The 56,576-nt window shown below is 70.2% G+C and carries 50 protein-coding genes and 1 pseudogene (1 of these 51 cut by a window edge); 24 read left to right on the top strand and 27 right to left on the bottom strand.

The annotated features are described in order from the left end of the window. The 9 genes from fabG to OOZ19_RS05780 all read right to left on the bottom strand — a co-directional run. Window positions 1-484, bottom strand: partial view of a 3-oxoacyl-ACP reductase FabG gene (fabG, locus tag OOZ19_RS05820; RefSeq protein WP_266088957.1) — the 5' portion only. The gene continues 269 nt to the left of window position 1, outside the view; only the first 484 of its 753 coding nucleotides appear in the window; it begins with the start codon at window positions 482-484; its stop codon lies beyond the left edge, outside the window. A gap of 186 nt (window positions 485-670) precedes the next feature. Further along, window positions 671-1,879: an acyl-CoA dehydrogenase family protein gene (locus OOZ19_RS05815; RefSeq protein WP_266088956.1), complete on the bottom strand. Its 1,209-nt coding sequence runs from the start codon at window positions 1,877-1,879 to the stop codon at window positions 671-673. 1 nt (window position 1,880) lies between these two features. Next, a complete protein-coding gene (locus OOZ19_RS05810) occupies window positions 1,881-2,909 on the bottom strand; it encodes a phosphotransferase family protein (protein ID WP_266088955.1) in 1,029 nt (342 codons plus the stop codon). Further along, a complete protein-coding gene (locus tag OOZ19_RS05805) occupies window positions 2,906-3,577 on the bottom strand; it encodes an HAD family hydrolase (RefSeq protein WP_266088954.1) in 672 nt (223 codons plus the stop codon). The genes OOZ19_RS05810 and OOZ19_RS05805 overlap by 4 nt, the downstream gene beginning before the upstream one ends. A 325-nt stretch (window positions 3,578-3,902) precedes the next feature. Further along, window positions 3,903-4,793: a TIGR03619 family F420-dependent LLM class oxidoreductase gene (locus OOZ19_RS05800; RefSeq protein WP_266088953.1), complete on the bottom strand. Its 891-nt coding sequence runs from the start codon at window positions 4,791-4,793 to the stop codon at window positions 3,903-3,905. Window positions 4,794-4,806: 13 nt separating this feature from the next. Beyond that, the gene (locus OOZ19_RS05795; protein ID WP_266088952.1) at window positions 4,807-5,490 is read right to left on the bottom strand and encodes an HNH endonuclease family protein; all 684 of its coding nucleotides are present in this window, start codon (window positions 5,488-5,490) and stop codon (window positions 4,807-4,809) included. An 82-nt stretch (window positions 5,491-5,572) separates the two neighbouring features. Beyond that, window positions 5,573-6,100, bottom strand: coding sequence for a DinB family protein (locus OOZ19_RS05790; RefSeq protein ID WP_266088951.1), 528 nt, complete (start codon window positions 6,098-6,100; stop codon window positions 5,573-5,575). A gap of 120 nt (window positions 6,101-6,220) precedes the next feature. Beyond that, complete coding sequence (locus tag OOZ19_RS05785) at window positions 6,221-6,778, bottom strand: GNAT family N-acetyltransferase (protein WP_266088950.1); 558 nt, start codon at window positions 6,776-6,778, stop codon at window positions 6,221-6,223. Continuing rightward, entirely contained in the window at window positions 6,771-8,183 is a 1,413-nt protein-coding gene (locus OOZ19_RS05780) for a helix-turn-helix domain-containing protein (RefSeq protein WP_266088949.1), read from the bottom strand. The genes OOZ19_RS05785 and OOZ19_RS05780 overlap by 8 nt, the downstream gene beginning before the upstream one ends. A 347-nt stretch (window positions 8,184-8,530) precedes the next feature. Here OOZ19_RS05780 and OOZ19_RS05775 point away from each other — a divergent pair, with 347 nt between their 5' ends. Next, window positions 8,531-8,758, top strand: coding sequence for a hypothetical protein (locus OOZ19_RS05775; protein ID WP_266088948.1), 228 nt, complete (start codon window positions 8,531-8,533; stop codon window positions 8,756-8,758). A 613-nt stretch (window positions 8,759-9,371) separates the two neighbouring features. On the opposite strand, the gene OOZ19_RS05770 is transcribed toward OOZ19_RS05775, so the two are convergent. Together OOZ19_RS05770 and OOZ19_RS05765 are read right to left on the bottom strand one after the other, a co-directional pair. After that, window positions 9,372-10,163 carry a siderophore-interacting protein gene (locus tag OOZ19_RS05770; RefSeq protein WP_266088947.1) on the bottom strand — a complete coding sequence of 264 codons (792 nt, stop codon included), beginning with the start codon at window positions 10,161-10,163 and terminating at the stop codon, window positions 9,372-9,374. Between the two features lie 29 nt (window positions 10,164-10,192). After that, window positions 10,193-11,101 (bottom strand): PDR/VanB family oxidoreductase, encoded by a 909-nt coding sequence (locus OOZ19_RS05765; RefSeq protein WP_266088946.1) that lies wholly within the window; start codon window positions 11,099-11,101, stop codon window positions 10,193-10,195. Between the two features lie 337 nt (window positions 11,102-11,438). Between OOZ19_RS05765 and OOZ19_RS05760 the strand changes: the two genes are divergently transcribed. After that, window positions 11,439-12,179 (top strand): AAA family ATPase, encoded by a 741-nt coding sequence (locus OOZ19_RS05760; protein ID WP_266088945.1) that lies wholly within the window; start codon window positions 11,439-11,441, stop codon window positions 12,177-12,179. 14 nt (window positions 12,180-12,193) lie between these two features. On the opposite strand, the gene OOZ19_RS05755 is transcribed toward OOZ19_RS05760, so the two are convergent. The 4 genes from OOZ19_RS05755 to OOZ19_RS05740 form a co-directional block, all read right to left on the bottom strand. Next, entirely contained in the window at window positions 12,194-12,970 is a 777-nt protein-coding gene (locus OOZ19_RS05755; RefSeq protein WP_266088944.1) for an MBL fold metallo-hydrolase, read from the bottom strand. 110 nt (window positions 12,971-13,080) lie between these two features. Then, window positions 13,081-13,758 carry a TetR/AcrR family transcriptional regulator gene (locus tag OOZ19_RS05750; protein ID WP_266088943.1) on the bottom strand — a complete coding sequence of 226 codons (678 nt, stop codon included), beginning with the start codon at window positions 13,756-13,758 and terminating at the stop codon, window positions 13,081-13,083. Between the two features lie 44 nt (window positions 13,759-13,802). Then, the gene (locus OOZ19_RS05745; RefSeq protein WP_266088942.1) at window positions 13,803-14,255 is read right to left on the bottom strand and encodes an ester cyclase; all 453 of its coding nucleotides are present in this window, start codon (window positions 14,253-14,255) and stop codon (window positions 13,803-13,805) included. Between the two features lie 206 nt (window positions 14,256-14,461). Then, the gene (locus OOZ19_RS05740; protein WP_266088941.1) at window positions 14,462-15,322 is read right to left on the bottom strand and encodes a helix-turn-helix transcriptional regulator; all 861 of its coding nucleotides are present in this window, start codon (window positions 15,320-15,322) and stop codon (window positions 14,462-14,464) included. Window positions 15,323-15,489: 167 nt separating this feature from the next. Here OOZ19_RS05740 and OOZ19_RS05735 point away from each other — a divergent pair, with 167 nt between their 5' ends. Further along, complete coding sequence (locus tag OOZ19_RS05735; RefSeq protein WP_266088940.1) at window positions 15,490-16,398, top strand: alpha/beta hydrolase; 909 nt, start codon at window positions 15,490-15,492, stop codon at window positions 16,396-16,398. A gap of 21 nt (window positions 16,399-16,419) precedes the next feature. On the opposite strand, the gene OOZ19_RS05730 is transcribed toward OOZ19_RS05735, so the two are convergent. Further along, on the bottom strand, window positions 16,420-16,983 hold the full coding sequence (locus OOZ19_RS05730; protein WP_266088939.1) for a TetR/AcrR family transcriptional regulator: 564 nt from the start codon (window positions 16,981-16,983) through the stop codon (window positions 16,420-16,422). A gap of 71 nt (window positions 16,984-17,054) precedes the next feature. Here OOZ19_RS05730 and OOZ19_RS05725 point away from each other — a divergent pair, with 71 nt between their 5' ends. Further along, window positions 17,055-18,044 carry an amidohydrolase family protein gene (locus OOZ19_RS05725; RefSeq protein ID WP_266088938.1) on the top strand — a complete coding sequence of 330 codons (990 nt, stop codon included), beginning with the start codon at window positions 17,055-17,057 and terminating at the stop codon, window positions 18,042-18,044. Window positions 18,045-18,120: 76 nt separating this feature from the next. On the opposite strand, the gene OOZ19_RS05720 is transcribed toward OOZ19_RS05725, so the two are convergent. From OOZ19_RS05720 to OOZ19_RS05710, 3 genes are all read right to left on the bottom strand, one after another. After that, the gene (locus OOZ19_RS05720; RefSeq protein ID WP_266088937.1) at window positions 18,121-19,674 is read right to left on the bottom strand and encodes a GMC family oxidoreductase; all 1,554 of its coding nucleotides are present in this window, start codon (window positions 19,672-19,674) and stop codon (window positions 18,121-18,123) included. Window positions 19,675-19,694: 20 nt separating this feature from the next. Beyond that, window positions 19,695-21,236, bottom strand: a complete 1,542-nt coding sequence (locus tag OOZ19_RS05715; RefSeq protein WP_266088936.1) for an APC family permease — start codon at window positions 21,234-21,236, stop codon at window positions 19,695-19,697. 396 nt (window positions 21,237-21,632) lie between these two features. Further along, window positions 21,633-23,123, bottom strand: a complete 1,491-nt coding sequence (locus tag OOZ19_RS05710) for an aldehyde dehydrogenase family protein (protein WP_266088935.1) — start codon at window positions 23,121-23,123, stop codon at window positions 21,633-21,635. Window positions 23,124-23,409: 286 nt separating this feature from the next. On the opposite strand from OOZ19_RS05710, the gene OOZ19_RS05705 reads away from it, so the two are divergent. The 3 genes from OOZ19_RS05705 to OOZ19_RS05695 all read left to right on the top strand — a co-directional run bounded on the left by OOZ19_RS05705 (window position 23,410) and on the right by OOZ19_RS05695 (window position 26,816). After that, a complete protein-coding gene (locus tag OOZ19_RS05705) occupies window positions 23,410-23,979 on the top strand; it encodes a TetR/AcrR family transcriptional regulator (protein WP_266088934.1) in 570 nt (189 codons plus the stop codon). A 324-nt stretch (window positions 23,980-24,303) separates the two neighbouring features. Then, window positions 24,304-25,269: a coiled-coil domain-containing protein gene (locus tag OOZ19_RS05700; RefSeq protein ID WP_266088933.1), complete on the top strand. Its 966-nt coding sequence runs from the start codon at window positions 24,304-24,306 to the stop codon at window positions 25,267-25,269. A gap of 164 nt (window positions 25,270-25,433) precedes the next feature. Continuing rightward, a complete protein-coding gene (locus tag OOZ19_RS05695) occupies window positions 25,434-26,816 on the top strand; it encodes a S28 family serine protease (protein ID WP_266088932.1) in 1,383 nt (460 codons plus the stop codon). 350 nt (window positions 26,817-27,166) lie between these two features. Here OOZ19_RS05695 and OOZ19_RS05690 read toward each other — a convergent pair whose 3' ends face one another. Then, window positions 27,167-28,204 carry an acyltransferase family protein gene (locus OOZ19_RS05690; protein ID WP_266088931.1) on the bottom strand — a complete coding sequence of 346 codons (1,038 nt, stop codon included), beginning with the start codon at window positions 28,202-28,204 and terminating at the stop codon, window positions 27,167-27,169. A 297-nt stretch (window positions 28,205-28,501) separates the two neighbouring features. On the opposite strand from OOZ19_RS05690, the gene OOZ19_RS05685 reads away from it, so the two are divergent. Beyond that, window positions 28,502-29,125: a superoxide dismutase gene (locus OOZ19_RS05685; RefSeq protein WP_266088930.1), complete on the top strand. Its 624-nt coding sequence runs from the start codon at window positions 28,502-28,504 to the stop codon at window positions 29,123-29,125. A 367-nt stretch (window positions 29,126-29,492) separates the two neighbouring features. Here OOZ19_RS05685 and OOZ19_RS05680 read toward each other — a convergent pair whose 3' ends face one another. Next, complete coding sequence (locus OOZ19_RS05680) at window positions 29,493-30,458, bottom strand: AraC family transcriptional regulator (protein ID WP_266088929.1); 966 nt, start codon at window positions 30,456-30,458, stop codon at window positions 29,493-29,495. 82 nt (window positions 30,459-30,540) lie between these two features. Here OOZ19_RS05680 and OOZ19_RS05675 point away from each other — a divergent pair, with 82 nt between their 5' ends. From OOZ19_RS05675 to OOZ19_RS05665, 3 genes are all read left to right on the top strand, one after another. Further along, on the top strand, window positions 30,541-31,377 hold the full coding sequence (locus OOZ19_RS05675) for an NAD(P)H-binding protein (RefSeq protein ID WP_266088928.1): 837 nt from the start codon (window positions 30,541-30,543) through the stop codon (window positions 31,375-31,377). A gap of 66 nt (window positions 31,378-31,443) precedes the next feature. After that, complete coding sequence (locus tag OOZ19_RS05670; protein WP_266088927.1) at window positions 31,444-31,863, top strand: pyridoxamine 5'-phosphate oxidase family protein; 420 nt, start codon at window positions 31,444-31,446, stop codon at window positions 31,861-31,863. A gap of 61 nt (window positions 31,864-31,924) precedes the next feature. Continuing rightward, complete coding sequence (locus OOZ19_RS05665; protein WP_266088926.1) at window positions 31,925-32,791, top strand: LLM class F420-dependent oxidoreductase; 867 nt, start codon at window positions 31,925-31,927, stop codon at window positions 32,789-32,791. A gap of 31 nt (window positions 32,792-32,822) precedes the next feature. On the opposite strand, the gene hypE is transcribed toward OOZ19_RS05665, so the two are convergent. The 3 genes from hypE to OOZ19_RS05650 form a co-directional block, all read right to left on the bottom strand. Beyond that, complete coding sequence (gene hypE / locus OOZ19_RS05660) at window positions 32,823-33,734, bottom strand: hydrogenase expression/formation protein HypE (protein WP_266088925.1); 912 nt, start codon at window positions 33,732-33,734, stop codon at window positions 32,823-32,825. A gap of 331 nt (window positions 33,735-34,065) precedes the next feature. Continuing rightward, complete coding sequence (locus OOZ19_RS05655) at window positions 34,066-34,758, bottom strand: response regulator (protein ID WP_266088924.1); 693 nt, start codon at window positions 34,756-34,758, stop codon at window positions 34,066-34,068. Then, window positions 34,755-36,326 (bottom strand): sensor histidine kinase, encoded by a 1,572-nt coding sequence (locus tag OOZ19_RS05650; RefSeq protein ID WP_266088923.1) that lies wholly within the window; start codon window positions 36,324-36,326, stop codon window positions 34,755-34,757. Before OOZ19_RS05650 ends, OOZ19_RS05655 begins: the two co-directional genes overlap by 4 nt. Before the next feature lie 308 nt (window positions 36,327-36,634). On the opposite strand from OOZ19_RS05650, the gene OOZ19_RS05645 reads away from it, so the two are divergent. The 4 genes from OOZ19_RS05645 (at window position 36,635) to OOZ19_RS05630 (ending at window position 40,521) form a co-directional block, all read left to right on the top strand. Next, window positions 36,635-37,621 carry a Bug family tripartite tricarboxylate transporter substrate binding protein gene (locus OOZ19_RS05645; RefSeq protein WP_266088922.1) on the top strand — a complete coding sequence of 329 codons (987 nt, stop codon included), beginning with the start codon at window positions 36,635-36,637 and terminating at the stop codon, window positions 37,619-37,621. Beyond that, entirely contained in the window at window positions 37,618-38,133 is a 516-nt protein-coding gene (locus OOZ19_RS05640; RefSeq protein WP_266088921.1) for a tripartite tricarboxylate transporter TctB family protein, read from the top strand. The genes OOZ19_RS05645 and OOZ19_RS05640 overlap by 4 nt, the downstream gene beginning before the upstream one ends. A gap of 25 nt (window positions 38,134-38,158) precedes the next feature. After that, the gene (locus OOZ19_RS05635) at window positions 38,159-39,667 is read left to right on the top strand and encodes a tripartite tricarboxylate transporter permease (RefSeq protein ID WP_266089144.1); all 1,509 of its coding nucleotides are present in this window, start codon (window positions 38,159-38,161) and stop codon (window positions 39,665-39,667) included. Window positions 39,668-39,777: 110 nt separating this feature from the next. Further along, window positions 39,778-40,521 (top strand): MerR family transcriptional regulator, encoded by a 744-nt coding sequence (locus tag OOZ19_RS05630; RefSeq protein ID WP_266088920.1) that lies wholly within the window; start codon window positions 39,778-39,780, stop codon window positions 40,519-40,521. A gap of 108 nt (window positions 40,522-40,629) precedes the next feature. Here OOZ19_RS05630 and OOZ19_RS05625 read toward each other — a convergent pair whose 3' ends face one another. Beyond that, window positions 40,630-43,008, bottom strand: coding sequence for a Tex family protein (locus OOZ19_RS05625; protein WP_266088919.1), 2,379 nt, complete (start codon window positions 43,006-43,008; stop codon window positions 40,630-40,632). 178 nt (window positions 43,009-43,186) lie between these two features. Here OOZ19_RS05625 and OOZ19_RS05620 point away from each other — a divergent pair, with 178 nt between their 5' ends. From OOZ19_RS05620 to OOZ19_RS05585, 8 genes are all read left to right on the top strand, one after another. After that, window positions 43,187-45,511, top strand: coding sequence for an ATP-binding protein (locus OOZ19_RS05620; protein WP_266088918.1), 2,325 nt, complete (start codon window positions 43,187-43,189; stop codon window positions 45,509-45,511). Window positions 45,512-45,725: 214 nt separating this feature from the next. Beyond that, window positions 45,726-46,949 carry a GH25 family lysozyme gene (locus tag OOZ19_RS05615; protein ID WP_266088917.1) on the top strand — a complete coding sequence of 408 codons (1,224 nt, stop codon included), beginning with the start codon at window positions 45,726-45,728 and terminating at the stop codon, window positions 46,947-46,949. 256 nt (window positions 46,950-47,205) lie between these two features. Then, the gene (locus OOZ19_RS05610) at window positions 47,206-48,147 is read left to right on the top strand and encodes a lipid kinase (protein ID WP_266088916.1); all 942 of its coding nucleotides are present in this window, start codon (window positions 47,206-47,208) and stop codon (window positions 48,145-48,147) included. 345 nt (window positions 48,148-48,492) lie between these two features. Continuing rightward, entirely contained in the window at window positions 48,493-49,299 is an 807-nt protein-coding gene (locus OOZ19_RS05605) for an endonuclease I family protein (RefSeq protein ID WP_416309402.1), read from the top strand. 157 nt (window positions 49,300-49,456) lie between these two features. Beyond that, complete coding sequence (locus tag OOZ19_RS05600; RefSeq protein ID WP_266088915.1) at window positions 49,457-51,145, top strand: WXG100 family type VII secretion target; 1,689 nt, start codon at window positions 49,457-49,459, stop codon at window positions 51,143-51,145. A 109-nt stretch (window positions 51,146-51,254) separates the two neighbouring features. Next, window positions 51,255-51,881 carry a hypothetical protein gene (locus tag OOZ19_RS05595; RefSeq protein ID WP_266088914.1) on the top strand — a complete coding sequence of 209 codons (627 nt, stop codon included), beginning with the start codon at window positions 51,255-51,257 and terminating at the stop codon, window positions 51,879-51,881. A 64-nt stretch (window positions 51,882-51,945) separates the two neighbouring features. Then, window positions 51,946-52,587 (top strand): hypothetical protein, encoded by a 642-nt coding sequence (locus OOZ19_RS05590; protein ID WP_266088913.1) that lies wholly within the window; start codon window positions 51,946-51,948, stop codon window positions 52,585-52,587. A 108-nt stretch (window positions 52,588-52,695) separates the two neighbouring features. Further along, a complete protein-coding gene (locus OOZ19_RS05585; RefSeq protein WP_266088912.1) occupies window positions 52,696-53,901 on the top strand; it encodes a cobalamin-independent methionine synthase II family protein in 1,206 nt (401 codons plus the stop codon). Window positions 53,902-53,952: 51 nt separating this feature from the next. Here OOZ19_RS05585 and OOZ19_RS05580 read toward each other — a convergent pair whose 3' ends face one another. Together OOZ19_RS05580 and OOZ19_RS05575 are read right to left on the bottom strand one after the other, a co-directional pair. Then, window positions 53,953-55,419, bottom strand: coding sequence for a sensor histidine kinase (locus OOZ19_RS05580; RefSeq protein ID WP_266088911.1), 1,467 nt, complete (start codon window positions 55,417-55,419; stop codon window positions 53,953-53,955). Then, on the bottom strand, window positions 55,412-56,098 hold the full coding sequence (locus OOZ19_RS05575; RefSeq protein ID WP_266089142.1) for a response regulator transcription factor: 687 nt from the start codon (window positions 56,096-56,098) through the stop codon (window positions 55,412-55,414). The genes OOZ19_RS05580 and OOZ19_RS05575 overlap by 8 nt, the downstream gene beginning before the upstream one ends. 129 nt (window positions 56,099-56,227) lie before the next feature. Here OOZ19_RS05575 and OOZ19_RS05570 point away from each other — a divergent pair. Next, window positions 56,228-56,576, top strand: a pseudogene (locus OOZ19_RS05570) (hypothetical protein); the annotation flags it as partial.

Here is a 56,576-nt window from a genome sequence, read left to right as displayed (position 1 = left end):
TCAGGCCCTGCAACCCCGCCTTCGCCGTGGAGTAGTTGGCCTGGCCGCGGTTGCCCAGCGCCGAGGTGCTGGACAGGTTCACGATGCGGCCCCACTTGGCCTCGACCATGTACTTCTGGGTGGCCCGGCTCATCAGGAACGCCCCGCGCAGGTGCACCGACATCACGGTGTCCCAGTCGGAGTCGGACATCTTGAACAGCATGTTGTCCCGCAGCACGCCCGCGTTGTTCACCAGCGCCACGGGCGCGCCGAGCTCGGCGGCGACCCGCTCCACGGCGGCGGTGACCTGGTCGGAGTCGCTGACGTCGGCCCCCACGGCCAGCGCCTTGCCGCCCGCGGACTCGATCGCCGACACCGTCTCGGCGCACTGCTGCTCGTCGAGGTCGATCACCGCCACGGCGAACCCGTCCTGGGCGAGCCGTTTCGCGGTGGCCGCACCGATCCCACGGGCGGCACCGGTGACGATCGCGGTCTTCTGCGGCATGGTTCCCTCACTTCGTCGTCGGGTTTCCAGATGGTGACGAGTTTTGCAAAGTCTTCGTCGTCTTGTCAGCGGCGGAGCCGCTGAGCAGTGACCAGCTTGAGCAGGCCGACCACCGGCGGGTTCTCAGCGAGGAACCCGCTGAGGTTCCGCTGGACGACCCCCGCGCAGGTCACTCTGGCAGGATCTTCAGCGGTACTGCTTGAGTTCGCGGCGGGCGAGGGAGCGGCGGTGCACCTCGTCCGGGCCGTCCACGATGTGCAGGGTGCGGGCGTGCGCGTACAGCGAAGCCAGCGGCGTGTCCTGGCTGACACCGGCCGCGCCGTGCGCCTGGATGGCGCGATCCACGATGCGCGTCACCATCTCCGGCACCGACACCTTGATCGACTGGATCTCGGTGTGCGCGCCCTTGTTGCCGACGGTGTCCATCAGCCACGCAGTCTTCAGCGTGAGCAGCCGGTTCGTCTCGATGCTGATGCGCGCGTCGGCGATCCACTGCTGCACCACGCCCTGATCGGCGATGGGACCGCCGAACGCGGTGCGCCGCAGGGTGCGCCGGCACATGAGCTCCAGGGCGCGTTCGGCCATGCCGATGGCGCGCATGCAGTGGTGGATGCGCCCCGGACCGAGCCGGGCCTGCGCGATGGCGAAGCCCTCGCCTTCCCCGGAGATGATGTTCTCGGCCGGGACCCGCACGTTGTCGAACACGATCTCGGCGTGCCCGCCGTGGTCGCCGTCGTGGTAGCCGAACACGTGCATGCCGCGCTTGATCCGCACACCGGGCGTGTCGACGGGCACCAGGATCTGGCTCTGCTGGCGGTGCCGCTGCGCGTCCGGATCGGACTTGCCCATCACGATGAGGATCTTGCAACGCGGGCTCATCGCCCCGGACGACCACCACTTGCGGCCGTTGATGACGTAGGAGTCGCCGTCGCGCTCGATGCGGGTGCCGATGTTGGTGGCGTCCGAGGACGCCACCTCCGGTTCGGTCATGCAGAACGCGGACCGGATCTCCCCGGCCAGCAGGGGATCAAGCCACTGCTCGCGCTGCGCCTCGGTGCCGAACTCCGTCAGCACCTCCATGTTGCCGGTGTCCGGCGCGGAGCAGTTGAACACCTCGGGAGCCAGGTGCGGGCTGCGCCCCATGATCTCGGCCAGCGGCGCGTACTGGAGGTTCGTCAGCCCCGCGCCGTGCTCGCCGGGCAGGAACAGGTTCCACAGGCCCGCGTCCTTGGCCTTCGCCTTGAGGTCCTCGATGATCGGTGCGTGCGCCCACGGGTCCACGGAGGCGGCGAGCTGCTCGTGCAGCACCGGCTCCGCCGGGTAGATGTGCTCCTCCATGAATTCCGCGAGCCTGCCGCGGAACTCCTCGGTGCGGGCGTCGTAGCCGAAGTCCATGTCATGCCTCCTCGTCGAGTGCGGACAGGCCCTGGGAGACCAGGTGTGGGACCAGCGCCCCGATGTGCTCGAAGCCGTCGCCGACGGTCTGTCCGTGGGCGTAGCGGTAGTGGATGCCTTCGCTGATCACCGCGAGCTTGAAGAAGCCGAACGCCCGGTACCACTCCACATCGGACAGATCGATCCCGCTGCGCTCGGCGTAGCGCTGCCACAGCTCGCGCACCGGCGGGAAGTCGTACTCCGGCCCGATGCCCTTGGCGATGGGGTTGTTCTCGATGCCGTCGAGCCCTTCCCAGTACACGGCCAGCAACCCCACGTCGGTGAGCGGATCGCCGAGCGTCGCCATCTCCCAGTCCAGCACCGCGCTGATCTCCAGCGAGTCCCCGACCAGCACGTTGTCCAGCCGGTAGTCGCCGTGCACGATCCCGGTGCGCCGGGTGGCCGGGACCCGCGCGCCGAGCAGCTCGGCGAGCCGGTCGATGTCGGCGAGTTCACGGCTGCGGGACGCGGCGAGCTGTTTGCTCCAGCGGCGGACCTGGCGCTCCAGGAAGCCGTCCGGACGCCCGAAGTCGCCCAGCCCGACCTGCTCCGGGTCCAGCGTGTGCAGGTCGGCGAGCACGTCGATCAGCCGCAGCGACAAGTCCCGGCGCTGCTCGACGCTCAGGTTCGCGGTGAGCTCGGGGGAGCGGTACACGGTCCCCGGCACGTGCTCCATCACGTAGAACGGGGCGCCCAGCACGCCGTCGTCCTGGCACATCAGGTGCGTGCGCGGCACCGGCACCGAGGTGCCCGCCAGCGCCGACATCACCCGGTGCTCGCGGCTCATGTCGTGCGCGGTCGCCAGCACGTGCCCCAACGGAGGCCGGCGCACCACCCAGCTCTGCGCCCCGTCGCCGACGACGTAGGTGAGGTTCGAACGCCCGCCTTGCACGAGCTGCCCGGTCAGCGGCCCGGAAACGAGGCCCGGCAGTTCGCGGTCGAGGTGCTCGCGCAACCGGGTGAGGTCGAGTCCGGGCAGGTCGTCGCTCATTCGGTCTCCTCCGCGATGTCGGGTCCTAGCCGTGGCAGCAGTCCGCCGAGTTCGGCGCGCGTCTTGGCGGCGTCGGTGTGCAGCACGCCGCGCAGCCCGAGCTCCTCGGCGGCCTCGATGTTCGGTGCGCCGTCGTCGACGAACACGGCCTCCTGCGGGCGCAGGCCGAGCCGGTCCAAGGTGAGCTCGTAGATCCGCGGGTCCGGCTTGCGCAAGCCCACCTCGCTGGAGATGACGGCCAGCTCGAACAGCCCGTTCAAGGTGTCCCACGGGTAGTTGTTGCCCCAGCTGTTCGACAGCAGCGCCGTGCGCTGACCTGCTTCGCGCAAGTCGGCGACCAGCCGGTGCATCGCGTCGTCCGGCCGCATGTACGAGAACATCCGCGCCATCAGCCCGTCCGGCGCGACGGGTTCGTCGTCCACGGTGTGCAGCCGCGCCGCGAGCAGCCGGTCGAACTCGGCGCCGGAGATCTCGCCCGTCTCCAAGCGGTGGATCGGCGTGCCCGATGGGGCGCTGCGGGACAGCCATTCCTTGAGCGCGGCGGAGAACGTCTCCGGCTTGATCCGCTCGGCGCGGGTCCACGCGTTGATCGCGACCCGGCCCTGCGTGGTGAGCACCCCGCCGTAGTCGAAGATCACCGCTTTGATCGAGGGGTCGCTGGACACCATGACTCGGACCGTACCGACTAGCCGGTATGTCCGCTAGACCCTGGAGCGGGGTTCGGGCTCGTTTTGCTTGTGTCCGGGTGGCGGAACCTCAGCTGTCTTCTCGCTGCGGGACGTTTTCCCGAGTGGCTCCGCCACGAGGGAAAAAGCCGTCTCCGCGAGAGACCGGCTGAGAACCCGCGGGTGGCCGGCTTTTCAGCGTGCGCTGGCGCGCACACGGGCGCGGCCTTCGGCCGCAGGGCAGGCTGGCTTCGCCGCCCACTGCACGGCTTCGCCGCAGGGCAGCTCTTCGCCGCAGAGCATGGTTCTGCCGTGGGTGGACCGGGCGTCAGGGGGTGAAGGTGCTGTGGAAGCGGGCGGCGTTGTCGAGGAGTTCGGGGACCGTGGTGCAGGTGAACTGGAGGTCGATGAACGCTTCCTCGACGCCGAGTTCGGCGGCGGCGTGCAGGTAGTCCACGATCTGCTCCACGGGGCCTTGCACGGGGCGGGAACCGGGTGGGCCGAGTTCGGGGTTCACCCGCAGCACCGTCCGGACCGGGGCGAGCCCGGCGTCGCGGGGGTGTTCGCGCAGCGCGCGAAGCATGCGGCCGAGGGCGTCCAGCGGCAGTGCGATCGCCAGCCAGCCGTCCGCGCGGCGCGCGATGCGGCGCAGCGCCGCATCCGAGCCGCCGCCGAGGTAGACGGGGATCTTGCGCTGCGGTTTCGGCTGGAAGTCGCCCGCGCTGATCGTCCAGAACCGGCCGCGGTGCTCGATCGGATCCGGGCCCCACGCCGCGCCGAGCACGTCGAGGGTCTCGTCCAGCCGCGCGCCGCGTTCCGTCCACGGCACCCCGGCGGCGTTGTACTCGTCGCGGGACCAGCTCAGCCCCAGCCCGGCGATGAGCCGGCCGGAGCTGAGCAGGTCGAGCCCGGTGAGGCCGCGGGCCAGCTGGATCGGCGAGTGCAGCGGGGCGCTGAGCGTGCTTGTGCCCAGCCGGGGCAGCGTGGTGGCGGTGGCCGCGATGCTCAACGTCAGCAGCGGGTCGAGCCCGGCCCGCATCTGCGCGGGCATCGTCCCGTCCCCGCCGGGGTAGGGCGTCAGCAGCTCGTACGGGGCGTGCACCCGCTCCCCGGCCCAGAGGCTGGCGAAACCCATGGCCTCGGCCTCCGCGGCGACGGTGCGCACGTGGTCCGGGTGCGCGAACGTCCCGAACTGCGGAAGTCCCAACCCCAAGCGCATCCTCGCGCTCCTCTCAGCCGCAGGTGGCGAGCATCTCCTGCAACGCCGACTTCTCGGCGGTGGTGATGGACAGGCCGTACGAGTGCTTCACGGTGACCCAGTCCGTGGAGTACTCGCACCACGCGGACTCGATGGGCCGCCACTTCGACGGGTCCTTGTCGCCCTTCGACCGGTTGGAGCGCTTGTCGGCGGCGACGAGCTGCGGGATGTCCATGTCGTTGGCGAACTGCTCGCGGCGTTCGTCGGTCCACTCGTCGGCGCCGCTTCGCCACGCGTTGGCCAGCGGCACCATGTGGTCGATGTCGACGTCGGAGTCGTCGGCGACGGTCTCGCCGCTGTAGGTGCTGACCCAGCTGCCCGACGTCGACTCGCAGGAGTTGTTCACCTGCACGTTCTCCCCGTCGCGGCGCAGCACCGCTTCGCGGGTGTTGCAGTTCTTCCCCGCGTCCGGCGCGGGGATCCAGTGCTCGAAGCTGTCGCGGGAGTAGCCGTCCATGGAGCCTTCGGGTTCGACCTTGAGCTCCGCGAGCTGCCCGGTCGCCTCGCCCGCCGACGCGGTGCTGGTCGCGGAGTCGGTGGCGAGCACCCGGTCCAGCAGGCCGGATTCGAACACCAACCAGCCGCCCCCGATGATCACGGCGGCCACGACGGTGATCCACACCGGTGTGCGTTGCTTCTTCTGTTGCCCTGTCGACATGCTCGCTCCGGCTCCGGTGTGACTGTGCGCAGCCCATTCGATCACGGAGCCCTCGGCGAGCAGTACCGCCGTGCGCGGGAGATCACGCCGTGGCGGAGGAGAACCGGTGCAGATCGCGCAGCAGGCCGACCTCACCGCCGTGGTGGAACAGCTCCCGGTTCAGGTGCAGCACGAGCGTCAGGTAGCTCCGGTCGGCGTACGGCCCTTCGGCCGCTCCGACGGGCTGCGACCAGCGCTCCGCGGGCATGGACCCGATGCCCTCGCGCCACAGCTCGTGGTGCCGGTCCAGGTGGGCGAGGGCGTCGGCGGCGCTGCTCGGGTAGTGGTGGTGGTCGATCCGGTAGGAGCCGTCGCCGAAGTGGTTCGAGACCCGCATCGCGAAGACGTGGTCGGCGATGTGGCACAGCCGCCAGGCGATCGTCGTGAACGGCGCCGGGTCGGGAGCGGGGAACGCGAAGTCGAACTCCCAGCCGCGTTCGGTCTCCCGCACCGACCAGCACCCGTCGACGGGTTCCCAGAAGTACTCCGCGTCGCTGAGCCCGTCCAGCCGAGGCCGCCACTGTCCCCAGTAGAGGTCGAGCTGATCCAGCGCCTCATCCCGAAAGTCCATGCACCGCAGCGTAATCCGCACCCCTGACGGTCCGCGGCTCGTCGAACGGGTCGGCCCGCCGTGGCCGCTCGACGTTGGCCCCCTGCGGGTTCCCGAGAGCGTGCGGGTTTGAAGGGGGGATCAGGGTCGGAGGTCTTTGAGCAGGATGTCGACCAGGGGGGAGCCGGGCTGCGGGTTGTGCTTCTGCGCCATCTTGCGCCATCCCCAGCTGGCGTAGGCGTGCTGAGCCGCGGTGGCGGCGGGCCGCACGGTCAGGGTCGCGCGTTGCTCGTGTCGACCGTTGAGAAGCTGGTCGTGGAGCCGGGTGGCGGCTCGCTGGCCCCGCCACGGTCGTCGGACGAGGAGTTCGGTCAGAGCGAAGGTGCGCCCCTCTGGTTCATCCGTGATCGACGGGTCGAGCTCACCGGTCAGGTCGCTCCACCACGGTGCGCCGGTCGGCATGGTGAAGCCGAAGCCGAAGCCCGCCACCTCGCCCGCTTCGGCGCGGGCGACGACGAGTGCGGCGCCCGCGCGCAGGTGTTGAACGCCGAACCGCTTCGTGAACAGGCGCACGTGTTCGTCGCCGTAGTGGTAGGGCGCTTCGGAGAAGGCGTCGCGATAAGCCTCCCCGAGCTCATCCTGGAGTTCTCCCGCCTGCTCGACCGGCACGCGCTGGATCGTGATCGCGGGTTCAGGCATGGATGTCGCTCACTTTCTGGTCGCTCTGGTGCAGGTGTTCGCTCAAGCGAGCCGAGAACGCTCGCACTACGGCCAGATCACCGTAACCGGCAGTGAGGGTCCGGCTGTGAACTCGCAGGCGGTGAATAGCCTGCGGGGAGCTGATCGCCATGGCTCGGGTCAAGGCTCGATCGGCGAGTTCGGTGGATTCCTCGGGTTCGCGTTGGGCCAGGCGTACTTTGCTCAAGCGCACATCATCGAACAGGCGGCTGCGCACCCTGTTCGCTGGACGAACGAGGGTGGCGTTGACCGCGTGGTGCTCGGCATCGGTGGCAGAAGACGTGGAGCGTCCTTCCCGAAGCGCGAGCTGGATGTAGGCGGAAGCGGCGAGACTGTCGAGTTCGGCTCGATCCATGTATCGATTCCAAGCTCGGTGGTCGGCCGGTGCCATCTGGTCGAACGCGTCCATCGCAGCATCGACGGACCGTCGAGTGCTGGTCGCGTCCTCGGAACCGAATCTGGCGTAGGTGCACGCCTCGTGTCCGAGCAGTTCAGCCCGAACGAGGGGGTTGGCGGTCCGGGGGAGGGTCGCCAATGCGGTTCTCACCAAGCCGAGGCTGTCGTCGTAGTTGCCAAGGCTCTTGGAAAGTTGCGCCATGTCACCCACGATCTTCGCCCCGAGTTCCACGTCCGTGGCCTGCTCGCACGCGCGAAGTGCGAAGAGAAAGTAGCGCTGTGCGCTGGCGGGCAGACTCGCGTCGTAGGTCATCCAGCCGACGAGTTGAGAGAGCTCGGCGGCGATGGTGAAGAGACGTCGTCGCTCGGAAGCCGGACGCCGATGTTGAATCGCATCGATGACACCGTGCAGTTGTCCTACGACCGCTTTGCGGTGGAGGCCGCCGTGGCCGGACGCGTCCCAGTGGCGAAAGAGCTCGACGGCGCGTTCCAATCCATCGATCTCCTCGGCCCCGATCTTTCCCGGTACCAAGGAGGTGAGCGGGGTGGAAGCCGCCCATCGGCGAACCGGAATCACGAGTGCTGCTCCGGTCAAGAGCGTCAGGTTCAGAAATGCTCGGCGTGAAGCCATGTCCTCGCCGATGAAGTCGCCGAGTTGCGCAAGTTCGACATCGTGCGGGTGCACTTGCTCGGCGTCAGGTTCGGGTGCCCGATGTGCGCCCTCATGGTCGCGAAGTTCGCGAAACCGCTCGGCCGCGTCAGCGTCAGCGTGCCGCAGAGCGGTGTCGAGCGCCGATTGCATCTCCGGAAGTGGGGTGATCCGAGTGCAGCGTGCTTCCCACTTGTTGACCGTTCGCGGGTTTACCCCGAGCAGGGCGGCGAAGTCGGTGACGGTAAGCCGCAAGGACTGGCGGAGCAACTTCGCTTCGAGTCCGGTCCAACGAGTAATGGTCACGTTCTGATGTTCCACGACGACTCCCCGTGAAATCCAGTCATCGGCGATCGCGTACGCCATAAGTGCGTGCCGGGTACGTCCCTAGGCCGTTCCGGGGAGGGCGAGCGCGCTGAATGCTGTGGGCACGGCGAATTCTTCGTCATCGAGGGTCCCGGCATGACGAGTTGGAGCCGTGCGGACACGAGGAACCGATTTGTACGAACAGGAGGCCATGTGCCATGAGGATGTCGACCAGGGGAGATGACCGTTGGGCAGACGGTCTGCGGGTCGAGCCACGTAGTCGGTTCCTTCCGCGAGCGCGCATCGGTCACCGTGACCGAGCCGTGAGCGGGCCGGTGCGGGTTCGGTTTCGGGGTGGAGTCGTGGGGGAGGCGCGGCGGGTGGTGCACGTGGCGACCGGGCCGTTTCTGGAGGAGTACCGCGCGATGTGCGATGCGGTGCTCGGGGTCGATGAGGTCGAGGTCCTCGACGGCGTCGTGGGAATGCCGTGCATGGCCTGTTCGCGGATTTTGGCTCTGGGAGAGGAGAACGCCGCAGGTGCTGCCGTGATCGAGGTCGGTTCGGTGCTGCGCGTGGAGCCTGGTCCATGAGTTCGGACTCGGTTCGTCGCCGGGCCTGGGTGACCTCCGAATGGTGCGGGACTTGGCACGTGGTCGCGCGGGACACGGCCGGGCCGGTGATCGTCGGGGCGTGCGGGCATCCGATTAGCGGGCGGACGCGGCGGATTCTCGACGTGCCGTTGCCGAGTGACGGGCGGGAAGTGTGCGGTTCGTGCGTCGCCGCGGTCGTAGGCGGGGCGGATCCGGAGCCGGTGCGCATCGCCGTGTTCCGCACCGCCTTGGCCGTCCTCGCCGAACGTCGTTCATTTCGTGCATCGCCCGAGCAGTGGGGCCCCTCGAACGCCGCGTGACGGCGGGAGATCCCCTGAACCGCGGCTCGCCGCCGTGCCCCGACCAGCGGTGAGCCGCGCCTCGCCGGAGGCGCTCGTGACCCCGGACCGCGAGCGCCCCGGCGAGGCACCCAGGCCGGCGTCCGGAAGCCCCGGCCGACGTCGGTCCCGGCCGAGCGGTGCCCACCCTCCCCCGCGCCGCTCGGCCGGTCCCGCTCGTGCGTCCCGATGCGGGACGTGAGCCGTGGCCCGCGCCATGAACGGAAGAGGTGGCCCCGGAGCGTGAGCGGGGGAGGAGTGCCGACGCTCCCCCCTCAGCCGGGGCTGGAGCGGCCGTGGCGCCAGTAGCCGAAGAACGCGATGTCGGACTTCGGCACGCCGTGCTCCTGCACCAGGTGGCGGCGCAGGCCGGTGGGCAGCTTGGTCTCGCCCGCGGTCCAGGTGTAGGAGCGGCCCGGTCGCAGCGGAGCTCGTTTCGCCGCCGCCAGCGCGAGAGTTCCGGGGAGGTCGCCGGCGCCGTCGCGGGCGAGCCATCGCACGTGGGCCCCTTCCGGCGCGATGATGTCGCGGCGGATGTCCCCGCTTTCCGGGACCTCCAGGAACACGTCCGCGACCAGCGATTCCGGGGCGTGCTCCAGGATCGCCAGGATCGCGGGCACCGCGCTCTCGTCTCCGGCCAGCAGCTGCCAGGCGGCGTCGGCCGGAGGCAGGTAGGTGATGCCCAGGTCGAAGATCCCCGCCCGATCTCCGGGGCGGGCTCGCCGGGCCCAGTCGGAGGCGGGTGCGTCGCCGTGCAGCGCGAACTCGATGTCCAGCTCGCCGCGCTCCGGGCGGATCCGGCGGATGGTGTAGTTGCGCACCCGCGGACGGCGCGACTTGGGCAGCAGGAGCAGTTCCGCCATCCACGCGTTGCCGGAGGAGACCGGCATCCGGAGCCGCTCCTGCCCGGCGCGGGGGAAGAACAGCCGCACCGCCTGGTCGTGCCCCATGTTCTCCAGATGCGCCAGTTCGGGGCCGCCGAGGGTGATGGTGGCGAAGTTCGGTGTCGTGCGGGTGTTCGCGAGCACTTCCAGCGTGATCATCTTGCGGGTCTCGGGCGCGCGCATCTTGGGGAGCATCGTCGTCCGCCTTCGGGTCACAGGTCCACGGTGAGAGCGGGGGATGAGGCGCGGGAGACGCAGGAGTACAGGCGGCCCGCCGGGGCGCCGATGTCGTCGCGGTGCTCGGGTTCTCCGTCCAGGACGGTGATTTCACAGCTGCCGCAGACGCCTTCGCGGCAGCCGGAGGGGATCCGGCTCCCGGCGTGGTTGAGCGCGTCCAGCATGGACTCGTCCGGCGGGACCTGCACCGTTCGTCCTGATCGGGCGCAGTGCACGTCGAAGGGCGTGTTCGGCGCGAATTCCTTGGTGGCGGGCCGGAATCGTTCGACGTGCAGGCGTTCGGCGGGGAACGCGGCCTCGGCGGCGTCGAGCATCGGTGCCGGTCCGCAGCAGTAGACCTGCGCGTCCGGGCTCAGCTCTGCGGCGAGCGCCGCGAAGTCCGGCCTGCCCTGCGCTTCGGTGGCGACCAGCCGCACCCGGTCGCCGTGCTCCGAGCGGAGTTCGGCGGCGAACGGCATGCTCTCGGCGGACTTCCCGGCGTACACCAAGGTGAACGCCGCGCCCGCTTCGGCGGCGGCGCGCAGCATCGGCGGCATCGGGGTGATGCCGATCCCGCCCGCGACGAACAAGTGCTCAGGCGCGGGGACGAGCGGGAAGTTGTTGCGCGGCAACGACACTTCGAGCTTCCGGCCCTCGCGCAGGAACAGGTGCACGTACTCCGAACCGCCGCGGCTGAGCCGGTCGAGCCGCACCGCGACCCGGTAGTGCTCCCGATCGGCCGGGTCGCCGCACAACGAGTACTGCCGGGTCAGCCAGTTCGGCAGCGACAGGTCGACGTGCGCGCCCGGCGTCCAGGGGGCCAGCGGGCCGTCCGCCCCGCGGAGTACGAGGGCGGCGACGTCGTCGGCGACCCGGTCCACGCGGTCGAGGATCGTGTGCTGCATGGGCGATTTCACCTTGGTCGAGTGCGGATCCCGAACGGATTCGAGGCGGATATGACCTTTATCTGTGCAGGTCATGGCTCAATTATGAGCAATTGTTCGCCTCGTGCGCTACTCGCTTTCGGGCGTCCGCGCCGGAGTCGCGGAGGCGCTGTGGAACCTGCCGCGTCAGCGCCTCGCCCAGGCCGGGCCCGACATGCTCGGCACCGGGTTCCGGTGACGGCTGCTCGCATTTCCCCCGGCGCGCCCGGTGGCTCTCCGCGTGGACCGGCCCGAGACGGGAACAGCGGCGCTGTGGCATCCTGGATCGAACAGTTGTGCGGTTTCCTCGGGAGGTGCGGTGTTCGTTCAGCGGGCGCGGGTCCGGACGGCCCGCCACCCCGAGACGTGGCGGTCGTGGCCGTTCTCGGTGCCGTGCGTGCGGGAGGTGGCCGAGCGCGGGATCACCTTCACCAAGCCCGTGACGATGCTGGTCGGCGAGAACGGCTCGGGGAAGTCGACGCTGGTCGAGGCCATCGCCGAAGGCTTCGGGCTCGACTCCTACGGCGGCAAGGCGGGCCGCAAGTACGCGAGCAACCGGCCCAAGACGCCGCTCGGCGAGGTGCTCGAACTGGAGACGACCTCCGCGGGCGCCAAGATGCGCGCCGGGTCGCGAACCGGGAAGCGCGGTTTCTTCCTGCGCGCGGAGACCGCGTTCGAGATGATCCGCAACCTCGCGGGAGCGCCCGGCTATTGGGACGCGGACACCGTCCGCATGAGCCACGGCGAAGGGTTCCTCGCCGTCTTCCACCACATGTTGCGGGCACGGGGTTTCTACGTGCTCGACGAGCCGGAGGCGGGTCTGTCGTTCAGCGCGTGCCTGCGGCTCGTGGCGCTGCTGCACGAGATCGGGGAATCCGGCGCGCAGGTCATCTGCGCCACCCACTCGCCGATCCTGGCTGGCGTGCCCGGCGCGGACGTCCTCGAAGTCGGCGAACACGGGCTGCGGCGGACGACGTGGGCGGACCTGGACCAGGTCGACCACTGGGCCCGCTACCTCGCGAACCCGGACGCCTACCTGCGCCACCTCGTCGACCCGTGACCTCCGGGAGGAGTTCAGCCCCGCATCTTCTCGAGCAGCACCGGATCGTGCGCGCAGATGATGGCCAGCTCCGGTTCGCCGCGCTGGTGGAGTTCGGCGAGGCGGGCGTGGTTGTCGCGGACCTTCGCCCGGTCGTGGGCGATGGCGGCCTCCTGCACGCGCAGCGCGGTGGGTGCCGAGCCGCCGTCGAGCGTGCTCCGGTGGAAGAACGCATCACCGGCGTGCAGCACCCAGTGCTCACCCGCGTCCACCGCGACGGCGGCATGCCCTCGGGTGTGGCCGGGCAGCGCGATGAGCACGATGCCGGGGGAGATGCCGGTGAGTTCCTTCGCCGCCGCGAAACCTCGCCACGCTTCGCCGTCCGGGCGGTGCTCGACGAGGTTCGGGCGGTGCGCCCATTGGGCGGAACGGTATCGGGACCGTTCCTGCCCGGACGACGGGCGCAGTGCCCCGGCGGCCTCGTCGGCGGTGAGGTGCACCTGGGCGTCCGGGAAGTCGGACAGGCCGCCGATGTGGTCGGAGTCGAAGTGTGTGAGAACGATGTGGCGCACGTCGTTCCGGCTGAAGCCGAGCCGTTCGACCTGGTGGGCCGCGGTCTCCTCGGGCGCCAACGCCGGGCGGTTCAGGTGTCGGATCATTCCGAGGCGCTGAGCCGGGGCCGCGATGTCCTGCAAGCCGAAACCGGTGTCGACGAGCGTCAGGCCGCCCTCGATCTCGATCAGCAGCACGTGGCAGATCAGCGGTGCGATCAGCGAGTGCATGGTGCCGCAGTTGAGGTGGTGCACTTTCACGGAGTCCTCATTTCTCACTGGGCCGATGAACGGGAACCGTTGGCGGAGAACCGATGCGCTCCTGTGCGCTCGTTCCGGCGACGTCGCGGACGGCGGTCAGCGAACTGTAGTCAACGGGAGAGATCAGGTGTGCCCGATCGCTCCGGATCCGGCGAGTCGGATCCGGAGCGCCGTCCTGCCAGCCGGGTGGTGATCAGCTGTTCGGCCTCCGCGCGGCAGGCGTCGAGATCGACGGTGTCGTCGAGCATCGACTCCAGCGCGACACCGCGCAGCATTCCGATGATCACGGTGGCCAGCCCGCCGGGAGTGACGGAGTCGGGGATCTCGCCGATGGCCTTGCCGCGTTCCAGGACCCGCGTGATCTCCTCGCGGAACACCCGGTCCGCCGAGATCATCGCCGGGCGCGCGTCCGCGGACGCGGTGGCCGCCGCGTCCGCCCACAGCAGCAGCCGCGCCCGGTTCGGGGCGGGGAGGTCGGCGAGGACGGCGAAGTACGTGCGGATCAGGTCCAGCGCCGCATCCTCCGTCGAGGCCGCCGGGGCATCCGGGCGCAGCACCTCCCGGAACCGGTCCGTCACCGAGTCGACGAGCCGCTCCATCAGCGCCGGTTTCGAACCGAAGTGGTGCGTCGCCAGGCCCCGGCTGTACCCGGCGCGTTCCCCGATGGCCGCCAGCGTCACCTTCGACGGGCCGACTTCGCCGATCAGCTCCGCCGCGGCGTCGAGCAGGCGCCGTTCGGCCTCGTCGCGCCGTTCTTCCTGGGAGCGGCGGGATTCGTGACGGCTCATCGGGGTTCCTCCTCGGCGGTGGTCCCGGGGCGGCGGCGCCGCGATCACAGGTCTTGGCCCACCCCGGCGAGCAGCTCGCCGCGGCCGATCTGGTTGACCAGGCTCGCGCTGTCGAAGTAGACGCGTTCGTTGACGATGCGGTCCTCCTCGAAGAAGAACACGGCGATGACCGGGACTCGGAAGGACTTGCCGGTCGGGGGCATGCCGTAGAACTCGCCGAGGTTGGTGCCGAGCAGGTCGAACTCGACGACGATCGTCTCGTCGGAGACGTGGGTGCGGACGTTGTCGTGGCGCTGGTCGGGGAACGCCTGGCGGGTCGTGCGGTAGTAGCCCATGACCTCGTCGGCGCCGTCGAAGACCTGGCCCGTGGCCATGATCTCGTAGTGCGGGTGCCCGTGGAACGTCTCCAGGGTGAGGTCGAACTCGTGGGTGACCTCGGTGTTCATGTGCTCGTCGATGATGGCGAGGCGGCGTGTGCGCAGGTCGTCGGAGATCATGGCTTCCTTCGGGGGGAGTTCGTGGCGGGGGTCCGCCGCCGGGTGTCGCTGCACGAGGACGACGACCGGCCGCGGAGTTCCCCGGCTCCGAAACTTACTAGTTGATCAACAAGTTACTCGCGCAGGGGTGTGCCGTCAACGAAGGCCGACGCTGCTCGACGGCCCGCGCCCCGGACCGCCTCGGTGCCCGGAAATCCCCGCGACGCCTAGCGTTCCGCCGTGGCGACCCCATCGCTCACGCGCGCGGCGAGCAGGCGCAGGCCGTCGTGGCCGGGAGTGCCGGGCTCCGCGGTCAACGTGATGAGCTGCTGGCCGGGGTCGGCGGCGCAGGTGAGCGTCGACCAGTCGAGCGTGAGATCTCCGGCGATCGGATGGCGCAGCCGCTTGGCGCCCTCGCTGCGCACGGCGACCTCGTGGGCACCCCACCACCGCAGGAAATCGGGATCCCGCGCCGAGAGCTCGCCGACCAGCTCGGCCAGCTCCGGATCGTCCGGATCCAGGGCGGCCTCCATGCGGAGCTGCGCCGCGCAGGCCTGGGCGGTGTACGCCCAATCCGGGTACAGCGCGCGGAAGGCCGGATCGGTGAACACCAGCCGCACGAAATTGCGCTCCTGCGGCGGAACCCGGGCGAAGTCGATGAACAGCGCGGCGGCCATCGGATTCCACGCGAGGACGTCCGTGCGGCGGCCCAGGACCACGGCCGGTGTGCTCGTGAGGTCGTCCAGCAGCCGCCGCAGCTGCGGCTGGGCCTCCCGCACGGCCCGTCGGCGCGGCCGGGCGGCGTCCTTGCCGGACAGCCCGAACAGGTAGGCGCGTTCGTCGTCCCCGAGCCGCAGGACTCTCGCGAGGGCGTCCAGCACCGGTTCGGAAGCCTGCCTGCGCCCCTGTTCCAGGCGGGTGTAGTGGTCGGTGCTGATCGACGTCAGCGCCGCCACTTCCTCCCGGCGCAGGCCCGTGACCCGCCGCCTGCCGGCGGTGCCGGGCAGCCCCACCGCGGCGGGGTTCAGCTCCTCGCGCCGGGCTCGGAGGAAATCGCCCAGTTCGCTGCGGTGCGCGGCGTCGTTCATGCGGACCAGTCTTCCAGCGAGCGTCAGGTGATGGAGGGCGTGCGGGTCCTGGGACAGCGCTGTCCTAGGACACGAGCGGCTCTTCTTCCGGCGTCCGACGCGGGTGAACCTCGATGGGCGGACGGCGTTTCAGCCGCCGCCTTCGAACCCTCCGCCGAAAGAAGCGCATGAAGACGTCAGTCACCTTCCCCAGCAACGGTCTCGCCATCGCCGGGGCCCTGTTCACCCCGGACGACCACACCGGTGCCCGGCTACCGGCGGTCGTCGTCTCCCATCCGGGCGGCGGCGTGAAGGAGCAGAGCCCGACGATCTACGGTGAACGCCTGGCTCGCGCCGGGTTCGCCGTGCTGGTTTTCGACGCCGCCTACCAGGGCGAGAGCGAAGGCGAACCGCGCGGCACGGAGGACCCCTCCCAGCGCGCCGAGGACATCCGCTCGGCGGTGAGCCACCTCGCCGCTCGTGCGGAGATCGATCCTGAGCGGATCGGGGCGCTGGGCATCTGCGCCTCTGGCGGCTACGTCCCCTACGCCGCGCAGACCGACCGGCGGATCAAGGCCGTGGCCACCGTGAGCGCAGCTGACTTCGGCAAAGTGATCCGCGAGGGCATCGACGGCAAGCAGGACCCCGCGGTGCTCGACGCCGTGCTCGCCCAGGCCGGGGCGGTGCGCACCGCTGAGGCGCGGGGCGAGCCGCTGCACCGGGTGCCGTGGGTCCCGGACGAGATGCGGGATTCCGAATCCCGCCAGGACCGGGAGACCTGGGAGTTCTACCGCACCGCGCGCGGCGCTCACCCGCGCGCCGGCGGCACCCGGTTGGTGCGCGACCTCGGCAGGGTCGCGCTGCACGACTCCTTCGCGCTGATGCGGCTGCTCGCGCCCCGGCCGCTGCTGATGATCGCCGGGTCGGAGGCGGAAACCGCGCACCACAGCCGGGAGGCGGTCGCGGCGGCGACGTCCCCGGCGGAGCTGTGCATCATCGAGGGCGCCACGCACGTGGACCTCTACGACCGGGACGAGTACGTCATCCCGGCGGTGACCAAGCTGATCGACTTCTACGGCGAACACCTCGCGGCCTGACCGACTCGGCGGCGTTCGCCTTCAGCGGGAGGGAACTTGGTCGACGTCGTCGCCGAGGGCCGCGGTGATCCACGGGCGGACGGTCTTCTCGACCTGCTGCTCGGAGATCTCGGCGAGCGCGTCGAGTCCGAGGAAGTGTCGCGCGATCGTGAGTCCGAGGATGCTGCTGACGGTCAGCGCCGCCCGCAGCTCGGCGTCCTCGCCGCCGCCGCGCGCGAGGTTCGCGGTCCGTTCGTTGAGGAAGTCGCGCATGGACGCCCTCGCCTCCGGAGCCGTGAGCATCGACCGCACGAGGGCGCGGGTTTCGGGTGGGAGCTCGCCGAGGCGGACGTCGACGACGTCGAAGAGGTGCCCGGCGACGTCGTCGCCGGTGCTGTCGCCGGGCAGCCGGATCGCGATGGCGAAGAGGTCGTTCTTCGATCCGTAGTGCTGGATGACGAGGGACGGGTCCACCCCGGCTCGCCGCGCGATCGAGCGGACGGTAGTGCCTTCGAGCCCGTGTTCGCCGAACTCGAACTGGGCGGCCTCGAGGATCTGCTGTGCGGTGGCGGCGCGTTTGGCCGCGCGCGTCTTCGGTTCGTCCACACGCTTCACTCTACAGTTGTTGAGCGAATCTGCTAGCCTCGCTCACCAGAGCATGAGCGAAAAGGGGCGCGTTGAGAGTCATCGCGATCGAAGAGCACTGGACCACCGAGGACATCGACCGAGCGCTGCGATCCCGACCGGCGGGTGAGCGGGACGACAGCCTGGCGCTGAACGACCGGGGCGACATCTCCGCGCGCCTGCTCGACATCGGTGCGCAGCGGATCGAGGCCATGGACGCGGCGGGAGTCGACGTGCAGATCCTTTCGATCGCCCCGCCGGGGACGCACGGCCTCCCGGTTCGCGAGGCGATCGAGCTGAGCCGCGACGCGAACGACCGGGTCAGCGAGGCCGTCGAACGCCGTCCGACCCGCCTGCGGGCGATGACGACGCTGCCGATGCCCGACCCGGACGCGGCGGTGGCCGAGCTGGAGCGAACCGCCGACGACCCCGCTCATGTCGGGATCATGTCCTACGGCCGCAGCGGCGAACGCCCGCTGGACGACCCCGCCAACGACGACCTGCTCGCGACTGCCGCGAAAGCGGGGAAGCCGATCTTCCTGCATCCCCAGATCCCGCCGAAGGCGGTCAGGGAGGCGTCCTACAGCGGGGTCGACCCGATGACCGACCTCGCGCTGGCCACCTTCGGCTGGGGATGGCACATCGAGGCCGGACTGGCGGCGTTGCGCCTCGTCGTGCGCGGCACCTTCGACCGGCACCCGGACCTGCAGATCGTCCTGGGGCACTGGGGCGAGATGCTGCTGTTCGCGCTGGACCGCGTCGACGGCCTCTCGAACGTCGCGACCCACCTCGAACGGCGCGTCGCCGACTACTTCTCGACCAACATCCACATCGCGACGAGCGGGATGCTCGCACCGCGCCTGCTCCGCCACGCGCTGGAGTACACGACCGCCGACCGGATCCTGTTCTCCGGCGACTACCCCTTCCACCGGCTCGACGCCACGGCCCTCGGCGGTTTCCTGCACGAGCTCCCCGACCCCGAAGACCAGCGGAAGATCGCGCACGCCAACGCCGAGTCGCTCTTCGGCCTCGCGAGGCCCTGAACCGGACTTGCTCCGAACGCGAGGCGGCCCCTCCGGAACGGGGGCCGGAGGGGCCGTCTCACCTGCGCCGCGCGAATTACGCGGCGTTGTCCTCCTTGAGCAGGTCGGAGCACTTCTCTCCGATGGCCATGGTGGTGATGTTGGGGTTCACCGCCACCAGGAACGGCATCGCCGAAGCGTCCGCCACGCGCAAGCCCTCGACGCCCTTCACGCGCAGCCGCGCGTCCAGCGGCGCGTTCACGTCGTCGTCCGCGCCCATCGGCACCGAGGCCGCCGGGTGGTACACGGTGTTGTGCGTCTTGCGGATGTAGTCGGCGACCTCGTCGTCGGTCCGCACGTCCGGGCCGGGGTGCAGCTCGGCGCCCGCCCAGCCCTGCATCGCCTGCTGCGACACGATCTCGCGGGCCAGCTTGATGCCGTGGGTCATCACCCGGATGTCGTGTGGGTCGGTGAAGTACCGCGGGTCGACCCGCGGCTTGTCCCGGAAGTCGCGGGTGCGCAACCGGACCGTGCCGATCGAGCGGCTGCGGGTGACGTTCGGCGTCAGGCAGAAGCCGTTCTCCGTCGTCGGGTAACCCTGCCGCGCGGTGTGCATGTCGAACGGCACCGAACCGTAGTGGAACATCAGGTCCGGCCGGTTCAGGCCCGGTTCGGTGGTGGTGAAGATGCCGATCTCCCACCACTGCGTCGATTCGGTGGGCATCGGCTGCTTCGCGTCCCAGCCGATGACGCCCTCCGGGTGGTCCTGGAGGTTCGAGCCCACACCGGGGGAGTCGACGAGCACGTCCACGCCCACCTCGCGCAGGTGCTCGGCCGGGCCGATGCCGGAGAGCATCAGCAGCTTCGGCGTGTCGATGGCGCCGGTGGACAGCACCACCTCGCGCCGCGCCCGCACCGTGCGGGTGTGGATGAGGTCGGGGTCGAGGTAGTTGACGCCGGTGGCGCGCTTGCCGTCGAACACGACCTTCTTGGCGCGCACGTCGGTGCGCACCTCCAGGTTCGGGCGCTTGCCGATGATCGGGTGCAGGTAGGACACCGAGGACGACGAGCGGGTGCCGTCCTCGCGGGCGTTGATCTGGAACCAGTTCGCGCCGTGCGTGACGGTCTTGCCCGAGTTGAACTCGGTGATCGGGATGCCCGCCTGCTCGCAGGCCCGCAGCAGCGCCACCCCGGACGGGTCCTTCGGCGGTACGCTGCGCAGCGTCACGGGGCCGCTGCGACCGTGGTGATCACCGGGGCCGTCGTTGGTCTCCAGCCGCTTGTACAGCGGGAAGATGTCCTTCGCGCCCCAGCCGGTGGCGCCCATCGACTCCCACTCGTCGAGGTCCTCGGCGGGCGCCCAGAACGCGATGCACGAGTTGTGCGAGGAACAGCCGCCGAGCACGCGGGCGCGGGCGTGGCGCATGTGCGAGTTGCCCTGCTCCTGCGGCTCCACCAGGTAGTCCCAGTCGTAGCCGGATTCCAGCAGGGCCATCCAGCGGTCCAGCTCCAGGATCGCCTTGTCGCCCACATCGGACGGGCCGGCCTCCAGCAGGCACACCGTGGTGGACGGGTCCTCGGACAGTCGCGCGGCGACCGCGGCACCGGCACTGCCGCCGCCGACCACCACGTAGTCGAACTCTTCGGTCATGGTCACAACTCCGTTTCCGCTCAGGACAGGGCAGGTTTCGGGTCCTCGGTGCCTTCCGAAGCGCTCGCGGCGTGGTCGGCGAGCACGCCGATGCGGTGCCGCTGCACGAACCAGTAGTAGGCGAAGCCGCCGCCGGCGGCGACGCCGACGAACAGCACCGAGATCCACTGCAGGTACCAGTGGAACGGCGGTTCGGCGTTGTAGACCTCGTTGCGCGGCCAGGCCAGGTTCACCGTCATGCCGATGCCCCACAGCACGGCCGCGATGTTCACCGGCAAGCCCCAGCGGCCCAGCGAGAAGCGCCCCTCCTGCTTCTCCGACGACCACGTGCCGCGCAGCCGGGCCACCAGCATCGGGATCGTCACCAGCAGGTAGGAGATGTAGATCAGGATGATCGCCAGGCTGGTCACGGCCGAGAAGATCTGCGGCTGGCCGATGTTGAACACCAGCAGCGCCACCGCCAGCACGCCGATCACGATCGCCGGGATCACCGGTGTCTGGAACCGCGGGCTGACCCGCGCCAGCTTCGAACCGCCGGGCAGCGCGTTGTCGCGGGCCATCGCGAACGCGATGCGGATCGCCGCGGTGTGCACGGCCAGCACGCACACCGTGATCGCCACGAACACCACCAGCAGGAACAACCTGCCCACCAGCGGGCCGAGCGCGTCGGTGAGCACGAACTGCAACCCGTCCTCGGTCAGCTGCGGCGCGGTCAGGTCGCGGGCGGCCATCAGCGCCAGCAGGATGATCAGCCCGCCGAGCACGAACGACGCGATCAGCGACCGCAGGATCGCCTTCGGGGCGTTGCGGTGCGGGTCGATCGACTCCTCGCCCAGCGAGGACGCCGTGTCGAAGCCGTACATCACGTACGAGGAGGCGATCGCGGCGACGAGGAACGCGCCCAGGTAACCGCTGCCGCCGTAGGCCGAACCGGTGCCCTGCGTGTCCAGCACGACCTCGGGCCCGCGGTTCGCGAACACCGCCAGCACCAGGATCAGCAGCACCGCCGCGACCAGTTCGATCGCCACGCCCGCGCTGTTGATCCGGGCCATCAGCTTCACGCCGAACGCGTTGATCAGCGTGGTGAACACGATCAGCCCGGATGCCAGCAGCACCCCGTTGGCGGCTTCGGTCGTGCCCGTCCCGTCGCCGATGACCTGGAAGGCGCCCCAGATCTGCGGCAGCGTGTGCTGGTAGGCCAGCGCCGTCGCCGCGATCGACACGATCGAGGCCAGCAGCATCATCCAGCCCGCCAGCCAGGCGACGTGCTTGCCGCCGAGCCGCTTCGACCAGTTGTAGATGGACCCGGCGATCGGGTAGTGCGAGGCCAGCTCCGCGAAGCTCAACGCCACCATCAGCTGGCCGAGGAACACCATCGGCCAGGACCACCAGTAGGCGGGACCGCCGAAGGACAATCCGAAGTACGACAGCTGGAAGGTGCCGGTCAGCACCGAGATGTAGCTGATGCCCGCGGCGAACGTGTGGAACGACCCGAGGGTCCTCTTCAGCTTGTTGGTGTAGCCGAACTCGCCGAGTTCGGCGTCACCGGAGGGCGCGCTCATGCCCTAACTCCTTTCCCGCGCTCGCCGCCTCGCGGGCTGCGAGGGACGAACGACGGGTGGTTGTTGCGCAACGAAGTGGAACTGCTGGATGTCCTGCGACCCCGTGCCCGTGCAGTGGTTGGCGAAGCCCCGCCTGCCTAGCGGACGAAGGCGGTGCCTCGCGGCGAAGCCGTGCCTTGGGCGGCGAAGCAACGCCTGCCTTGCGGCGAAGCCGTGCCTGTATGCGCGTCAGCGCATAGCCCACGTCGAAAAGCCGGTCACCGGCGGGTTCTCAGTGAGCCTCTCGCGAGGACAGCTTTTTTCCTCGTGGCGGAGCCACTTGGAAAAAAGATCCCGCAGCGAGAGGCTCACTGAGGTTCCGCTACCTGGGCACCAGAGCACGACGAGCCGTGGTCTTTACCGCCCGTCGAACCACCGTGGGGGGACAGGGCGCAGGTTCTGGTGGATGTGCTTGGCCTCCTGGTACTCGCCGAGCCCGGTGGGTCCGAGCTCGCGTCCGATGCCGGACTGCTTGAATCCGCCCCATTCGGCCTGCGGCAGGTAGGGGTGGAAGTCGTTGATCCACACGGTGCCGTGGCGGAGCCGGTGCGCGACGCGCTGCGCCTTGCTCACGTCGGAGCTGAACACGGCGCCGGCCAGGCCGTAGTGGGTGTCGTTGGCGATGCGCACGGCGTCGTCCTCGTCGGTGAACCGCTCCACGGTCAGCACCGGGCCGAAGGATTCCTCGACGACCGCGTACGAGCCCTGCTCGACCTCGTCCAGCACGGTCGGCAGGTAGTAGTGCCCGGCGGCGTACTGCTCGCCCTCGGGGCGGCGGCCACCGGTGCGCAGCACGGCGCCTTCTTCGACGCACTTCTGGACGTAGGCGTCGACCTTCTCCAGGTGCGCGGCGGAGATCAGCGGTCCGGTCTCGGCGTCGGTGTCGTACGGGCCGCCGATGCGGATCTTCTCGGCGCGGCGCACGACCTCGTCGACGAACCGGTCGTGGATCTCGTCCTGCACGATCAGCCGGGCCCCGGCGGAGCAGACCTGCCCGGAGTGCAGGAACACCGCCATCAGGGCGTAGTCCACGGCGGTGTCGAAGTCGGAGTCGGCGAACACGACGTTGGGGTTCTTCCCGCCGAGCTCCAGCGCGACCTTCTTCACGGTGGCCGCCGCTGCCGCCGCCACGCGGCGCCCGGTGTGCAGGCCGCCGGTGAACGAGACCAGGTCGATGTCCGGGTGCTCGGACAGGACCGAGCCGACCTCGGGGCCGGTGCCCAGCACGAGGTTGCCGACCCCGGCGGGCAGCCCGGCCTCGGTGAGCGCGCGCATCAGCAGGATCGCGGTGCTCGGCGTGAGCTCGCTGGGCTTGAGCACGAAGGTGTCGCCCGCGGCGATGGCGGGCGCGACCTTCCACGCCACCTGCAGCAGCGGGAAGTTCCAGGGCGTGATCATCCCGCACACGCCGATGGGCTCGTAGCGCACGCGGCTGAACGAGTCGGGGGAGCCGGTGTCGATGACGCTGCCGCCGTCGGTTCCCGCGATCTTGCCGAAGTAGCGGAAGCAGCCGGCGATGTCGTCCATGTCGTATTCGCTCTCCACCAGGCGCTTGCCGGTGTCGCCGGATTCGGCGCGGGCGAATTCGTCCTTGTCCCGGACGATGATGTCGGCGACCCGCAGCAGCAGGTCACCGCGGTCCCAGGCGGAGGTGTTCGCCCAGGCGCCGTCGTCGAAGGCGCGGCGAGCGGCGAGCACCGCGCGCTCGGTGTCGGCGCGGTCACCTTCGGAGACGGTGGTGACGAGGGTGCCGTCGGCGGGGCTGTGGATTTCGCGGACGCCGCCCGCGGCGGCGGGCTGCCAGGCCCCGTCGATGAACAGCGTGCTCGGGCCTTCGGTGTTCGACATAGGTGTCCCTGCTGGTCCTTTGGTCCGTTCGGGTCTGAGTGCGGCGCGTGGTCGCGCGGGCGGCCGGTGCGGGCGCGGGCCGATCGAGTCGAATCGCTCTCGGTCAGGGCGCGGCGGGCCTGGCTGCGTTGCCGACGGACACTAACACCGGCTGTGTACATCTGTACATCAACAGCGCGTTCGAGGTGTCCGGTGGTTGTCGGCTCAGGTCCTTGACCAGTACCGACGCGACCAGGGTGACATGGCCCGCAACGCTGCGCGGAGCACGCATGGCAGGCTTGAGGGCATGTCGACGACGGAGTCCGCGACCCGCCGCAAGGATCCGGCGAGGAAGGAGCGCATCGCCCGCGCCGCGATCGCCGTCGTCGCCGAGCGCGGTATCGAGAAGCTCACGCACCGTGCCGTCGCCGCCGCGGCCGACGTGCCGCTGGGCTCCACGACCTACTACTTCCGCACCCTCGACGACCTGCTGGCCGAAGCGCTGCGGCAATCCGCGCAGGACGACGTCGCCGAACTGCGCGCCTGGGCCGCCGCGATCGACGCCGGCGCCGAGCTGGCGACCGCCCTCGGGGACCTGGTGCTGCGCTACCTCGGTCCGGAACGCACCCGGACGGTCGTGCAGCACGAGCTCTACATCGCGGCACTGCACCGCCCGGCCCTCGCGCACGTCAGCACCGAATGGGACGCGGCACTGGTCGAGCTGTTCACTTTCTATACCGATCCCGTTACCGGAAGGGCACTTTCGGCGGTTTTCTGCGGGCTGCTGCTGCAGGGCATCGTCCGCGAGTCGGTGCCGAGTCGAGACGAAATCGAAACCACTTTCCGGCGAGTGCTGCTTCCGGTCGGAAATCGCTGATGCAGCAACGTTTTTCGACTCCTGAGCAGAGGCGTCGCACGCGGATCTCCCATCGATTTCGGAAAACCGATCAGTTGATCTTATGAGCGCCGCGGGTGAACAATGGTCCGCAGCGATCCGTTTCACCGTCGCCCGCCGGGTGACCGGGCAGGCAATGTCGTCTCAGCAGTGTCGTCGCGCCAATGTCCGGGTGCTGCCAGGTTCCTACTGGCGGAGCACGTCGTCGGGTGATTCACCGGTGTACAACGGACATTGCCGCGTCGGGGCGTGGCTCGCTCCCAGCAGGACAACTGATGATCAACACATTCTCAGTGGGGTGAGACCGTGGGCTACCACAACGAAGATCGTGAACTGGTGCCGCTGAAGTCCGATTTCGACACCGTCTGGTACGGCTATCGCCGCTCCCAGGTGCGTTTTTACATCCAGCAGACCGATGCCGAAGTGCGGATGCTCACCGAAGATCGGGACGCCGCGCTCAGCCAGGTCAGCGACCTGTCCGCGCAGCTCGACCAGGCGCGGTCGGAGATCGAGGCAATGCGCGCCCAGTTCGACGAGGTGTGCCGCACGCCCGTCGAGGAGGCCGGCCTGTCCGACCGGCTGCGCCGGATGGTGCGGCTGGCCCACGACGAGGCCGAGGAGATCGTCTCCTCCGCGCAGGCCGCCGCCGAGCACGAGTGGGCCCGCGCGGAGCAGTCCGCCGCCGAGCTGCGCGCCCGCTACGAGAACCTCGTGGCCGAGGCCGACCAGTGGCGCAGGCAGTCCGAAACGCAGCGCAACGAGGCGCTCGCCGAGACCCGGCGCGACATCCAGCGCATGGCGCGGGAAGCCGAGGCGCACCGGCGCAAGCTCGACCACGACGCCGAAGCGCGGCGCACCCAGGTGGAGAACGACTTCGAGATCTCCATGGCGGCCCGCCGCGACGAGGCCAACCGGGTGCAGGCCGAGCGCGAGCAGCGCAGCCGGGACGAGGCGCGCCGCCGCGTCCTGGAGGCGACCGCCGAGGCCGAGCGCCGCATCCGGCGGGCCGACGAGCACTCCGACGCGATGCTGCGGATGCGCCAGGACCTGGCGAAGCGGGTGCGCACCGCGCAGCAGATCATGAGCGACGCGGAGCCGTTCCTCAGCGACGTCGAAGCCGGGACGATGACCGAATCCTCCGATTCGTACGCGGCGGGCGTCGTGCACGGCGGCCTGCTCGACAACGACCCGGACGTCGAGGTCCCCCGCCAGCGCACCAAGCCGGCCACCGCCGAGGCGGAGAGCGCGGTCGCGGAGGCCGTCACCGGCTGACCGGCGGCCCGAGCAAGGCCCGGAAACGCCATCCGGGGTGAGCGGACCCGACGAACGGTCCAGCTCACCCCGGGTGCAGCCGCCCCCGCTCCACCCGCGGGCTACCACGACGGTGCGATCGGCATTAGGTTGGTCGCTGCCGGTGATCAGCGGGAGGGGCGCGGATGCGGATTCGAGGTTGGCTGGCGGTTCTGGCTGCGGGATGCCTGCTGTTCACGGGTGTTCCGGTCGCCGGCGCGCAGACCCCGTCCGACGAGGTGCGTTCCCGGCTCGACGCCGTGCCCGGCCTGACGGTGCTCGGTGAGCGCCCGACGGAACCCGGCTTCCGGCTGTTCGACCTCACCTACGCCCAGCCCACCGATCACCGCGATCCGGCGGCGGGCGGGTTCCAGCAGCGCCTCACCCTGCTGCACCGGGACTTCGAGCGGCCCACGGTCCTCTACACCACCGGCTACAACCTGCCTGCGCAGGCGAGTCGCACTGAGCCGACCCGGCTGCTCGACGGCAACCAAGTGGCGATGGAGCACCGCTTCTTCACCCCGTCCCGCCCCGACCAGCCGGACTGGACGGACCTGAACATCTGGCAGGCCGCCACCGACGAGCACCGCGTCATCGAGGCGTTGCGCGCGGTCTACGCGGACCGCTGGGTCACCACCGGCGCCAGCAAGGGCGGCATGACCGCCGTCTACCACCGCCGGTTCTACCCGCGCGACGTCGACGCGACCGTGGCCTACGTCGCGCCGAACGACATCGTCAACGAGCGGGACCGCTACGACGAGTTCCTCGCGACCGTCGGCGACGAGTCCTGCCGCGCGGCGCTGACGGCCGTGCAGCGGGACGCGCTGACGCGGCGCACCGAGCTGCGGGACCGGTTCGCCGCCTACGCGGCGGCAGAAGGACTGACCTTCGACCGCATCATCGGCGACGTGGACCGGGCGCTGGAAGCCGTGGTCGTGGACGCGCCGTTCGCGTTCTGGCAGTACCGGGGGCCGCAGGACTGCGGGCGGATCCCGGCGCCCGGCGCGAGCCTCGACGACCTGTGGGCCTTCTTCGACGAGACCGTGCAGTTCTCCTCGTACGCGGACCAGGGCCTCGACCCGTACGTGCCGTACTACTACCAGGCGGGCACCCAGCTGGGCTGGCCCGGCGTGTCCGACGAGCCGCTGGCCGACCTGCTGCACCACCGCTCCATCGGCGAACCGCGCAACTTCGTCCCGCGCGAGATCGACATGAAGTTCCGGCCGGGCGCGATGGCCGACGTAGCCGCGTGGGTCGCCTCGCAGGGCTCGCAGCTGATGTTCGTCAACGGCTCGGCCGACCCGTGGAGCGCGGAACCGTTCCGCCTCGGTCCGGGCAGCCGGGACTCGTACGACTACCTGGTGCCGGGCGGCAACCACGGATCCAAGATCGAGGACCTGCCCGCCGCGGAACGCACCGAGGCCGAGACGACGCTGCGCCGCTGGGCAGGCGTGGAACAGGCCCCGGCCCGGCTCACGACGTCCCTGGACCGCGACGACCTGCTCCGCACCCCACCTCGCATCCCCTGAGTCGAGCAGCGGATCAAGTTCGGGCTCGTTTTGCTTGGGTGTCCGGGTGGCGGAACCTCAGCTGTCTTCTCGCTGCGGGATCTTTTTCCCTCGTGGCTCCGCCACGAGGGAAAAAGCTGTCCTCGCGAGAAGACAGCTGAGAACCCGCGGGTGAGCGGCTTTTCGACGTGGGCTATGCGCTTCGCGCATCCAGGCACGGCCTTCGGCCGCAAGGCAAGCATGGCATCGCCGCCCACTGCACGGCTTCGCCGCTAGGCAGGCGTGGGCTTCGCTGCCTACTGCACGGCTTCGCCGCTAGGCACGGCCTTCGGGCGCGAGCGGGCTTCGCTTCGCTCGTCCTTGCGCAGCCCTCAAGCAGCCCGCCGCGAGATGTAGCGGTCATAAGTGGTCATCAGCATCCGGTGCGCCGGGCGTTCCACGAGCTTCGTCAGCGCCCAGCCCAGCAGCACCCCGTTCACCAGGAACGCCGCGGTCTGCAACGTCGGCCCCACCCCGAGGTCCTGCAGCAGGCGCGAGACCACGTAGCCGAGGGTCTGGTGCATCAGGAACACGCCGTAGGAGATGCCCGCGAACCACTGGATCGGACGCCTGGCCCACTGCGGGATGACCCGGTTCCAGTCCGGGCCGCGCGCGGTCAGCGCGACGACGATCATCCCCACGCACACCGCGACCGTCGAGCCCCAGTCCGCGACCAGGCCCTCCGGGGTCTCCGCGTAGTTGTGCAGCGCCTGGCCGAGCATGCAGGCCGACAGCATCAACGCGAAGTGCGGCGTCCCGATGCGCTTGGTCGACCACAGCCAGATCGCCACGCCCACCACGAACAGGTGCCAGCGGTGCATGCCGATGCCGTCCACCACGGTCCGGTACCACTCCGGCGGCTGGGTGACGCGCAGCGGCCACTGCGCCGCCGGGACCAGCACCGCGACCCACAGCACCAGCAGGATGCGGCGGCCGTGGCCGTAGCGGCTCGCGTACAGCATCGCCGCCGCGCTGAAGCCCATCAGCTGCAGCGGCACCGTCCAGTGCGAGCCGTCGATGTAGAAGTACTCCGAGGGCCGCCAGTTCCACAGCATGAACAGGTTCGCGGCCAGGTCGGAGCCGGTCGGCGCGAACCAGCCTTCGATCGGCAGCAACCGGATGCCCAGGTAGATCACCACGACCGCGGCCAGGAACGGCGGCAGCAGCCGCGCTATGCGACCCCACCAGTACCGCAGCAGGGTCCCCCTGCCGATGGTCACGCACGCGAAGTACGCGGAGATCACCAGCAGCAGGCTCGCGCCGACTTGGTACGGGAAGACGAAGTTCCGCGGGATCAGCTCGGGATGGAGGTAGACGCTCAAGAACGTCGCGTGGTAGAGCATCACCAGCCCCACGCACCCCGCACGCACGACATCCCAGCTGATCTTGCGATTGCTCCCCGTGCCCGAGCGAGCTCGTGCGGGCGCAGCGGTTCTTTCAGGCACGGCGTTACGTTACCAATAGCCGTTTTCGCGGTTGTGACCCAACCGCAGGACTCACGCCATCCATTGGAGTGATCAAGGCCATGCATGGTGCGGTGTTGACCTCTACCGCACTCGAAGTCCGAGGCTGTTGGAGCCGCGAACCATTCCCCTGATCGGGTGAACCGTGGCTGACGGTGAACAGAGCATCCAGGCGTGTCCGAGAGCACGCCGGACGGGAGACCAATGGCTCAGTACGTGCTGCCCGAGTTGGATTACGACTACGCGGCGCTGGAGCCCGCGATCTCGGGTGAGATCAACGAGCTGCACCACAGCAAGCACCACGCGACTTACGTGAAGGGCGCCAACGACACGGTCGAGAAGATCGCGGAGGCGCGGGACAAGGGCGACTTCGGGTCGATCGTGGGGTTGGAGACGACTCTGGCGTTCAACCTGGCGGGGCACTCGCTGCACTTGGTGTGGTGGAAGATCCTCTCGCCGAACGGGGGCGACAAGCCGACCGGTGAGCTGGCGGCGGCGATCGATCAGGACTTCGGTTCGTTCGACAAGTTCCGCGCTCAGATGGAGGCGGTGTCGACCACGATCCAGGGCAACGGCTGGGGCGTGCTGGCGTGGGACCCGGTGGGGCAGCGGTTGATCACGCAGCAGCTGCGCGACCACCACTCGAACCTGTCGATCGCCACGACGCCGCTGCTGGTGTTCGACATCTGGGAGCACGCGTACTACCTGCAGTACAAGAACGTGAAGGCGGACTACGTCAAGCAGCTGTGGAACGTCGTGAACTGGGACGAGGTCGGCAAGCGCTTCGCCGACGCTCGCGCGGGGTACAACGGCCTGCGCCTGCCTTGAGGGGCTGGGCTCGTCTTTCTCGGGTGTCCGGGTAGCGGAACCTCAGCGTCCTTCTCGCTGCGGGATCTTTTTCCCGAGTGGCTCCGGCCACTAGGGAAAAAGCTGTCCTCGCGAGAAGGACGCTGAGAACCCGCCGGTGAGCGAGTTCTCGACGTGGGCTATGCGCTGGCGCGCATACAGGCACGGCTTCGCCGCAAGGCAGGCACGGCTTCGCCGCCCACTGCACGGCTTCGCCGCAAGGCAGGCACGGCTTCGCCGCCCACTGCACGGCTTCGCCGCAAAGGCACGGCCTTCGGCCGCACAGCAGGCGGGCTTCGCCGTGAGGCACGGCTTCGCTGCTGGGGATTGGGGTGGTCGGCTTCGGGGTTCAGGTGGTGGGGGTGGGACGGGTGTTGGACAGAGTTGTCGTGGTGCGGCGGAAGTTGCTGGGGTTCGTGCCTCTGACCCGTTTGAACGCGGCGCTGAAGCCGAAGGGGTCGGAGTAGCCGACCGTGCGGGCGACGTCCGCGATGGTCGTGGACTCCTGCTCGACCAGGAGGTCCGCGGCGAGCGTCATGCGCCAGCGGGTCAGGTAGGTCAGCGGCGGTTCGCCGACCTGGTCGGCGAACCGCTTGGCCAGCGTCGAACGCGACACCCCGGTGCGGTCGGCGAGCGCGCCCACCGTCCACGGCGCCGCCGGTTCGGCGTGCAGCAGGCGCAGCGCGTCGCCGACCACCGGGTCGCGCTGGGCCGCCCACCACGCCGGGGGTGCGCCGCCGGGGCGGTCGAACCACTCCCGCAACGTGCACACCAGCATCCAGTCGAGCAGCCGGTCGAGCACCACCTGCTGGCCCGGCGCGTCGACGGCGACCTCGGCGCCGAGGTGCTCCAGCACGGGATCGGCCGTGCCACCGGCGTCGACCCGCAGCACGACGGGCAGCGCGTCGAGCAGGCGGCGGCTGAGCTCGCCGCGCACGGGGTAGGCGCCGACGATCAAGGTCGTGGCGCCCTCGCCGGAACCCTCGCCGGGGTCGTTCCAGCCGAGCCGGTGCCGGGCCCCGCCCTGCTCGGGCGTCGCGCAGCCCTCGCTGCATTCGAGCGGTTCCGCGGCGGTGCCGACCTCGTCCACGAAGGTGAACGTGGCGGGCCCGCGCACGACGATCGTGTCGCCGGCGCGCAGCGGTTCCGGCTCCTGGCCTTCCGCCACGATCCAGCCCGCCCCGGTGAGCACGGTGCACAGGGTCAGCGGCGCACCGTCCACGAAGTGCAGCGACCACGGCGGGGTCAGGGTCGAGCTGCCGAACAGCGAGCCGTGGGCTCGTACTCCGCGGATCAGGTCACTGAAGGCGTCCACCTCGCCGAGGTTAGACGAACGCGCAGGCGATCCGGCTTCTCACCTATGGGATTGTCCGAGCCGGCGGAGTTGACTCGACGCCATGAACAACGACACCACTCTCGTCCTCGGCGCGACCGGCAAGACGGGCCGCCGGGTCCTCGCCCGGTGGCGGCTGCGCGGCACGCCGGTGCGGGCGGCCTCCCGGTCGAGCGAAACCCGGTTCGACTGGTCCGATCCCGGCACCTGGGACGCCGCCTTGGCGGGCGTCGGCGCCGTCTACGTGGTGGCGCCGACCGTGCCCGGCCCGGTGCACGAGTTCGCGGCCCGCGCCGAAGCCGCCGGGGTGCAGCGGCTGGTGCTGCTGTCCGGCCGCGGCGCCGATACCTGGGGCGATTCCCCGTTCGGGCTGGACATGCGTTCGGCCGAGGACGCGGTTCGCGGTTCGGCGCTGGAGTGGACCGTCCTGCGGGCGTCGAACTTCGCGCAGAACTTCGACGAGGAGGTCTTCCACGCCCCGCTGCTCGCCGGGGAGCTGGCGACCCCGGCGGACGCGGTCCCCGAGCCGTTCGTGGACGTCGACGACGTCGCCGACGCCGCGGTCGCGGTGCTGAGCGAGCCGGGCCGGCACGCCGGGCGGATCTACGAGCTCACCGGACCGCGCCCGATCACCTTCCGCGAGGCCGTCGAGCTGATCTCGCAGGTGTCCGGCCGATCGCTCACCTACCGGACGATCTCCCCGGACGCGTACGCCGCGACGCTGGTCGACGACGGGTTGGGGGAGGCCGACGCCCAGCACGTCGCCGAGATGTTCGTGATGATGGACCGCGGGCTGCTCGCCGCGACGACGCCGGACCTCGCAGCCCTGCTGGGCCGGGCGCCCCGGACCTTCGAGGACTACGTCGTGCGGGCCGCGGCGGCGGGAGCCTGGGGGAGGTGAGCGCCAAGAGCCCGACGACTCGACCGCAGGACACCCGTTTTCCCAACGACTAGCGGAAAGGCCGCGATGAGCACCTCGTTGACCGCAGCAGACCTCGAATTCCTCCGACGCCCCCTGCACGGATTCCTGACCGCAGCCGCCGGGCCGCTCCCGCCGCAACCCCGGCCCGTGTGGTTCGAGGTCACCGACGACGGCACGATCCAGCTGTTCACCGCGCCGGACGCGCTCAAAGTGCGGCGCCTGCGCGACGATCCCCGCGCCTCGATCGTCGTCGCCGCCCCGACGGGTGAACGCGAGCACTGGGTGTCGGTCGCGGGCCGCACCACGGTGGAAACCGACGGAGCGGGCGACCTGTGCGCCCGCCTCGGCGCTCGTTACTGGGACCTCGACGACCCGGCCCGCGCCCAGGAACTCGCGGGAATGCTGGACGAGGACTGGCTCCGCATCGTCCTCCACCCGGAGGCCGTGCGCCGCTTCGAGGGCTGAGGGAACAGCGGGCTCGTGCCGTGGGTTGGGTTGTGTGAGGGATGCACGACGAGGGAGCGGTATGGCGATCGAGATCGGGCGGTTCGGGTTGTGGACCGGGTCGCGCAGCTGGGACGGCGACGACGCCGAGCACCGGGAGGCGCTGGCCGAGATCGACGAACTCGGCTACGGGGCGTTGTGGCTCGGGATGGCGCCGGGTGATCTGCGGCAGGTGCAGGCCCTGCTGGGCGCGACGAAGAAGCTGGTCGTGGCCACCGGGATCGTCAACGTCTGGGAGCACGAAGCCGCTGATCTCGCCGCCGCCTACCAGCGGGTCGACCGGGTGCATCCGGGGCGTGCGCTGGTCGGCATCGGGCCCAGCCACGCGCCGATCGTGGAGAAGTCGGGGCAGGCCTACGACAAGCCGTTCAGCAAGCTGCGGTCCTACGTGGACGAACTCGACGCCGCCGACGATCCGCTGCCGCCGCAGGCGCGGGTGCTGGCCGCGCTCGGTCCGCGGGCGCTCGCGCTGGCGGGGGAGAAGGCGGCCGGTGCGCACCCGTACCTCACGACGCCTGAGCACACCGCGTTCGCGCGCGAAGTCCTCGGTGATGGGCCGCTGCTCGCGCCGGAGCAGAAGGTGGTGCTGGAGACCGATCCGGCGCGGGCGCGCGAGATCGCCCGCAGCAGGACCGCGCCGTACCTGGGGCTGCCGAACTACGTGAACAACCTGCGGCGCTTCGGCTTCACCGATGCGGACTTCGCCGACGGTGGCAGCGACCGGCTCATCGACGCCCTGGTCGTGCGCGGTGACGTGGACGCCGTCGCCGACCGGGTGCGGGCCCACCGCGAAGCGGGCGCCGACCACGTGTGCCTGCAGGTGCTCGACAGCGGGAGCGCACTGCCGCGCGAGCAGTGGCGCGAGCTGGCTCCGGCGTTGCGGGGCTGAACCTCCCCGGTCGAGGTGGGGTGGTCGGCGCTCACCCCACCTCGATCCGGCCGATGATCGCGGCGCGCTCGCCGAGCGGGTGCGCCCGCATCGCGGCCAGCGCGACGTCGGCCTGCGCGGCATCGACCACCGCGACCGCGCGGCCCTCGCAGGCCACGCGCAGCGGGTCGATGTCGAGCAGTTCCGCGGCGGCGCGCACCCGAGCGCGAACCGGCACCGCGTCCTCGTCCAGCGCCACCGCCACTCCGGAGGCGCGGGAGATCTCGTCGAGCACCGCGGCGATCCCGCCCCGCGTCGCGTTGCGCAGCACGCGGACGCCGGGGGCCGCCGCCAGCACCTCGTGCAGGAGACCGTGCAGCGCGGCGGTGTCGGAGACGTGGCCGGCCACCTGCGAGTCCTGGCGGAGCAGCACCGCGATCCCGTGGTCCCCGACCGGTCCGGTCACGAGCACCGCGTCCCCCGGCCTCGCGCGCGACGCGCCCAGCCTGCGCGCGCCGGTGAACGTGCCGACGCCGGTGGTGTCGATCCGGCAGCCGTCGACCTCGCCCCGCGCCACGACCGCACCGCCACCGCTGGTGATCCGCACTCCGGCGCCCGTCGCGGCGGCGCCCATCGACCGCGCCACCCGCCGCAGGCCGCCGATGGTGAAACCGTCTTCGACCACGAGCCGCGCCACCAGGTGCCGGGGGACGGCGCCGGAGGCGGCGAGGTCGTTCACGGTGCCGTTGACGGCGAGGTCGCCGAGGTCGCCGCCGGGGAAGAACAACGGCGACGCGGCGAACGAGTCGGTGGTCATCGCGATGCGGCCGTCCAGCGGCGCGAGGTCGACCCCGCCGGTGAGTTCGGCCGGGAACTCCTCCAAGACCACCGACTCGACGAACTCCCGCCCGTCTGGGACCGGTGCTCGTTCTTCCACGCCGCACGGCGGATTCTCGGTGTTCACGCCGACCGTCCTCCTTCGCTCGTCCCCGGCCGTGCCCGTCACGACCCGCGCGCATCCGGGGCCGAGCACCGGGCGAGCCCGTCCCGCGAGGACGGGGAGTCCACTGTGGTCACTCCGCGGGATCGAGATGATCTCACGGAACCTGCCGCCCGCGGAGCCGTGCACGCCCCGCCTCGGTGATCCGGAAGGTGCGCGCTGCCAGCCTCTGGCCACACCCCGGCACCCACAAATCGAGGCATCGACGGCCGCCTGAAAGAGGGACCGTCGCGCCGTCGCGCGGGGTTTCGACATCGGTGTTTCCGTTCCTGCGACGAGGAAAGGCGCAGAACGATCACGCGGACCAGCGGTAGCGGCGTTCCGGGCGGCCGGTGCCGCCGTAGCGCAGCCGGACCTCCGCGCGGCCGATGTCGACGAAGTGCTCCAGGTACTTGCGCGCCGAGACCCGCGACAGCTCCGCGAGCCCGGCGCACTCGGTGGCCGACAGGTCCTCGCCGCTCGCCGCGGCCTCGCGCAGCACCCGTTCCACCACGACCGCCGTCTCGCTCGCCACGCCCTTCGGCGTCGCCGCCGGACGCCCCGGGGTGCCGAAGAGCCGGTCGATGTCCTGTTGCGCGGCGGGGGAATCGCCGGGGAGTTCGCTGAGCCGGTCGTGCAACGCGCGGAAGTGCTCCAGCTGCTCGCGCAGCGCGTCGAAGCTGAACGGCTTGATCAGGTAGTGCACCGCGCCGCCGCGCACCGCGCCGCGCACCGTGTCCAGGTCGTGGGCGGCGCTGATGACCAGCACGTCCGGCTCCGCGGACGGCCGAGCTCCGGTGCGCATCGAGCGCAGCACGGTGAGCCCGTCCATGTCCGGCAGGTAGATGTCCAGCAGCACCAGCTCGGGGCGCAGTTCCTCCACCGCCCGCAGCGCGTCGGCACCGGAGTGCGCGACGCCGACGACCTCGAACCCCTCGACCCGGCCCACGTAACCGCTGTGGATCTTGGCGACCATGAAGTCGTCGTCCACCACCAGGACCTTGATCACGCGGGCACCTCCGCATCCACCGGCAGCCGCGCGGTGAACACGGCGCCGCGCTCGTTGCGCACCTGCACCGAACCGCCTCGGCGGTGGCAGATCTGCCTGGTCAGCGCCAGGCCAAGGCCGCGTTCCCCGTCGCGGGCCGCCTTGGTGCTGAACCCGTGCCGGAAGACCTCCTCCACGATCTCCGGCGCCACCCCGGGGCCGGAGTCGCGCACCACCAGCGTCACCACGTCGCCCGCGTGCCGGATGTCGACCTCGATCAGGTTGTCCGCGGACGCCCCCTCGACCGCGTCCAGCGCGTTGTCCACCAGGTTGCCCAGCACCGTCGTCACGTCGGCCGACGACTGCTCGTCGACCTCGCCGAGCGCGCTGCCGTCGCTGAGCCGCAGGCCCACGCCGCGTTCCGCGGCCAGGCTCGCCTTCGCGACCAGCAGCGCCGCCGTCGCCGGGTCGGCGATGCGCGCCGCGACCTCCGACTGCCACTGCCCCCGGGTGTGGCTGACGCGGTCGACGAACCGCGCCAGCTCGTCGAACTCGCCGAGTTCGATGAGCCCGGAAATGGTGTGCAGCCGATTGCTGAACTCGTGCGCCTGCGCCCGCAACGTGTCGGTGGTGGCGCGGTGCGCGGCCAATTCCTGCTGCAGGTCGACGAGTTCGGTGCGGTCCCGCATGGTGACGACCGCGCCGACCGTGGAGATCGGCATCCGGTTCAGCACCACCACCCGCCCCCGGCGCAGCACGATCTGGTCGACGCCGCCGGTGCGGCCAGTGAGCACGTCGCGCGCCCGATCGTTGAGGTCCAGCTCGTCGATGTCCCGGCCCACGCAGTCCGCGGGCAGCGAGAGCAGGTCCCTGGCCTGGTCGTTGACCACGGTGATGCGGTTCTGCTGGTCGACCCCGAGCACGCCTTCGCGGATGCCGTGCAGCATCGCCTCCCGGTGCTCCACCAGGCGCGTGATCTCCTGCGGTTCCAGCCCCAGCGTCTGGTGCTTGACCCGCCGAGCCAGCAGGATCGACCCGGCCACGGCGAGGAACGTCGCGAACGCCAGCAGCATCAGCGGATCACCGGGAGCCCGCCGCACACCGGCGAAGAAGTCCGGGGTCTCCCGTCCCGCCGCGACCACGCCGACGATGCGCACGCCCGAGCCGATCACCGGCACGTGCGCCACCAGGGACTCGGTGCCGTCGGCGTCGCGCACCTGACCCACCCAGGCCCGGCCGTCGAGCACGGTGCTCGCTCCCAGCGGCAGCAGCTGACCGCGCTGGCCGGGATCGGGCGAGGTCAGCACCACGCCCCGCGCATCGGTGATGAGCACCTCGTCGGCTCCGGAGAGGCTGCGGGCGCTCTCGGCGAAGATCGGCAACGCGTCCCGGTCGATGGGGTCCTGCAGGTTCGACCGGACTCCGTCGGTCGCGGCGAGGTCCTCGGCGACCGACAGCATCCGCCTGCCCTCGGTGGCGCGGAACGAGGCGTTGGACTGCGACACGGAGAACACCGCGATCGAGGCCAGCAACACCAGGATGATCGCCAGCTGCCAGCCCAGCAGCTGCCGTGAGAGCGGCCCCCGCATGTCCCACCTCCCTCGCGGCATCGCAGGTGCACAGACGCTAACCCGCTGACCTGCGCAACCGTAAGGAGTCCCCGCAGGACGCATTGCGTAGCCGACCGGACACCCGAGGTGAAACCAAAGTGATCTTCTGATCCGCGTTTTGTCAGCGGCGAAACCGCTGAGGGTCAGACCCGGACACCTAGGCCGGCCCTCGTCCGTCTGACACAAGGAACAAAAGCATCGTTACGTTCGCAAGGAGGACAACGCGGAGTCCGTTGTGCAGCATGATCCGGGTCACGTTCCCACCACAACGGAGAGGCGGGATCCCCGTGCGCCTACGCAGCGCGCTGTCCGTGGTCGCGTCCTTGCTGCTCGTGCTGCTGGTGCCGCCCTTGGTGAGCACCGGCTCCGGCGGCGAGACCGAACAGCAGATCCGCGGGCTGCGGATGCTCGTGCCGAATTCGCCCGGCGGCGGCTACGACATCACCGCCCGCACCGCCGTGAAGGCGATGGAAGACGCGAAGCTCAACGGCAACGTCGAGGTGTTCAACCTGCCCGGAGCGGGCGGCACCGTCGGTCTCGGCCGGGTCGTCAACGAGCGCGGCAACGGCAAGCTCGCCATGTCCATGGGGCTCGGCGTGGTCGGCAGCGTCTACACGAACCACTCGCCGGTGTCCTTGCAGGACACCACGCCGGTCGCGAAGCTCGTCGAAGAGCCCAACGTGGTCGTCGTCGCGAAGGACTCCCCGTACCAGAACTTCGACCAGCTGGTCGCGGACTGGAAGCGCGACCCCGGCCAGACCCCGGTCGGCGGCGGATCCTCGCCCGGCGGGCCGGACCACCTGGCGCCGATGCTCATGGCCAAGGCCATCGGACTGAGCCCCAAGCAGGTCAACTACGTCCCGTTCGACGGCGGTGGCGAACTGCTGGCCTCCGTGCTCGGCGGCAAGGTCGACTTCGGTGTCTCCGGCATCGGCGAGTACCGCGACCAGATTGAGGCGGGTGAGCTGCGGGTCCTCGCCGTCACCGGGCCGGAACGGCTGCCCGGAGTGGACGCGCCGACGCTCACCGAGGCCGGGGTGGACGTGCGGTTCACCAACTGGCGCGGCGTCGTCGCCCCGCCCGGCATGTCCGAGACCGACCGCGCCAAGCTCGTCGACCTGTTCACCCGCCTCAACTCCTCGCCGGAGTGGCAGGAGGCGATGCTGCGCAACGGCTGGACCCCGGCGTTCCAGCCCGGCCCTGCCTTCGGTGAATTCCTGCAACAGGAGAGCGACCGGGTCGTCTCGGTGCTCGGGGAGTTGGGACTGGCATGAACACCAACGGAGTTTCCCGGCGGCAGTGGCTGCGGGAGCATTCCGAACTCGGCATCTGCGTGCTGCTGGCCGCGCTCGGAGTGGTCGTCCTCGTCGACGCCGCCACCATCGCCACCGACTTCACGCAGCGCGGCCCGGTCGGCCCGAAGACGGTGCCGCTCATCGTCGGCGCGCTGCTGCTGGTCGTGTCCGCGCTGCTGGTCCGCGACGTGCTGCGCGGCGGTCGCGGCCAGGCCGAGGCGGGCGAGGACGTCGACCTGGACGCGCCCAGCGACTGGCGCACCGTGCTGCTGCTGACCGGGGCGTTCCTCGCGAACGCCGTCCTGATCAACATCATCGGTTTCCCGCTGTCCGGGATGATCCTGTTCTGGGGCTCGGCCTACGCGCTGGGCAGCCGCAATCCCGTGCGCGACCCGCTGATCTCCGCGGTCCTGTCCGTCGGCACGTATGTCGTGTTCAACCACTTGCTCGGTGTGCCCCTGCCCGGCGGACCGCTGATGGGGGTGTTGTGACGTGGAATCCTCGTTCGACCTGTTGATGCAGGGGTTCGCCACCGCGCTGACCCCGATGAACCTGGTGTGGGCCGCGTTAGGCGTGCTGCTGGGCACCGCCATCGGCGTGCTGCCCGGCATCGGGCCGGCGATGGCCGTGGCGCTGCTGCTGCCCGTCACCTACGCGCTGGAACCGACCGGGGCGTTCATCATGTTCGCCGGCATCTACTTCGGCGGGATGTTCGGCGGATCGACCACCTCGATCCTGCTCAACACGCCGGGGGAGAGCGCTGCCGTGGTCGCGGCCATGGAAGGCAACCCGATGGCCCGCAAGGGCCGCGGATCGCAGGCGCTGGCCGCCGCCGCGATCGGGCACTTCATCGGCGCCCTGATCGGCATCACGCTGCTCACGCTGCTGGCGCCGACGGTGGCGTCGGTCGCGGTGAACATCGGTGCGCCGGACTACCTGGCGGTGATGGTGCTCGCGTTCATCGCGGTCACCTCGGTGCTGGGCAGTTCGCGGATCCGCGGGTTCGCCTCGCTGCTGATCGGCCTGACCATCGGGCTGATCGGGCTGGACGAGATGACCGGGCAGCAGCGCCTCACCTTCGGGCTGCTGCCGCTGGCCGACGGGATCGACGTCGTCATCGTCGCCGTCGGGCTGTTCGCCATCGGCGAGTCGCTGTGGGTGGCCGCGCACCTGCGCCACACCTCTGGCAAACCCATCCCGGTGGGGCGGCCGTGGCTGGGCAAGGAAGATCTGCGCCGGTCCTGGAAGCCGTGGCTGCGCGGCCCGGTGATCGGGTTCCCGTTCGGCGCGATTCCCGCCGGTGGCGCGGAAATCCCCACGTTCCTGTCCTACGTCACCGAGAAGCGGTTGTCGCGCCACAAGGACGAGTTCGGCAAGGGCGCCATCGAAGGCGTCGCGGGGCCGGAGGCGACGGCCAGCGCCTCGGCCGCCGGGACGATGGTCTCGATGCTGACCCTCGGGCTGCCGACCACGGCGGTCGCCGCGGTCATGCTCGCGGCGTTCCAGCAGTACGGCATCCAGCCGGGACCGCTGCTGTTCCAGCGGGAATCGGACCTGGTGTGGGCGCTGATCGCGAGCATGTTCATCGGCTCGGTGCTGCTGCTGGTGCTGAACCTGCCGCTGGCGCCGGTGTGGGCGAAGCTGCTGCAGATCCCGCGGCCGTACCTGTACGCGGGCATCCTGTTCTTCGCCAGCATCGGTGCCTACGCGGTCGGCGGGTCCTCTTTGGACCTGCTGGTGCTGTTCATCGTGGGGCTCATCGGTTTCGCCATGCGCCGCTACGGTTTGCCGGTGCTGCCCGCGATCATCGCCGTGATCCTGGGCCCCACCGCGGAGCAGCAGATGCGCCGCGCGTTGCAGATCAGTGACGGTCAGGTCATCGGTTTGGTCAACACGCCGTTCTCGATCACCGTCTACGCCGTGGTGTTGCTGATCTTGGCGTGGCCGCTGCTGGCCAGGGTCCTGCCGCGGCGCGCGGCCGTTGATCAGGAGCGCGAGCGGGACGAGGACCGGACGGAGGTCTGATCCGCGCGATCGACCCCCGTTCCCGGCGGAGGTCCGCGTCGTACCCCCAGGCGACGCGGACCTCCGTCACCGGTCCCCACGTGATCAGCGGACGAACTAGACTCCGGCAGGTGGCCGAATACCGGATCGACGACCTAGCCCGCGCCGCGGGCACCACGGTGCGCAACGTGCGGGTTTACCAAGACCGGGAACTGCTGCCCGCGCCGCGCCGGGAGGGCAGGCTGGCGATCTACTCCGACGCCCACCTGGTCCGCCTCCGCATGATCATCAACATGCTCGAACGCGGCTACGCCTTCGCGCAGATCAAGGAGATGCTCTCGGCCTGGGAAGCCGGACGCAGCCTCGCCGAGGTGCTGGGCCTCGAAGAAGTCATGGGCGAGTCCTGGGCGGAGCAGTCGCCGCGGGTGTTCTCGCTCTCCCAGCTGCGCGAGATGTTCCGCGGCCAGCTCAACCAGCGCAACATCCGCCGCGCCCTCGAACTGAACCTGCTGGAGCGGTGGGGCGCGCGGTTCGTCGCCCCCAGCCCGCAACTGCTCGACGCCGGTAGCGAGCTCGTGCACCTCGGGGTCCCGCTGGAGGACGTGCTCGACCTCGCCGAGCAGTTGCAGAGCGACGTGGACCACGTGTCCGAGACGCTGGTGTCGCTGGTGCGCACCCACGTCCTCGGTGATCCGTCCACGGCGATCTGGGACGAATCCGAGGTGGAGCGCTACTCCGACGCGGTGCGGCGGCTGCGGCCCCTCGCGATGTCCGCGCTGAACGCTGCGGCGGCCCGCTCGGCGGAACGCGTCATCCCGGAGATCCTCGGCGACAAGCTCATCGGCCTCCTCCAGGAGAACCAGAACGGCTCCTGATCCGTAGCTCTCCGGGAGTTCGAGGGGAGAGCGTCCGCTCGGGTGAAACGCGACCGCGCGGCACTCCGAGTGCGAGTGCCGCGCGGTCGCGCAGAGATGCCCGGTTCGTCAGCGGTTGTTGAAACCGGCGCGGCGCAGCGCGTCCGCCATCGCGCCGCCCGCCGGTGCGGAGTCGCGGCCCTTGCGCTGGCCGCCGCCCTTCTGGCCGCCGCCCTTCCCGTTGCCGCCGCCGTTGCCGCCGGGCCGTCCGCCGCCGCGCCCGCGGTTGCCCTCGCGGCGCTCACCGCCGCCGCGCTCACCGCGTTCCGAGCCGGCCTCGTCGTCCAGCCGCAGGGTCAGCGAGATCCGCTTGCGCGGGACGTCCACGTCGAGGACCTTCACCTTCACCACGTCGCCCGACTTCACGACGTCGTGCGGGTCGTTGACGAAGTTCTTCGACATCGCCGAGACGTGCACCAGGCCGTCCTGGTGCACCCCGACGTCGACGAACGCGCCGAACGCCGCCACGTTGGTGACCACGCCTTCCAACCGCATGCCCGGCTTGAGGTCGCCGATCTTCTCGACGCCGTCGGCGAAGGTGGCCGTCTTGAACGTCGGACGCGGGTCCCGGCCGGGCTTCTCCAGCTCGGCGAGGATGTCGGTGACGGTGGGCAGGCCCACCGAGTCGTCGACGAAGTCCGCGGGCTTGATCTCGCGCAGCACGCGGGTGTTGCCGATCAGGGTGCTCAGCTCGGCCGCGGCGGACTCCAGGATCCGGCGCACCACCGGGTAGGACTCCGGGTGCACGCTGGAGGAGTCCAGCGGGTCGTCACCGCCGGGGATGCGCAGGAAGCCCGCGCACTGCTCGAACGCCTTCGGGCCCAGCCGCGCCACGTCCTTGAGCCCGGCGCGGGAGCGGAACGGACCGTTGCCGTCGCGGTGCGCGATGATGTTCTCCGCGAGGCCCTCCCCGATGCCCGAGACCCTGGTCAGCAGCGGCGCCGACGCGGTGTTGACGTCCACGCCGACCGCGTTCACGCAGTCCTCCACCACCGCGTCCAGCGAGCGGGACAGCTTCGTCTCGGTGATGTCGTGCTGGTACTGGCCGACGCCGATGGACTTCGGGTCGATCTTGACCAGCTCCGCCAGCGGGTCCTGCAGCCGCCGCGCGATCGACACCGCGCCGCGCAGCGACACGTCCAGGTCCGGCAGTTCCCGGGACGCGTAGGCGGAGGCCGAGTACACCGAAGCGCCCGCCTCGGACACCGAGATCTTCGTCAGCCCCAGGTCCGGGTGCCGCTGGATGAGGTCGGCGGCGAGCCGGTCGGTCTCGCGGGACGCGGTGCCGTTGCCGATCGCGACCAGGTCCACGCCGTGCTCGCGGACCAGCTTCTCCAACGAGACGATCGCCTGGTCCCAGCGCTGCTGCGGCTGGTGCGGGTAGATCGTGTCGGTGGCCACCACCTTGCCGGTGCCGTCGACCACGGCGACCTTGACGCCGGTGCGGAAACCCGGGTCCAGACCCATCGTGGCGCGCATCCCGGCGGGCGCGGCCAGCAGCAGGTCCCGCAGGTTCGCGGCGAACACCCGGGCCGCCTCGTCCTCGGCGGCCTGGCGCAGCCGCAGCCGCAGGTCGATGCCGAGGTGGGTCAGCACGCGGGTCCGCCACGCCCAGCGCACCACTTCGCCGAGCCAGCGGTCCGCGGGCCTGCCGAGGTCGGCGATCTCGAAGCGCCGCGCGATCTCGCGCTCGTAGGGGGTCGGGCCGTCCTGCTCGGCGCCGTCGTCCGGTTCCATCGAGAGGTCCAGGACCTCTTCCTTCTCCCCGCGGAACAACGCCAGGATGCGGTGCGAGGGGAGCGCGGTGAACGGTTCGTCGAACTCGAAGTAGTCCGCGAACTTCGCGCCCTCGTCCTGCTTGCCGTCGCGGACGCGGGACACCACCCGGCCGTTCGACCACATGCGCTCGCGCAGCTCGCCCACCAGGTCGGCGTCTTCGGAGAAGCGCTCGACCAGGATCGACCGGGCCCCTTCCAGTGCGGCGGACGCGTCGGCGACGCCCTTGTCCGCGTCGACGTACTCGGCCGCGCGGGTCTGCGGGTCCTGGCCGGGATCGGTCAGCAGCAGGTCGGCCAGCGGTTCGAGGCCGGCTTCGCGCGCGATCTGCCCCTTGGTGCGCCGCTTGGGCTTGTAGGGGAGGTAGATGTCCTCCAGGCGGGCCTTGGAGTCGGCCGCGTTGATCCGGCCCTCCAGCTCGTCGTCGAGCTTGCCCTGGGAGCGGATCGACTCCAGCACCGTGCTGCGCCGCTCCTCCAGCTCCCGCAGGTAGCGCAGGCGCTCCTCCAGGGTGCGCAGCTGCGCGTCGTCGAGCGCCCCGGTGACCTCCTTGCGGTACCGCGCGACGAACGGCACCGTGGCGCCGCCGTCGAGCAGGCCGACGGCAGCGTCGACCTGCCGCTCCCGCACGCCGAGCTCCTCGGCGATCCTCTGATGCACAGCCGTCGTCACGATGTTCCGACACCTCTCCTGATCTCCGCCCAGAACGTCCGTGCATTCTGCCCGACGCCCGGATCAGGCCGGTCCGGTACACGCGTCGGCGTGTCGGCACGACTGTGCGCTGGTACGGGGTACCGCCGAACGGGTACTGCTGTGAGCGGTGCCATACGCTCGGAGCAGGAGGTGGGCGGTGGGCGCGGCGAACACCATGCGGACAACGCGAGAACGGCTGCCTCCCGAGACGACGAGCTTCATCGGCAGGCGCCGCGAGCTCGCCGATGCCCGCAGGCAGATGTACTCGGGGCGGTTGCTCACGCTGACCGGGCCCGCCGGGGTCGGCAAGAGCAGGCTCGCGCTGCGGCTGGCGCGCAAGGTCCGGCGCGCCTTCGCCGACGGAGTCGTCCTGGTCAGCCTGTCCGACGTGCAGGACCCGTCGCTGCTGCCGCAGACGGTGAACGCGGCGCTCGGCGGTCGCCCCGGACCGGGAAACCCGGCGGAGGACCTGGTCAGCCGCATCCGGGATGAGCGGATGCTGATCATTTTCGACGACTGCGACCACGTCCTCAACGCCGTGTCCGGTCTCGCCCGCAGGCTGCTCACCGAGCACGTCGAGGTCCGCATCGTGGCCACCAGCAGGCAGGTGCTGGGCGTCGCGGGCGAGCTGGTGCTACCGGTCGCGCCGCTGTCGCTGCCTGCGGAGGCCGCCGCCTCCGAGCACGGCTACGGGGACGTGTTCGCCGACGCGCTCAGCCTGTTCACCGACCGCGCGGCCTCGGTGGTGCCCGGTTTCGTCCTCGACGAGACCAACCGGGACACGATCGGCCGGATCTGCCGCAGGCTCGACGGGATGCCGCTGGCCATCGAGCTCGCCGCCGCGCAGCTGCGGGACTGCCCGCTCGACGACGTGCTCCACCGGCTCGACGACCGGATCACGCTGCTCACCAAGGGGCAGCGCTCCTCCCGCGACGGGGTGCTGGAGGAGTCGATCGGCTGGAGCTTCGGGCTGTGCGCCGCCCGTGAACAGCTGCTGTGGGCGCGGGTGTCCTGCTTCGTCGGCGGATGGGACCTGGACGCGGTGCGAGCGGTGTGCGCCGACGACTCGCTGGCCGTCGACGAGATCGCCGAGTCGCTCGACGTGCTGGTCTCCAAGTCGATCGTGGTGCGGGAGTTCGACGAGAGCGCCGGTACCGACTACTTCCGCATGTTCGACAGCATCCGCGAGTACGGCCTGGCCCGGCTCTGCGCCGCCCACCAGGAAGCCGTGATGCGCGAGCGGCACGCCGCCTACTTCCACTCCCTCGCCGAGCGCTACAACCGGGAGGTGTTCGGGCCCGAGCAGCTGGAATGGGTCCACCACATGATCCACCTGCACGCGAACCTCCGGCACGTCCTGGAGCGGGACCTGGAGATGCCGGGCGGGGCGGTGACGGCGGCGGCGACCGCGGCGAAGCTGTGGTCGTTCTGGTTCTCCGGCAACGCGTTGCGGGAGGGCTACCAGTGGCTGCTGAGCTCGCTGGAGCAGATCCCCGAGCCGGTCGCGGAGCGGGCCGACGGGCTGGGAGTCGCGGCGTTCCTCGCGCTGCACCTGGAGGAGGCCGAGGTCGCGGGCCCCATGCTGCGCGAGGCGCGCGAGATCGCCGATCGCTACGGCGAGACCGCGTTGAGCGCCCGGGTGGACGGCACCATCGGCATGGAGGCGATGCTCGCCGGCCGGTTGGACGAGGCCGCCGAGGTGCTGGAGCGGGCCGCGACCGGGCACAAGGCGACCGGCGACCCGTTCGGCTACGTGAGCGCGACGATCCTGCTCGCCTGCCTGGGCTTCTACCGGGGCAACAGCGGTGGGGCCGAGGCGGCGGCGGACTCCCTCCGGCTGTGCGAGACCTACGGGGCGACGTGGACCAAGTGCTACGCGCTGTGGGTCGTGTCGCTGCACCGGTGGCGCGGCGGAGGCCACCGGGAGGCCACCTTGCTGATCCAGCAGGCGATCCGGTTGCAGCAGCTGGCGCGGGACATGGCGGGGCTCGGCGTCTACCTGGAGGTGCTGTCGTGGTGCGCGACGACGACGGACCAGCCGCAGCGCGCGGCACGGCTGATGGGGGCGTCGAACGCGCTGCGCAAGGCCAACGGCGGCGAGATGGGCGACTCGGTGTACTTCGACGACTACGACGCGGTGGCGATGGGATGGGCGCGGCAGGTGCTCGGTGAGGAGCGGTTCCGGTCCGCTCACGACGAGGGCGCGGGCTGGGAGCTGTCCGAGATGGTCTCCTACGCGCTGGAGGACCGGTCCGCGCGCCCGGAGAGCGGTCCGGAGGTCGCCTCCGGGGACGGCGGGCTCACCCCGCGCGAGGTGGAGACGGCGCTGCTGCTGTCGGCGGGGTCGAACGGCGCGGAGATCGCGCGGCGGCTGCACATCGCGCCGCAGGCGGCGGAGGTGGAGGCCGATCAGGTGCTGGTGCGGCTCGGCTTCCGCGACCGGGAGGAGATCGTCGGATGGGTGCGGCGGCGTACTTCGTAGCAGGCGGCGTGGGTTAGGGTGGCCGCGTTCCGGGCTGTTCCGAGGCGGCGCGGTTCCGGTGACTTTTCGTGAGCCAGCTCTCCGGTTGGGCCGGAACATTCACAGCCCGTGACGATTCGGCCGGGCAACGGTGGCCTGGGTCCACGTAACCAGGTACCTCCGTACGTAGAAACCGCGATGCACGTACACGCTCCGTTCCGGAGTGTGGGGCCTCGTGACACCCCCCGATCGAAACCAGAACCCCGAACGAGGCAACGAGCCTCAGACCCCGACTCCCGAGAACCAGAACCCCGACACCTCGCGGACCGCTTCGGCGAACAGCAACGCCTGGCGGGACACGGCCTTGGGAGCCGACCACGCGGTGCGTTCCGGAGTGGACCGGGTGCGGCCCTACGCCCACCAGGTCTGGCAGCGGATCCTCCCGCTGCTGCGCCGGTTGTGGCTCGCCGTGCTGCCGCTGCTGCAGCGGGCGCGGAACTCCACCGCCGGTCAGTGGATCGAGCAGCGCGTCGGCCCGGCGGCGAGCGGCGCCACCACCAAGGTCCAGGCCGCGACCGAACCGAACCGCGGCGGGCACCGCACCCGGCAGCACCCCCGGCTGCGCGCGATGCAGGCCGGCGCCGGTCTCGCCGTGCTCGGCGTGCTGGGCGTCGCCGTGCTCAGCGTGAGCACCGGTTCCGACAACGACGTCCGCGCCGCCGCGCAGGTCGACGACATCCCCGTCGCGGAACAGGACTCCGGCCCGGACGAGGGCGGCCTGTTCGGCTCCGACGAGGCGCCGAAGGACACGGGTCCCGTGCCGGGCCCGCCCGCCAAGGGCATCGACGTCTCCAACCACAACGGCTCCGTCGACTGGAAGAAGGTCGCGGACTCCGGTCAGAACTTCGCGTTCGTGCTGGCCACGGACGGCACCGACTTCACCAGCCCGAAGTACGTCGAGCAGTACCACGGTGCGAAGGACGCGGGCCTGATGGCGGCGCCATACCACTTCGCCCGCCCGGACGAGTCCGCTGAGGCGCAGGCCGACAAGCTGCTGTCCGTCGGCGACTACAAGAAGGACGGCAAGAGCCTGCCCCCGGTGCTGGACCTCGAGGTCGACCCGTCCGGCGGTGGCTGCTACGGCCTGTCCGTGTCGGAGATGCACAAGTGGACCGACACGTTCAACAAGAAGGTGAAGGACGCGACCGGGGCCGACCCGATCATCTACGCGAACCCGTCCTTCTGGAACGAGTGCATGGGCGGCAGTGACGCCTACGCGGACCACGCGCTGTGGCTGGCCGCCTACGAGGTGGACGAGCCGACCGTGCCGAAGGGCTTCAAGGACTGGAACTTCTGGCAGTACACCGAAGCGGGCTCCGTCCCCGGCGTCAGCGGTGATGTGGACCAGAACCACTTCCAGGGCAGCGTCGGCGACCTGGCGAAGCTGGGTCAGGACTGATCCCTCGGGGACGGGTCGCTTCCCCGAGCTCCCCGCCCCGTTCCGGGACGCAGCCGCCCCCGAGGCTGCGAACCGGACCCGGACGAAGTGAACAGCGCACGGGACGCCCGACTCCCGTGCTCCGCCGGACCCCGCCTGCCCCCGCTGGCGGGGTCCGAGCACGTCCGGCCCCGGCCTCCGAGGGGTACCGGGACCGCGTGAGCGTGCTCACCAGCGCGAACGATCGGCGCATCGCTCCCTGCGGGTAGCCTTCGTCGTGATTGAAGGAGGCACCATCCGCTACGACGGCCACGTGACCAAGGCAGCCCTGATCGTCAACGCGAATTCCCGATCGGGTGCCCGGGCCTGCTCGGACGCGGAAGATCTGCTGCGGGAGATGGACGTTCCGCTGCACGCCGTGCACCCGCTGCGGGACCCGTCCCGGCTGCTGGAGGTCGTGGAGGGCGCCGTCGACGCGGGGCACGACCTGATCGTGCTCGGCGGCGGCGACGGGACGGTCAGCTCCGTCGTCGACGTGCTGGCGCACCGCGAGGTGCCGATGGGCCTGCTGCCGCTGGGCACCGCGAACGACTTCGCCCGCACCATGCACATCCCGGCGGACCTGGACGGCGCCTGCCGGACCATCGCCCGCGGCCACGTCGTGGACGTGGATTTGGGGCTGTGCGGTCGCAATTACTACGTGAACCGCGCCTCGGCCGGATTGGGCGCCGCGGTCGCCGAGCACATGTCGCCCAGGTTGAAGCGGCGCATCGGCCCGCTGGCCTATCCGGTGGCGACGGCGCGGGCGTTGCGCAAGCACCGCCCGTTCACCGCGACCCTGGAATTCCCGGAAGGTGATCACGAGTCGTTGACGTTCACCGACCTGTTGCAGATCTCGGTGGCCAACGGTCGTTATTTCGGCGGCGGGCAGCTCGCCGCGCAGGACGCGGGCATCGACGACGCGATGCTCGACGTGTCGGTGCTGCGCAACGGGAGCCCGCTGCGGCTGCTGTCGATGGCTCGCGAGCTGCGCACCGGCAGCACCACGGACAGTTCGCTGGTCACGCACCTGCGCACCGGGAAGGTCGAGGTGCGCACCGACGCCGAGCTGCCGATCAACATCGATGGCGAGCTGGTGGCGAACACGCCGCAGCTGTTCTCGGTGGCCAGCAACGCGCTGCACGTCATCGCCCCGCCGACGTGGACCGACGGCGGCTGATCCAGGTCCGGTCGACATCGCCGGGCGAACAAATCGCCCGGCGATTCGCGCCATTCCCATTTGCCGATCCAGGTCCGGCGGATCATCTCCGGGATAACGGTTACGGGATTTCGGATGGTGAATCGCGCTGGAATTCCCCGGTTTTCCCGTTCTCATCGGTTCCGGGTGGGATTTCGAGTCATCGTTAGTCCATCGTGCGGACATGTGATTGCTCTGAACGATTCACTCGACAGTGGCTTTTCGCATGCAAGACTTTTGCCTTGACCGTGTTTTGTGACGCGGCGTCACTGTGAATCGCCGATGCGGCAGGTGGCGTCAGCCTTCCGGGAGAGGATCATGCCCGTGCTGAAGACCCGTTGGAAACGACTGGCCGTGGTGGGCGCATTGCCGCTGGCTCTGGCGGTGCCGATGCCCGCTTCCGCCGCTCCCGCCGACCTGGGTGTGGCCGATCGCGTGACGGCCTACGACGACACGTACTACGAGCCGGCGCTCGGCAAGACCGGTGAGGAGCTGAAGGTCGCCCTCAACGACATCATCAGCACCAACGACCAGCTCACCTACGACGACGTGTGGGAGGCGCTGAAGGTCACCGACCAGGACCCGGCGAACCCGGACAACGTCATCCTGCTCTACAGCGGCCGTTCGCAGGGCAAGGACACCAACGGCGGCGACGCGGACCAGTGGAACCGCGAGCACACCTGGGCCAAGTCGCACGGCGACTTCGGCACCGCGGTCGGACCCGGAACCGACGTTCACCACCTGCGCCCCACCGACGTGTCGGTGAACTCGGAGCGCGGCAACAAGGACTTCGACATGGGCGGCAGCCCGGTCGACGAGGCCGAGGGCAGCTTCACCGACGAGGACTCGTTCGAGCCCCGCGACGCGGTCAAGGGCGACGTCGCCCGCATGATCATGTACATGGCGGTGCGCTACGAGGGCGAGGACGGCGCCCCGGACTTGGAGCTCAACGACAACGTCGACAACGGCAGCGCCCCGCTGATGGGCCGCCAGTCGGTGTTGCTGGAGTGGAACGCCCAGGACCCGCCGGACGAGTTCGAGCAGAACCGCAACCAGGTCATCTACGACCAGTTCCAGCACAACCGCAACCCCTTCGTCGACCACCCCGAGTGGGCCGCCGAGATCTGGAACTGAGCAAGAACGCACCGGAGGCGGCCCGCGCGTCGGGCCGCCTCCGGTCGCGTCTCCGGCCGCGAAATTCACAGGAACGAACCAGCGCTTGAGACCGTCGCAGTACTATCGCGGCACTGATCGGCGGTGACGCAAATGGTTCGATCCTGGGGGGACGAGCGTGGCACTGAATGTCGCACCGGAGGCTTTGACCGCGCACGGCCAGGGCTCCGAGGGGGTGTCGCAGCACCTGGACCAGCTGTCCTCGGTGCTGGAGCAGGCGCGGGTCAGCGACGACTGCTTCGGCCCGATCGGTGAGCTGCTGGCCTTCGCCTACTTCGACTCCCTGGAGGAGTGCCGCGACCTGGCCAAGCAGGCCGGCGGCTTCATGAGCCACATGTCCTCGGCGGTGCAGGACTGCGCCAAGGACTACCAGGAGATGGACCAGACGCAGGCCGACGACCTGGGCAAGATCGACCTCAGCGGGATGCGCGTGTCCGGCGGCGGGCCCGCTTCGCTCGGCGCCGTCAACGGCGCGGGTGGCCCGGGCAAGAGCTACATGGAGCAGACCGCCGAATACGGTTCGTCCGCCGCCTCGACCAGCGGTGACCTGGCGAGGGCGGACAACCCGCCGGACGTCGCGATCGCCACCGTCAACGCCCGCATGGAACAGCTGCAGATGGTCACCAGCCCCGGGCAGTCCTTCATGGACAACGGGCTGGGATTCCTGGTGTCGCTGGTGATCAGTCCGCTGGTGGAGTTCGTCCTCGAACCCGCCATCGGCGACCCGGAGCAGATGCGCAGCACCGGCAAGGGCTGGGAGCAGGTCGCCGAGTGGCTGGAGAAGCTGGGCGAGCAGGAGAAGCAGCGCGCCGAAGCCACCAAGCCGCTCTGGGAGGGCCAGGCGGGCGACGCCTTCCGCAAGCAGCTCGACGAGTTCTCCGGCGGCGCGAGCGCCTTCGCCTCGGAGGTCCGCGGCCTCACCCAGATCCTGAACATGGCGGCCGACATCTTCGACATGTTCGTGGAGATGGCGATCGACATCATCCAGGAACTGGTGATCGGCCTCATCATCGAGTGGATCGCCGCCCTGGCCGCCTCCTGGATCACCGCCGGAGCCTCGGTCGGTGCCGCCTCCGGCTTGACCGCGTCGCAGGTCGCCATCACCGGCACTCGCCTCGGCACCAAGGTCGCCGAGCTCCTCCACAAGCTCAAGCCGCTCGTGACGAAGCTGGAAGAACTGCTCAAGCAACTCCGCAGCGGCCCGCTGCGCAAGGTCGTCGAGAAGATGAACGACCTGCGTGGGGGGAACATGGCCCAGCAGTGGGTGGCACGCCAGATCGACGCGAATCCCCTGGCGAAGATGGTCACGCGTGGCGATACCGATGGCGTCCGCAACGCCCAGCGTGGAGTCCGGGAAGCAGAAGAGGCGCTCGCGCAAGGTCGGCCTGGAGCGCAGGCGGACCTCAACAGGGCGACCCGCGACTTGGAGCGCGCCAACGCGCAGGACATGGCTTCGACGACCGGCAATCGCTATGCCAACCAGGCGAGGACCGATCACAACGGTGACGTCATCTACCGGCAGGATTCCAACGGGAACCCTGTTCGGTCGTGGGGCGGTGATCTTCAACCCGAGATGGAGCGGGCGACGGGCGAACAGGCATTGGCGACCAATGCGGTGCAAGCCGGCCTCGGTGCAGCCGGACTGAGCGGTGAGCACCGCTGGCAAGATGCTGTCGTGCACGAGGGAAGTGCGGCGGTGGCACAAGAAGGCATTGAGCAGGGTGTGAAGTACGGCTACGACAAGGCTCAGGATCCGTCGAGCTCGGAGGATCGGCAGGCGGCCACGGAGAGTGGATTCAGCGTCTGAGAAGGGGAACCGGATGTCGGTGTCCAGGGCGCTCCCGGCGTCGTTGGTGGCTCGCGAATGGTGGTGCGCTCGCGATGAGCCGCTGCTGTGGGCTCTGTGGCAAGAGGACATGGCTTACAAGGTCAAGGGGTTGGACGCGAGCGGCGCCCCTACCGAGAGCGTGGGCAAGCGCTTCGCAAGGGGCGGTGGCAAAGCCGCTGCCGCTGTCGGGAACTTCGCGGGGGACGCACTGCTGACGATGGCGTTCGGCAGCGGCGATAGCGGCGATCGTGGTGGCGCAGGGGGAAACAGCGGTCGTCGGACTGATCTGACCGTGTTCGGCGCTGATCCCGGTTGTGCCGCTGTGCGAGCGGTCCGCAGTACCGTCCCCGCAGAGGGGTCGCCGTACCGCATGCTGTGGGCTTTGACGCCTCGGCGGCTGGGCGTGGCGGTGGAACTGCTGGCGAGGCCGAGCTCGGCCGGTCCGTCCGGTGCGTCGAACAGATCGGAGAAGTTCGGGAAGAACATCTCCGGCGAACCGATTCGGCCGGAGCGCGTGTTGCCGTGGTTGGATTTCAGCGCCGCGGACATCGCGGATTGCCGTCCGATCGGATCGAAACATCCCCTGACGTGCGCGATCACGCTGCGCGATGGATCCGGATTCGGGTTGAACGCCCGTAGGCCGCAAGGTGTCCAGATCATGGTCGACGCCCTGCAAGCTTTCATGCGCGGACAGCAAGGGAGCGGACGTGGCTGATCTCAACGAACTGGATCGGGAGATCCTGGAGCGCAAGTGGTCGGTCAAGCTGGACGAGAAGTGGGTGGCCGACGGTGAACAGCTGCTGTGGCTCGTGCTCCCCGAGCAGGGCTACGTCGGCTCGACGGTGGCGGGCCGAACGCTCGTCCCGCATTCTCCGCTCTCCGAAGCGGTTTCCTCCAATGTGGACACCTCGGATTGGCCCTTGCCGAGTGAGCTCGTCACATCCGGCAGGTACCTGAACGACGAGTGGGCCGACGACCCTTCGATCATGTGGTGGGTGTTCGCCGACAGCGCCGAGCGTGACGCGATCCGGTTCGGGGACCATCTCTCGGCAGTGCCAGGTGAAGCTTTCCTCGCGTTGAGCTCGAGTCGACTGGCCGTGATCGTCGAGCAGGGCAAACTCGGTGCACGACAGGCAGAGCAGCGTGACGAGACGAGCACCGGCTGGTTCGGGAAGGTCCGTTCGGCTGCGGCGCAGGTGCAGCAGGCGGCGGAGGGCATCGCCGCGCTCAAAGACGCCAAGCAGCCGCACTCGTGCGTGGAAGTGCCGGTTTCGCGTGTCGCCGCCGTGAACTTCGCACCGCTGGGGCGCAGCATCCCGCGGGCGCCGTTCTTGCGGATCGATTTCGTCGACGGGTCCGTTCTGTTCGCGCGTCACTACCAAGCGGAAGCGCACGCCCCGAAGTCCTCCGGCGGTCGTTGACCGGCGCGACCCCTGAGATTCGTTCGCCCACCCGGGAAGTTGCCAAGCGTGCCCGGCCCCCGCGAGCATGGCGTCGCGAGCTTGCACCTCACGACGAAGGACGGCGTCATGCGTTCCAGCAGCGAAGGCATTCTCACCACTCAAGCGGGCAGCTTGCCGCGGCCCGAGGCGCTCATCGAGTGGAACGCGGCGGACGGCGGGGACGCCGCGGCCTACCGGGAGAAGCTGGACGCGGAGCTGGCCGCCCTCGTGGTCCGGCAGCGCGACCTCGGGATCGGGTTCGTCGGTGATGGGGAGTTCGGCAAGGCGACCAGTCAGAAGGTGGACTACGGCGCCTGGTGGTCGTACTCGTTCCAGCGCCTCGGCGGCCTGGAACTCGGCAGGACCGCGCTGTCGGACGTGACGGGGGAGCGCGCGAAGCCGACGGGCGAGGTGGAGCTGACGACGTTCGGCAACCGCCGGGACCGGATGCGGTTCGCCGACGCCTACGGCGATCCGACCTCGGGCGCGGCGGTGAGCAGCAGCGCGAAGGTGTTCCCGACGTGCACCGGGCCGCTGACCTACACCGGCCAGGAGGCGATCGCCTCGGACATCCGCGGTTTCAAGCGGGCGTTGGCCGCATCCGGGCTGGAGGAGGGGTTCATGACCTCCATCGGGCCGGGCAGCTGTTCGCGCATCGGCAACGAGCACTACGCCGACGAGGAGGAATTCCTCTACGCCTGCGCGGATGCGATGCGCGAGGAGTACCGGGCGATCATCGATGCCGGGCTGATCCTGCAGATCGACGACCCGGCGATCGCCGAGAACTGGGACCAGATCAACCCGGAGCCGAGCGTGCGGGCCTACCGTGACTTCACGATGCGGCGGGTGGAGGCGCTCAACCACGCGCTGCGGGGGCTGCCGCCGGAGCGGATCCGGTTCCACCTGTGCTGGGGGAGCTGGCACGGCCCGCACACCACTGACCTGCCGATGCGCGACCTGGTGGACGTGCTGCTGTCCATCAACGCGCAGGCCTACGCGTTCGAAGCGGGCAACGTGCGCCACGAGCACGAGTGGAAGGTGTGGCGGGACGTCCCGCTGCCCGAGGGCAAGCTGCTGCTGCCCGGCGTCGTCAGCCACGCCACGAACGTCGTGGAGCACCCGGAGCTCGTCGCCGACCGCATCATCCGGTTCGCGGAATGCGTCGGCCGGGAGAACGTGGTCGCCTCCACGGACTGCGGCCTCGGCGGGCGGGTGCACCCGCAGATCGCCTGGGCGAAGCTGGAATCCTTGGTGGCAGGCGCGGATTTGGCGACCGCGCGGCTGTGGCCGTGATTCGTCCGTTGTGGACCTGTGGTGGGCGGGATCCGGATGGTTTCCGCCCGGTCAGGACTCGTGGGCAGGGGCGGTGTCACCGTCCGGTCGCTTCCCGGAACCGGACGGTGCGCTCAGCGGGAACCGGGCCGTGAAGTGCGCCCCGCGGCCGGAGTCGTTGATGACGACCGATCCGCGGTGCATGTCCACGATCTCGCGGACCAGCGCCAGGCCGAGCCCGGAGCCGCCCTGTTCGCGGGCACGCGCGGTGTCCAGGCGGGCGAACCGCTCGAAGACCTGATCGCGGAACTCGGCGGGGATGCCGGGTCCGTCGTCGACGACGTCCAGCCGAGCGCACCCGTCCTCGGTGCGCAGCCGCAGCGCGACCTGGTGTTCGGCGTGGGCTTCGGCGTTGTCCAGCAGGTTCGTGATCAGCCGGGCGAGGTGGGTGCGGTGCCCCCGCACGACGATCCCCGGTTCGATCTCGACGACGCGTTCCGGTTCGGCCGGAGCCCGCCGGGCGACGGTGTCGGCGGTCAGCGAGCTCAGGTCGAGCTCGTCGCCCGGGACGGGAGTCGTGCCGTCGATCCTGGCCAGCGCCAGTAGGTCCGAGGTGAGCCGCTCCAGCCGGTCCAGGTCTTGCAGGGTGCCTTCGGCGATGCTCGGCCAGTGCGCGTGGTTCGGGTGCGCCTGCGCCACCTCCAGCGGGGTGCGCAGCGCGGCCAGCGGGCTGCGCAGCTCGTGCGAGGCGTCGGCGACGAACCGCCGCTGCCGCCGCACCGAATCGTCGAGCCGGTCCAAGGTGTCGTTGAGCGTCAAGGCGAGCCGCGCGATCTCGTCCCCGCTGGCGGGCACCGGCATCCGCCCGCGCAGGTCCTGCGCGGACAGGCGGGTGAACTCGTGCCGGATGGCCTCCACGGGGCGCAGCGCGCGTCCGGTGCTGAACCAGGTGAGCGTTGCGACGACGGCCAGCAGCACCGGCATCCCGAACAGCAGCCCGGTGGCCGCGGCCTCCGTCGCGCGCTGCACCGACCGGGTGGAGGCGCTCGCGATGAGCGTCTGGTTCCCGGTGGGCGTGGCCACGGTGGCGGTAGCGGTGCGCAGCGGCGCCATGGTTTCCGCGCCGGCCGGGATCGGTCGCGGGCCTGGCTGTTCACCCGGGGGCACCGGCGCGGGCGGGTCCGCCGGGGACAGCGGTTCGATCGTGTCCGCCAGCTGGCCCGTGGTCGGCGGGGACACCGGAGCCGGGTCCACGTCCGGTAGCGCGGGCCTGCTCCCGGCCGGATCACCGGAGGGGATGGCGCGGACCCACACGGTGCCCGATGGTTCTTCCGGGATGCCGCTGCCCGCCACGACGGAGGCGCTCGCCGCGCTGAGCTGCTCCTGCAACGCCGCGTCGAGCTCTTGGTTGAGCCTGCCGTTGAGGTACCCGACGAGCAGCGCGCCGATGGCGACGACGGCGAGCGCGACGATGGTGGTGGCGGTGATCGTGGTGCGGCCCCGGATCGACAGCCGCCGCCGCAGCAACCGGTCACGCATCGGAGGTCCCCTCCGCGTCGAGGCGGTAGCCGTGCCCGCGGACGGTGCGGATGCTGCGCAGGCCGAACGGGCTGTCGATCTTCCGCCGCAGCGCGCTGATGTGCACTTCGACGAGGTTCACGTCGGGCTCGGCGGCGAAGTCCCAGCCGTCCTCCAGCAACCGGCGCTTGGACACGACGCGGCCTCGGCTGCGGGCGAGGACTTCGAGCAGCGCGAACTCCTTGCCGGTCAACGGGATGTCCTGGCCCGCGCGGGCGCAGCTGCGCCGAGCCGGGTCGAGCACCAGGTCGCCGACGCGCAGCACCGCCGGGCGCTCCGCCGGCCTGCGGCGGATCGCGTTGCGCAGCCGCGCCAGCAGCACCACGTAGGAGAACGGTTTCGTCACGTAGTCGTCGGCGCCCGCGTCGAGCGCTTCCGCCTCGTCGTACTCGCCGTCCTTCGCGGTCAGCATGATGATCGGCGTCCAGTTCTCCGCCGCCCGCAGCCGCGCGCACACCCGGTAGCCGTTGAGGCCGGGGAGCATGATGTCCAGCAGGATCGCCGCGTACTCGTGCTCCTCGGTGAGCCGCAGCGCGTCGAGGCCGTCGCCGGTGACGTCCACCGCCCACCCCTCGGCCCCCAGTCCGGTGCGCAGCGCTTCCGCAACGCGACGTTCATCCTCGACGACGAGCACCCGCATGCGGATCAGCATGCCAGCCCAGCCTGAAGCGATCTTCAGGAAGCTTCAGCTCCGCTCCAGCGAAGATCGGCATCGTCGTCCTCGTCGCGGACACACCGCGGTCCACCAGACGCAGAGGAGTTCTCAACGATGCGGAACAAGCTCGTTTCCCGCGCCGTAGTCATCGTGGCCGGAGCCGCCGTGCTCGGCCTCGGTGGAGCCGGTGCGGCTCTCGCGGAGGCCGCTCCGGCTCCCGCGCCGATCCCCAGCACGCCGCTCGTGCCGGGAACCCCGGTGGAGACGGCTCCGGCGGTGCCGCTGCCGCCGTGCGGCATCCCGTCCGGCGATCCGGAGGGTTCGGTGCCGCCGTTGCCGGGTGTGCCTTCGGGCGATCCGGAGGGTTCGGTGCCGCCGTTGCCGGGTGTGCCTTCGGGCGATCCGGAGGGTTCGGTGCCGCCGTTGCCGGGTGTGCCTTCGGGCGATCCGGAGGGTTCGGTGC

It is taken from the genome of Saccharopolyspora sp. NFXS83, from assembly GCF_026241095.1.
GTDB lineage: Bacteria > Actinomycetota > Actinomycetes > Mycobacteriales > Pseudonocardiaceae > Saccharopolyspora_C.
This window is presented reverse-complemented; position numbering and strand designations above follow the sequence as displayed.

Excerpts from the sequence above, each read along its gene's own strand:
- OOZ19_RS05815 (WP_266088956.1), bottom strand. The coding sequence starts at position 1,879 with ATGGACTTCGGCTACGACGCCCGCACCGAGGAGTTCCGCGGCAGGCTC.
- OOZ19_RS05810 (WP_266088955.1), bottom strand. The coding sequence starts at position 2,909 with ATGAGCGACGACCTGCCCGGACTCGACCTCACCCGGTTGCGCGAGCAC.
- OOZ19_RS05805 (WP_266088954.1), bottom strand. The coding sequence starts at position 3,577 with ATGGTGTCCAGCGACCCCTCGATCAAAGCGGTGATCTTCGACTACGGC.
- OOZ19_RS05800 (WP_266088953.1), bottom strand. The coding sequence starts at position 4,793 with ATGCGCTTGGGGTTGGGACTTCCGCAGTTCGGGACGTTCGCGCACCCG.
- OOZ19_RS05795 (WP_266088952.1), bottom strand. The coding sequence starts at position 5,490 with ATGTCGACAGGGCAACAGAAGAAGCAACGCACACCGGTGTGGATCACC.
- OOZ19_RS05790 (WP_266088951.1), bottom strand. The coding sequence starts at position 6,100 with ATGGACTTTCGGGATGAGGCGCTGGATCAGCTCGACCTCTACTGGGGA.
- OOZ19_RS05785 (WP_266088950.1), bottom strand. The coding sequence starts at position 6,778 with ATGCCTGAACCCGCGATCACGATCCAGCGCGTGCCGGTCGAGCAGGCG.
- OOZ19_RS05770 (WP_266088947.1), bottom strand. The coding sequence starts at position 10,163 with ATGCGCGCGCCCGAGACCCGCAAGATGATCACGCTGGAAGTGCTCGCG.
- OOZ19_RS05765 (WP_266088946.1), bottom strand. The coding sequence starts at position 11,101 with ATGCAGCACACGATCCTCGACCGCGTGGACCGGGTCGCCGACGACGTC.
- OOZ19_RS05750 (WP_266088943.1), bottom strand. The coding sequence starts at position 13,758 with ATGAGCCGTCACGAATCCCGCCGCTCCCAGGAAGAACGGCGCGACGAG.
- OOZ19_RS05745 (WP_266088942.1), bottom strand. The coding sequence starts at position 14,255 with ATGATCTCCGACGACCTGCGCACACGCCGCCTCGCCATCATCGACGAG.
- OOZ19_RS05740 (WP_266088941.1), bottom strand. The coding sequence starts at position 15,322 with ATGAACGACGCCGCGCACCGCAGCGAACTGGGCGATTTCCTCCGAGCC.
- OOZ19_RS05735 (WP_266088940.1), top strand. The coding sequence starts at position 15,490 with ATGAAGACGTCAGTCACCTTCCCCAGCAACGGTCTCGCCATCGCCGGG.
- OOZ19_RS05720 (WP_266088937.1), bottom strand. The coding sequence starts at position 19,674 with ATGACCGAAGAGTTCGACTACGTGGTGGTCGGCGGCGGCAGTGCCGGT.
- OOZ19_RS05715 (WP_266088936.1), bottom strand. The coding sequence starts at position 21,236 with ATGAGCGCGCCCTCCGGTGACGCCGAACTCGGCGAGTTCGGCTACACC.
- OOZ19_RS05710 (WP_266088935.1), bottom strand. The coding sequence starts at position 23,123 with ATGTCGAACACCGAAGGCCCGAGCACGCTGTTCATCGACGGGGCCTGG.
- OOZ19_RS05705 (WP_266088934.1), top strand. The coding sequence starts at position 23,410 with ATGTCGACGACGGAGTCCGCGACCCGCCGCAAGGATCCGGCGAGGAAG.
- OOZ19_RS05695 (WP_266088932.1), top strand. The coding sequence starts at position 25,434 with ATGCGGATTCGAGGTTGGCTGGCGGTTCTGGCTGCGGGATGCCTGCTG.
- OOZ19_RS05685 (WP_266088930.1), top strand. The coding sequence starts at position 28,502 with ATGGCTCAGTACGTGCTGCCCGAGTTGGATTACGACTACGCGGCGCTG.
- OOZ19_RS05675 (WP_266088928.1), top strand. The coding sequence starts at position 30,541 with ATGAACAACGACACCACTCTCGTCCTCGGCGCGACCGGCAAGACGGGC.
- OOZ19_RS05670 (WP_266088927.1), top strand. The coding sequence starts at position 31,444 with ATGAGCACCTCGTTGACCGCAGCAGACCTCGAATTCCTCCGACGCCCC.
- OOZ19_RS05665 (WP_266088926.1), top strand. The coding sequence starts at position 31,925 with ATGGCGATCGAGATCGGGCGGTTCGGGTTGTGGACCGGGTCGCGCAGC.
- OOZ19_RS05650 (WP_266088923.1), bottom strand. The coding sequence starts at position 36,326 with ATGCGGGGGCCGCTCTCACGGCAGCTGCTGGGCTGGCAGCTGGCGATC.
- OOZ19_RS05640 (WP_266088921.1), top strand. The coding sequence starts at position 37,618 with ATGAACACCAACGGAGTTTCCCGGCGGCAGTGGCTGCGGGAGCATTCC.
- OOZ19_RS05635 (WP_266089144.1), top strand. The coding sequence starts at position 38,159 with ATGCAGGGGTTCGCCACCGCGCTGACCCCGATGAACCTGGTGTGGGCC.
- OOZ19_RS05595 (WP_266088914.1), top strand. The coding sequence starts at position 51,255 with ATGGCTTACAAGGTCAAGGGGTTGGACGCGAGCGGCGCCCCTACCGAG.
- OOZ19_RS05585 (WP_266088912.1), top strand. The coding sequence starts at position 52,696 with ATGCGTTCCAGCAGCGAAGGCATTCTCACCACTCAAGCGGGCAGCTTG.
- OOZ19_RS05580 (WP_266088911.1), bottom strand. The coding sequence starts at position 55,419 with ATGCGTGACCGGTTGCTGCGGCGGCGGCTGTCGATCCGGGGCCGCACC.
- OOZ19_RS05575 (WP_266089142.1), bottom strand. The coding sequence starts at position 56,098 with ATGCGGGTGCTCGTCGTCGAGGATGAACGTCGCGTTGCGGAAGCGCTG.